Origin of the sequence: Paracoccus sp. NSM, from assembly GCF_052379855.1 — a bacterium.
Taxonomy (GTDB): Bacteria; Pseudomonadota; Alphaproteobacteria; order Rhodobacterales; family Rhodobacteraceae; genus Paracoccus.
This window is the reverse complement of sequence record NZ_JBQTCG010000004.1, coordinates 171,422-227,241: the sequence shown is the minus strand read 5'-3', so window position 1 is coordinate 227,241 and position 55,820 is coordinate 171,422. Positions and strand designations below refer to the sequence as shown.

Sequence of the window (55,820 nt, the reverse complement as noted above, 5' to 3'; positions counted from 1 at the left end):
TGCGCTTCGGGCGCAGCCTTGTCGGATCGCTGTCACAGATGATCGACCAGGCGCGCAGCAGCGACGGGGATCTGGGCCGGCGAGAGGCTGACCTGACCCGCGCCAGCCAGACCGGCAGCGAACAGATCGCCGCACTCGAGGCGCGCGCGGCGCTGATCGAAAAGCGTTACCTGACGCGTTTCGCCGCGATGGAGCAGGCGGTCACCCAGCTGAACGGCACCGGCCAATATCTGAAGAACCTTCAGGACATGTGGTCGCGCGACCGCTGACCCTGCCTTGCCGCAGGGCGCGGCGCGCGTCCGCGCCTCAGGCGGGGCGCTCGATGCCGTATTTGCGCATCTTCTCGATCAGGGTGGTGCGGCGCAGGCGCAGCGCCTCGGCGGCCTGTGCGACGCAGCCCTTGCAGCGCTCCAGCGCGGCTTCGATCAGCGTCACCTCGATATCGCGCAGATAGATGCGCAGGTCCAGATCGGCGGGCGTCTCGGCCAGGGCCGCGCGAAGGGCCTCGGGGCGCGGCAGGGCGGCGCCGGCGGGCAGGGTCTGGGTCGCGGCGGCGGCAGGGGCGCCCGCGGGCAAGGGCGGGGCAAAGCGCAGCAGGTTCTCGCGCACTTCGCGCGCGGTGATGCGCTGGCCCGCGAACATCAGACAGGCGCGCTGCACGATGCTGCGCAATTCGCGGACATTGCCCGGCCAGTCATGGCCCGCCAGCGCGCGCAGGGCGGTCTCGTCGAATTGCGGCATGGCAAGGCTCGGCAGCGCGACCGCGCAATCGTCCAGCAGACGCGACAGGATCAGCGGCAGGTCCGACAGACGCTCGGCCAGCGAGGGCAGCGCCAGCGGAAAGACCGCCAGCCGGAACATCAGGTCCTCGCGGAAGGCGCCCTGAGCCGCCAGCGCCGACAGGTCTCGATGGGTGGCGGCGACGACGCGGAAATCCAGCGACACAGGCGCGGCGCCACCCAGACGGCGCAGCGTCCGTGTTTCCAGCACCCGCAGCAGCTTGGCCTGCAAAGGCAGCGGCATGTCGCCGATCTCGTCCAGAAACAGCGTGCCGCCCTCGGCCTGCTCGATCAGACCGGCGCGGGCGCGGTCGGCACCGGTATAGGCGCCGCGCTCGGTCCCGAACAGCTCGCCCTCCAGCAGTTCCGCGGGCAGGGCAGCGCAGTTGATGGCGACGAACTGGCCCTTGCGGCCCGACAGGCGATGCAGGGCCTGCGCGACCAGTTCCTTGCCCGCACCACTGGGCCCGGTCACCAGAACCGGCGCGTCCGAGGGGGCCAGCATCTCGATCAGGCGTTTCATCTGCCGCATGGGCACCGCGTTGCCGGGGATCAGGCGATCGACAAGGCTGAAGCGGGCATCTTCCGGCACTGACGGTGCGAAGCGGGTGGTCATGGCTGGCCCTCGTTACTGGTCTTGACGACTTGTTGACCCCATCCTGTGGCGGCGTCGGTTTTCCGACAATTGTGCGGTCGGATAGCCACGACTATCTGACATCACCAACCTGTGAAGAAGCATATCGCCGGCCATCTTTCGGATAGTGCTAAACTGTCCGCCCGCGCGGCCGTAGGATTTGGAAACTCATGTCACGAGGACGACATGCCCCCAGGTCAGGAACTTGCGCTGGTCCCCATGCGCCTGCCCGCCCGCGTGGCGCAGCCCCGCAAGGCCCCCCCGCCAGAGGAGGGGCCGACCTATCCGCTGGCCTCGGGGCCGGTTCATCTGCATGACCGGGCCGAGGTGCAGCGCCTGCTGCCCGACATTCTGGGCCGCGCGCTGGCACTCAGCTGGATCGACAGCGATTTCCGCGCCGCGTTCCGCGAGGACCCGCAGGGCACGCTGGCGCGTCAGCGCATCACCCTGCCCCCCGGCATCCGCATCGAGGTCGTGCAGGAGGGCCGCAGCCGCCCGATGGTGGTCGTCTCGGATCTGGATTCAGCGGCGCGGGGTGGGCGCAAGCGGCTGCTTTATCTGCAACTGGTCATGGTGGCGGGGCGATGAGGCGGCTGGCCCTGCTTGCGGCGCTGCTGACGACGCCCGCATGGGCCGGGGCGCCCGAGGCCGCGCCCGATCCCTTTGCGCAGGCGCTGGCCGCGGCACGGGCGGGGATGTTCGGCCAGGCGGCGGCGGGTTTTCACGGTCTGGCCGAGGCGGGCGATGCCGAGGCCGCGCATAATCTGGCCGTGCTTTACGCGACCGGGCGCGGCCTGCCGCAGGACGATCCCGAGGCCGCCTATTGGGCCATAAGGGCGGAACTGGCGGGCAGCGACCGCTCGATCCCGCTGCGGCGGCTGCTGGTCGCGCGGCTGAACGACGGGGCGCGCGACGCGCTGGCCGCGCGGGCAATCGCATGGCTTTCCCCGCGCGCCGAGGCGGGCGACGGTGCCGCCATGCTGGAAATCGCGGCGATCCTTCTGACCATCCCGGCCGAGCCCGACCCGGTCGCGGCGCATGGCTGGCAGGCCATCGCGGCCACTCTGGACGCGCCCGGCGCGGTCAGGGCACGCCAGTCGAGCCTTGCGCTGATCCCGCCCGACGCGCGCGCCGAGGCCGCACAGACCGCACGCCAGCACATGCGCGCATGGTGCGCCGCACGCGGGGCCGAGGCCCCTGCGCCCTGCGCCCTCATCCCCGAGGATCGCCAGCCGCAGACCTGAGCCCTAGCCAAGCGCCTGTGCCTCGGCAGGTGGCACCGCCCCGCCAAAACGGAAACGCGCGCCCGGATGCAGTTCGGCCCAGAGGCGGCAGGCCTCGGCCTCGGTCCGGGCGGCGATGATGCCGAGCGGGCGATACCCCTCGGCCAGACGGGCGGCGCGCAGATGGCCCGCGGCCGCGCGCCACAGGTGCAGCCCCGCCGCGAACCAGACCGCCAGCATCAGCAGCGGACCTCCCGAAAGCGCCAGCGCCAGCGCCAGGATCAGCGTGGCAAGCCATGTCCAAAGCCGCATCTGCGCCAGCCACAGGGCCGGCGCGATCAGCGCCAGCATCGAAGATGAACGGCTGAACAGCTCATGCGTGCCATCGGCGCGGCGCATGATCTCCCAGTTGACCAGCCCAAGGGGGTCCGGCAGCGGCTGGTCGGCGGGCGTGATCTGCGACAGGGGCGCGCGTTCCCAAGGGCCCAGATCGGCGCGGCGGACCATGACCGTAACCAACGCCGTGCCGCGCTGGAATGTCAGCGCGACCGGGCGGCCCGCCGCAGCCACCCGGCGCGACAGGGCATCCGCCCCGCCCTGCCAGGGCGCGCCGTCCAACCCGATCAGAAGATCGCCGCGTTTCAGCCCATAGGCCGCACCCGCATCGCGGGCGCCGCAGCGCGCAAGCCTCAGCGTCGTGTCGGGGGCGGCACCGGCATTGGTCATGGCATTCTCGCTGGATCAGGGAAAACGAAAGGGGTTCGGCTCGGCCGGGCGCGGGGTGGCGCGGGCGGCGGGGCGCGCATTGGGGCGGGCGGCGGCGGGGCGGCGTGCCTCGGATTGGCGCGTCGCGGGCGCCGCCGCGCTGGCCGAGGCGGCGGGCGCCGGGGCCGGGGGCGGGGCGGGCGGGTTCTGGGCCAGCCGGTCCAGCAGCGCACGTTCCGCGGCGGCGATGGCGGCAAGGATGTCGATGCGCAGGCGCTCGATCGTGGCGTCGTCGGGCGTGGCGGCGGGGGCTGTCGAAACGGGCGCGGCCACGGGCGCCGGGCGGTCGAGGCGGTCGGTCAGCACCTCGGCGCGGGCGACGGTCTCGTCCATCCGGTCCAGAGCGCCGTTCAGTTCCGTCACACGCTCGACCAAGGCGGCGGTCGCCGCTGCCTGGATCTCGGCGGCGTTTGACAGCGAGGCCGAGGCCCGCCACAGCGCGCCGCCCGCGATCAGCGCCATGACCAGCGCGGCGGCGCCGGTGACGGCGGCCAGCCAACCCATGCGGCGGGCGGTGCGGGCCGTCGCCTGCGCCGCATCGGTCCGGGCGGCCAGAACGGCCTCGGCCTCATGGGCGGCATCGGTGGCGGCGGCGGCGGCTTTCAGCGCCTGATCCATCGCGCTGTCCAGCTCGGGCAAATCGGGCGGGGGGGCGGATTTGCGGCTCATTGCGAACGACCCAGACGGCGGCCCGAACGGCGACCCGAACGGCGGCGAGGGGAAAACAGACGCTCGGCCAGCCAGGCCAGCGGGTTGCGGATCACCGCCAGCGCGCAAAGCGCGGCGCAGATCGTCAGGCCGTGGCGCTGCCAGTCGCTCAGCGCCGGATCAAGCCGGGCCAACATCAGCGCGACCGCGAAAATCGCGAAGGCCAGGGTGGAAAGCCTCTGCCCGATCTGGCAGGCGCGGCAGGGCGGGTCGTCGTGCCGGGGCATGTGGTCATCCTTCATCCGGTTCGGGCGGCCATAGGCGCGCCCTTCGCTGCCGAAAGCCTTGCAAGGCCCGTGCCATCATTTTGCCTCGGGCCGGCCATTGGCGTCGAAACGCATCTCGGGCGGCAGGTCCAGCGGCGGCAGGTCGGCGGCCTCGCCCCGATCCAGCCGCCAGATATGGGCCAGCACGGCCGCAACGGCGGTATAGAGCCGCGGGTCGATGCCGCCCCCGATCTGGCCAGTGAAATACAGCGCCCGCGCCAAGGGCGGCGCCTGCAGAACCGGCACGCCCGCGTCGCGGGCGCGCTGACGCATCCGCGCGGCCAGCCCGTCGCGGCCCGCCGCGACCAGAACCGGCGCCTCGTCCTGACCCGGCGCATAACGCAGGGCGACCGCGAAATGCTGCGGGTTCGTGACCAGCACGCTGGCGCCGTCCACATTCGGCAACGAGGCGCGTTCGCGCGCGCCACGCTGGCTGGCCTCCATCTGCAGGCGGCGCAGCTTGCCCTTGAGTTCGGGCGAACCGTTATCCTCGCGGTTCTCGCGCTTGACCTCGGCAAAGGTCATGCGCAGCTGCTGCATGTGCTTGCGCGTCTGCCAGATCAGATCGACCGCGCCGATCAGGCCCAGAACCAGCGTCAGCGCGACCAGAAAGCGCAGCAGCAGCGCCGCGATCACCCCAAGCGCATCGCCCGTGGCCATCCCGCCCAGCACCAGCAATTGCGGCAGCGCGTCGATCACCACAGCCAGCCCGACCCCGCTGAGCAGCAGGACCTTGGCCACCGCCTTGCCCAGCTCGACCAGCGCATTGGCCGAGACCATCCGCTTGAGCCCCGCCAGCGGGTTCAGCTTGTTGGGCGCAGGCATGACGTTCTTTGCGGTCCAGCCGATGCCGCCGGTCGCGGCCTGGACGGCGATGGCGGCGACAATCACCGGTCCGGCGATGACCAGCGTGATCAAGATGACGCCCCAGCCCGCTTCGGCCAGGGCCGGCATCAGGGCCGCCTCGGCCGCGTCGCCATGAGGCAGATACAGCCCCGATGCCAGCCGTGCCACGGCGCGCGGCGCGGCCACCGCCAGAAGCGTCAGCGCCAGGATACCCGCCCCCATCGTGGCAAAGATCGACATCTCCTTTGAGGTGAGGATCTGCCCCTCCTTGCGCGCGTCGTCCAGCCTGCGCTGCGAGGGTTCGTGGCTGCGTTCGGCGCTGTCGTCGTTCTCGGCCATGTCAGGGCGCCCCGGCCGGAGGCGTCAGGATGGCGGCGATCAGCTCCAGACCGATGCCGACGATGCCCGCCATGCCCTGCCCCGCCTGCGGCGCGGTCAGCCACAAGAGCACCAGCGCCGCGATGATCGCGATGGGAAAGCCGATCGAGAACAGGTTCAGCTGCGGGGCCGATCGCGTGACCACGCCGACGCCGACATTCAACACCAGCAGCGCGGCGACGACCGGCAGCATCAGCGCCGAGGCGATCGAGAACATCACACCCCCGGTCCGCAGCCCCGCCACCGCCAGCGCCGCCAGATCGGGCATCTGCCCCGGCGGCAGCAGGCTGTAGCTGTCAAGGACCAGCCGGATCGCGGCCAGATGCCCGTCCAGCGCCAGAAACACCATCAGCATGGCCAGCCCGAAGATCTGCGCCACGACCGGGCTCTGCCCTCCCGCCGAAGGATCGACCTGCATCGCAAAGCCCAGACCCGCCGCGTTGGCGATGCGGTCGCCCGCCAGGGCGGCGGCGGAAAACAGCACGGTCAGGATCAGCCCGGCGGCAAGGCCCAGCATCATCTCGGCCACCATCATCGGCACCGCCGACAGCCGCGCCAGATCCTCGGCGCCGGGCAGGTCGGCCTGCCCGGCCACGGCCAGCGCCAGACAGACCGTCGCCACAATTCGCACGGGCAGCGGGCAATAGCGGCCCCCGAACGCGGGCGAGGCGATCAGGAAGGCGCCGATCCGCAGCATGACCAGAAAGAACCCCGCCACCGGGTCGGCCAGCCGGGCCAGATCCATGCCGGGAAGGGTGTAGACCGCGCCCCCCATCGCGCTACCGGATCGTGCGGATCGTGTCGAAAACAAAGGCGAAGTAATCCGCCAGTCCCGACAGCATGAAGCTGGAGGCCAGCGCCATCGTCGCAAAGACCAGCACCAGCTTGGGCACGAAGCTCAGCGTCGCCTCGCTGATCGAGGTCGCGGCCTGCACGACCCCGATGGCCAGACCCACCGCCAGCGCGACGCCCAGAACCGGCCCCGAGACCAGCAGGATCTGCCAATAGGCATGTTGCAGATGTTCGATCCCTTCACCGAATTCCATCAGATCGGCCCTCCCAGACCATAGCCCGCCGCCAGCGATCCGACCGTCAGCGCCCAGCCATCGACCAGCACGAAAAGCAGCAGCTTGAAGGGCAGCGCCACGAGGACGGGCGAGACCATCATCATGCCAAGCGCCATCAGGATCGAGGCGATCACGATGTCGATGACCAGAAACGGCAGGAACAGCAGGAACCCGATCTGGAACGCGGTCTTGAGTTCCGAGGTCATGAAGGCGGGCAGCAGCACGCGCAGCGGCACGGCGTCAGTATCGGCATAGGGCCCGTCGCCCGCCAGATCGGCAAACATGGCCAGATCGTTCTGGCGGGTGTTCTCGATCATGAAGGCCTTGATGATGCGGCTGCCGCGCTCCAGCGCCTCGGGCTGGCTCATCGTGCCGTCCAGCATGGGGCCAAGTGCGGTGTCGTGGATCTCGACGAAGACGGGCTGCATCACGAAGAAGGTCAGGAACAGCGCCAGCGCGATCAGCACCTGATTGGGCGGCGTCTGCTGCGTGCCAAGCGCCTGACGCAGGATCGACAGCACGATGATGATGCGCGTGAAGGCCGTCATTCCCAGCAGCAGCGAGGGCAGAACCGTCAGCGCCGTCATCAGCGCCAGGATCTGCAAGGACAGAGACCAGTTCTGGCCTCCATCCGTCTCGGTCAGGGTGATGGCGGGGATGCCCTGCGCATGGCCTAGCGCGGGCAGAAGGGCGATCAGGGCGGCCAGCGGCAGAAGGCGGCTCATGCGTCGCCCTCCGGCAGGGCGTTCAGCGGGTGCAGGACGGGCGCCGCGCCCTTGGCGCGCAACATCAGGAAATCGCGTCCGTCCACGCGCAGGATCACCGCCTGATCGCCGGGCGCCAAGGCCAGCCTTTCGACCAGTTCCAGCCGCCGTTTCGCGCCGATCCGGTCGCGCAGGGCGCCGCGATGGCGCATCACCACAGCCCAAAGCAGGAAAAGCCCGCCTAGAAACACGCCCAATGTCAAAAGCCGCTCGGGGCCGATCACGTCCATCTGTCACACTCGCCCGTTGTCGTTCCGACAGCCTGGCTGCAAGGGACGTGCCAGCATTCAGGGCGGGCGCAGGCGACTGGCGGGCGTCGCGTCAGACCACGCCGGCGCGCTCCTCTGGGGTGATGATCTGGCCGAAGCGGATGCCGAAACGGTCGCCGACCATCACCACTTCGCCCTTGGCGATGGGGGTGCCGTTGACCAGCACGTCCAGCGGGTCGCCCGCCATCCGGTTCAGCTCCACGACCGAGCCCTCGGACAAGCGCAGAAGGTCGCGGATGGTCAGTTCGGCCTGGCCGACCTCGACCGTCAGGCTGACGCCGATGTTTTCCAGCAGGCGCAGATGGTCCGGGCCGGGGCGCTGGCCGTTCTCGATGGGGGTCTCGATGGTCACGGGATGTCCTTTCGGTCTGTGTCAGGCGGGGTTGCGGCGGGTGATCGAGACGGCGGCATGGCCGCCCCGCTCGCCGGGCTGACCCTCGAACATGGGCTGGCCCTCGACCAGCAATTCCACGGAACCCGGCAAGGTGACGGGCAGAACCTCGCCCTCGGCCAGGGTCATCAGGCGCGACAACGCGATCTGCGGCTGGCACAGGCGCACGGACACGCCAAGCGGCACCGCCATCAGCGCCTGTTCCAGCCGGTCGCGCCAGCTCTGATCCTCGGTCAGCTGGTCGGACTGCATCCGAGAGCGCAAGAGGCTGGCGATCGGTTTTAGGATCTGCAGCGGATAGATGATGTCGAAGGACGCAGGCTCCAGCCCCGGCAGCTGGACCATGAAGGAACAGTTCACGATCATCTCGTCGCTGTCGGCAAAGGCCACGAACTGCATGTTCTCCTCGCGGCTGCCGACCGACAGGCCCAGGGGCAGCAGGTCGCGCCAGGCCAGCGCCAGCGCCGAATTCAGCCGGTCGGTGACCAGTTCGATCACGCGATGCTCGGTCGCGGTGAACTCGCTGCGCGTGGGCGGGGGGGCGGTGATGCCGCCGCCGTAATAGGCATTGGTCAGCTGCGAGATGAAGGCGGGCGGCACGACCATCAGCAGATTGCCCCGCAGCGCCTCGGAAGCGGTGATGGTCAGCGACAGGAAATTGTCCTGCCCGTCGCGGTAATCCTCGAAGGTGCGCAATTCGGGCGGAAAGCATGACAGGCGCGGCTGAAAGCGCAGCATCGGCAGAAAGACCGACCGGGCGATGCGGCAGAAGCGTTCATTGATCATCCGCAGGCCGTGGTAATCGCCAAAACCCGACAGGTCGTTCGTGCCGAAGGCATAGGGCCGGACGGGCAGGCCGTTCAGCGTATCGCCCGCATCAGCGGTGAAGTCGCTGTCGATCAGCCCGCCGACAAGGGCCGCGACTTCGGTGGATGACAGTTTGGTGGGCTTGGCCATCGCGGGGCCTATTGCAGGATGAAGCTGGTGAAATAGACGCCCTCGATGCCGCCGAACCCCTCGAGCTGTTCGAGACGTTCGTTCAGCGCGTCCTTCAGCGCACCGGCCAGGCGCTCGCGCCCCTCGCGGCCGGTCATCTCATCCTCGGACAGGCTGCCGATCACGGCCAGCATGTCGGATCGCAGGGCGGTCTTGTGCGTCTCGACATTGGCCATCACCTGGGCGTCGTATTGCGTGGACAGCGAGACGCCGACCTGCAGGAAGCGCCGCGATCCCGCGGGATTCGTCGTCACGGGTTCCTCAAAGGCGTAATAGGTGGTGACGAAGGCGGGCTGTTCGGGCAGGGCGCGGGTCGCCCGCGGCATCCCGTCGGGGCCGGTCGCACCTTCGGGCGCGCGCTCGATCAGGCGCAGCGCATCGTCCAGCGGATCGGTCCGGCCGAACTGGTACCAGCCCACGCCGAGGCCAAGGCCGATGCAGATCGCGGCGCCGAGGATCATCTTGACCAGTCGCATGATCCCGCCGCCCTTTTTGACGGGGGCGGTTTCGGGGACCTCGACGGGAACGGCTTTGGCGGGGGCGGGGGGCAATGTGGCGACCTCAGGCGATCAGGTTGACGATACCGCGATGAAGCGGCGGCGGAGGCGGGACGTCGGGGCCGCCGTCGCCGCCGGTCGCGGCGCCGGATGCGGTGGCCGAGCCGCGCGGGCCGGACCAGCCGCCGCCCGTCTGCGCGTCATGGCCTGCAAGGCTCATGCCGTTGCGGGCCAGTTCGACGGCCAGCGCGCGTTCCTGCTGCGACAGAAGGCGGGCGGCGGCATCGGTTTCGGTCTGGAACTGGACCGAGGCCCGGTCTCCTTCCAGCGTCAGGACGATGCGCAGGCGCCCCAATTCCTCGGGGGCCAGTTCGATGACCATCGTGCCACCCTCGGGCAGGCTTTCGGTCAGGGTCATGGCCATGGCCTCCGGCCATTCCGCCCGGTCGAGCCGCGCAGCCGGGTTCAGGGCCAGCGCCGCGGGGGCAGGCGATGACCCGCCCGACCCGGCGACGGACGCCCCTTCCGGCAGGGCTGCAAGCGGCGGCGCTTCGGCGGGGGCAGGCGTCAAGGCGGGCTCCGGGCCGGCCGGGGCGACCTGAGCGGCTGCGAGCGGCGCCGGCGTGGCGGCCGGCTGCGGCGCGGGCGCGGCGGCCCCCCCGGCGACGGTCTCGGCCACGGCACCGGACACGGCACCGGCGCGCGCAGTCGGGCGAAGCGACGCGGCTTGTGTTGGCGCTGTCTGTAGCGGCGCGGCAGGCGTAGCGGCGGTATTGGACGCGGGCGCGGCTGCCATGGCCGCAACCGGGGCGGGTTTGGCGGGCGCGGCCTCGGTCGGCTCCATCGCGGCCCGGGCGACACCCTCGGCGCGGATCGGCCCCGCCGGGCGGGCCGAGGGGCGCGCGGGCGCGTCCGGCAGGACCACGGCGGCGACCAGGGCCTGGGGCATCGGCGCCGCCTCATCGGCAGGCACGGCCTCGGGGGCTTCGGCGGCGGCGGAATCGACGGGCGCATCTTGCAGCGCGTCAGGCGACTCGTCGGACAACGCCACCGGGATGTCGATGTCCGGAGAGGCCACAGGCGGAACCTCTCCGGACGGCTCCGGCGCGGGGGGCGAACCGGAGACCTGTTGCAGCGGGCCATCGGGCGCACGCATGCGAAGGGCGATCTCGACCTGCGTCTCGACCGGCGGAAGGGCGGTCTCGGACGCGGGCAGGTCGGTGGGGGGCATGTCGGTGGAGGGCGCGGTGACCGGGGCTGCCATCCCGGTCACCGCTGGCATCGCAAGCCCGATGGCCTTGTCTGCCACTGGCGCAGGAAACACGCCAGGCATCGGTTGCGACACGTCTTCGGCCATGGGATCAAGCGCCGCCTCAAGCAGACGCTCGGCAAAGCCCGGCTGGCCAGTGTTCTCCCCTGCCCCGGAGGGAGGACGGGGCAGGGTCGGCATCCGCTGTTCCGCGCCACCGAGGAGAGGATCTGCTGACAGGATCATGGCGCAATCTGCCCTTGTTGTTCGAATGCCTTGCCCCCGTCCTGCAAGCGCGATGCCAGAACGGGGCGGGCGATGTCAGTTTTCCACACGCGGCGGCGGCAGGGCGTCGCGGGCGCGTTCCTCGCGCAGCGCGCGATCCTCGGCGTGGGCGGCCAGAGCGGCCTCGGCGATCTGGCGGCGGCGCTGGTCGTGGTGGCCGATGGCCACGCCCAGTTCGCGGGCGCGGGCCTCGGCCTCGGCGCGGCCCGCGCGCAGGCGCTCGGCCTCTTGGGCAAGGCCCTGCGCCAGAAGCCCCAGATCGCGCAGATGCGCGGCCGAGGTCACGACCTGCGGCGGCGCCAGATCGCGCAGCACGTCGGTCAGACGCCGGTCCAGCGCCTCGGCGCGGTTGACCTGATCCAGTTGTGCCGCGCGGTCGCGGGCAAGGCCCGACATCCGAACCGTCTCGCGGCGCGACATCAGGTGATAGATGCGCGCCCGGCTCATGCGCGGGCCTCGGCGGCCAGCGCGATCAGGGCGGCGCGGCTGTCGGCCAGAGTGGTTTCCTCGGCCTGATCCTGCCCCAGCAGCCCCGAGATCGAGGGCCAGAGCCTCAGCGCCTCGTCCAGGACCGGGTCCTGACCGGGCGCGTAGCCGCCCATCAGCACCAGATCGCGGTTGTCCATATAGGCGGCGATCAGGCGGCGCAGGCGGATCGCGGCGGCCATGTGATCGGGATCAACGACATCGCCCATCACGCGGCTGACCGATTGCGGAATGTCCACTGCCGGATAAAGCCCCATCTGCGCCTGACGCCGCGACAGAACCAGATGGCCGTCGAGGATGCCGCGCGCCGTATCGACCACCGGATCGGATGTCGTGTCGTCTCCGTCGGCCAGCACGGTGCAGATCGCGGTGATCGTCCCCTGCCCCGGCAGGCCAGGCCCGGCGCGTTCCAGAAGCGCCGGGATCATCGCCACGACCGAGGGCGGATAGCCCCGTGCCGTCGGCTGTTCACCAAGCGCCAGCCCGATCTCGCGTTGTGCATGGGCCACGCGGGTCAGGCTGTCCACGATCAGCAACACGCGGTTGCCCGTGGCGCGGAACCATTCGGCGATGGCCATGGCGCGCCGCACGCCGCGCAGGCGCAGCAGCGGCGAGCGGTCAGCAGGCACGGCCAGCAGCACGCTGCGCGCGCCCGCCTCGCCGGTCATCAGGCGGCGGGCGACATGGCCCACCTCGCGCGCGCGTTCGCCGATCAGGGCGATCACGACGACATCGGCCTGCGCCTTGCGGGCCATCATCTCGATCAGGACCGACTTGCCCACGCCCGAACCGGCCACGATGCCGATACGCTGCCCCTCGCCCAGTGTCAGGGCCGCGTTCACGGAACGGATGCCCACATCCAGAGGCCGGTCCACGGCCTGCCGCATCAGCGGGTTCAGGGGCTTGCCATGCAGCGGCCAGTGATCGGCGGGCAGCGGGTCCGGCCCGCCATCCAGTGCCTCGCCGAAGGCGTCGATGACGCGGCCCAGAAGCGCGGGGCCGACGCCGACCTGCTGGCCGCCGGGGATCAGCCGCGCCTCGGCGCCCGCCTCGATCACGGCCTGCGGCTCGGTCAGGAACAGCATGTTGCGGCCTTCGCGAAAACCCACCACCTCGGCCAGGGCCTCGCGGCCATCAGCCGTGGCAATGGCGGCCATCATCCCGGGGCTGGCGGGAAAGCCGGTGGTTTCCAGGATCAGCCCGTCATAGCGCAGCACCCGCCCCGCGATGCGCGGCTTGGCCGAGGGCAGGCGCGACAGGCGGTCGGCCAGCGCGTCGATCACCGGCGCGCTCATGCGGCACCGGGCAGGTCGGCCGACGCCAAGGGAGGCAGCGGCGGTTCCAGATCGGCCAGCAGGTCAGCGATCCGCAGCCCCGGCGCCGACAGGTCGGCATCGCCGCGCGCAAGCGTCTCGTCAGCGACCAGCCGCGCGCCCGCCAGCGCGGCCAGATCGGCAGGCAGACCGGCGGCGACCAGCGGCTGAAGGCGCGCCAGATCGGCGGGGTGCAGGCGCAGCTCGAACCCCGCCGCCGCCTGCGACAGGCGCGCGGCCAGCGCCGCGACGCGGCGGGCAAAGGGCGCGGGCTCATGGTCGATCACCTGGCCCGCGCGTTCGGATGCAAGGCGCAGGACCGCCACGCTCATGGCATGGGCCAGCGCATCGACCTGCGCCTGAGGCGGGGCGGCCATCAGCGCCAGCGCCTGACGCAAGGCGGCGGCTGCTTGCGCCAGATCGGCGCGCTCGGCCTCGGTCTCGGCCATCGCCTCGGCGCGGCCCTGTTCCAACCCGGCGGCCATCGCCTCGGCCCGCGCCTCGTCCATCTGACGCGCCGAATACATGGGCGGCGGCGGCAGGACGACATTCGGGCCCGGGGACGGCGGGGCCTCGGTCTCGTGGGTGGGCTCGGGGGCGGTTTCGGGGGGCGTTTCCGGTTCAGGCTGCGGCGCCATGGGCAGGCGCGCGGCAAAGCCCGAGGGGCGCGGCGCGATCAACGCGGCATTCGGGGCAAAGATCGCCGCAGGGGTTTCAGTCGCGTGGAAATCGGCGGGGGGATGGGGCTGCATGGTCACACCATTTCCTCGCCGCCGCGTCCGGCCAGAACGATGGTTCCGGCATCGGCCATCTGGCGGGCGGTGGCGACGATCTGTTTCTGAGCCTCTTGCACCTCGGTCAGGCGGACGGGGCCAAGAGCCTCCATCTCGTCGCGGATGCCCGCCGCCGCGCGCGAGGACATGCAGGACAAAAGACGTTCGCGCAAAGCCTCGTCGGCGCCCTTCAGGGCAAGGACCAGACGTTCCGGCTCGATCGCGCGCAGCAGCGTTTGCAGGCTGCGGTCATCCGAGCGGCCCAGATTGTCGAAGACGAACATGTTGTCCTGAATGGCGGTCATCAGGTCCTTGTCGTCCTTGCGGATGTCGCGCAGGATCCGCGCCTCGGCGCCCGAGCGCGCGAAGTTCATGATCCGCGCCGCCGCCCGGATGCCGCCGATCTGCGAGGCGGCCGAGGTCGAGGTGGCCTTGAACTTGCGCTGAAGCACCTGTTCCAGATCGCGCAGAGCCTCGGGGGTGACGGTGGTCAGCTGCGCGATGCGGCGGATCACGTCGGGCTGCACCTCTTCGGGCAGGGTGGCCAGGACCTGCGCGCCCTGTGCGTATTCCAGACAGGCGATGACCAGCGCCATGATCTGCGGATGCTCGTCCGCGATCAGTTCGGAAATCCCGCGCGCATCCATCCAGTCCAGCAATTCCAGCGGGCGATCGCCGCTGCCGGGATTGATCCGGCTGATGACCGATTGCGCGCGGTCCGGGCCAAGCGCCTCGGTCATCACGTTGCGGACATAGATATGGGTGCCGTGGCCCAGCCCCGTCTCGGCGGCCAGACGTTCCAGCATGGTTTCCAGCACGCTGTCCATCTGGTCCTCGGTCACGGAGTCGATGGAATACATCGCTGCGCCCAGATGCTGCACCTCGGCGGGGGTCAGGTGGCGCATCACCTCGGCGGCAAGCTTTTCGCCGAACATCAGCATCAGGATCGCGGCGTCGGTGGTGGCAGGTCCGGGGGTGAAGGTCGCGTTCATGGCGGTGCCTTTCGGTTGCGGGTCAGGGCGCGCGGTCAAGTTCGGGCTGCATCATCCGGTGCAGCACCATCGCCATCCGGACGGGATCGTCCTTGCCGAGGCGGCGCAGCACGGCCTGCTTTTCCTCGCGGCTGGCGCTGCCGCCCAGCACGCTGTCCAGAAGATCGCGCTGGCGGCGATCCAGCTTTTCCTCGATCCGGTCGAGGCTTTCGCCCTCGGCCACTTCGACGGTGGTGCTGTCGCCGGCCAGGATCATGGCCTGATCCTCGGTCGCGGGCTGAAGCTGGCGCATCAGCAGCGGGCGGATCACGCCGAAGGCCACGGCGGCAAGAATGGCGATCAGGCCAAGCTGGCGCAGCGCGTCGGGCAGCCAGGACAGATCGCGCGCCGGAGGCTCGGCCATCGCGGCGGGGGCGAGGAAGGGCATCGCCAGGATCGTGACCTGATCGCCGCGTTCGGCATCAAGCCCGATCGCGCTTTCGGCAAGCCGTTGCAGGTCGGCCAGCATCGCGGGCGGCAGGGCGGGGGCGGGCTGGCCGTCAGGCGTGGTCGCCGGATCGGGGGTGGGCGCGTGGATCACCACGGCGGCCGAGATGCGCTGGATCTGGCCCGTTTCCGGGCGGGTGTTCGTGACCTGGCGGCTGACCTCGTAATTCCGGGTCGTGCCGCTGGTGCGGCTGCGGATCGCGCCCGGAGCCTCGGCGCCCGCTGCCGGGTCGTCGGTCAGGTCGGCCTCGACCGGGGGGGTGTTGGCGACGGCGCCCGGAATGCCGCCCGCAGGCGCGTCGCGGTTTTCCGATTCCGACAGCTGTTCGCTGCGCAGCGCGTTGCCTTCGGGATCGACGCGTTCCTCGGTGATCTCGCGCTGCGTGAAATCCATCGCCGCCGTCACCTCGACCGACAGGTTGCCGGGGCCGACCAGCGGGGTCAGCACGGCCTCGATCCGGCGGCGCAGCAGGGTCTCCATCTCGACGCGGTGGCGCAGCTGGCGTTCCGACAGGCGGTCGGCGGCGCTTTCGTCGCCCCGCGACAGAAGGCGGCCCGCCTGATCGACGACCGTCACCTCGTCCCGCGCCATGCCGGGAACCGAGGACGAGACAAGATGCACGATCGCCTCGACCTGGCCCTGATCCAGCACCCGGCCCGCAGCCAGCGTCAGAAAGACCGAGGCGCGCGGCGGGTGGCTGTCGCGCAGAAAGGCCGAGCGTTCGGGCAGCGCCAGATGCACCCGCGCCCCCTGGACCGAGGCGATTTCGGTGATGGACCTCGCCAGATCCAGTTCCTGCGCTTGACGCAGACGTGCGGTTTCAAGCGCGCGGCTGGCGCCCATCGGCAGGTCGGTCAGCACCCGGTCGCCATCTGGCACCGATTGCGGCAGGCCCTGCGCGGCCAGGGTCAGGCGGGCGCGGTGGTAGTCGGCGGCGGGCACGGTGATCTCGCCCGAACTGCGGTCGATCTGTGCCCCGATCCCTGCGGCGGTCAGGCTTTCCATGACGCGGGCCTTGTCGGCCTCGGCCATGCCGGGATAAAGCGCCGAACGCGGCGCCTCGCGCAGCGCCAGAAAGGCGGCGACCGTCAGCACCGCCACCGCGACCAGCAGGATCGAGGGCAGCGCGCGGCGGATCGCGGGCTGATCGGCAAAGCGCCGCCAGCCGTCGGTCAGCGCACGAAAGCGCGACGGCGGTGCGCCTGCATCGCCTGCAAGCTGGGACGAGGTTCGCGGGGCGGGGGACAGCGCCATGGATCAGGCCCTTGCAGAAAGCCGCGTCACAGCGGCATGTTCATGATGTCGCGATAGGCGCCGAGCGCCTTGTTGCGGACGTTCAGCGTCAGCTGGAAGCCAAGCGAGGCGACCTGCTGATCGACCATCACCGCGGCCAGATCCTGCTCGGTCCCCATTTCCCAGGCGCGGGCGGATTCGCGGGCCTGCGACTGCGCGCCGTTGACCTGATCGACCGCGCTCTTGATGCGGTCGCCGAAGCCCGGCTGTTCGGTCGTGGGGCGCGCGGCTTGCGCCGGTTGCAGGGGCAGGGGCTGAAAGCCGGTGCCGACGGGTCCGATGGTCATGGCGCAACCCTCAGATCGCGCGCATCAGGGCGCCGGACTGGGCCGGGCGCGGCATCGGGATCATCGCCTGCGGGGCGAGGTCCGTCAGGATGTCGTCGGCCATGATCGCCTGCCCGTCGCACAGGACCAGCGCGCGCTGGATGACGTTTTCCAGCTCGCGCACATTGCCCGGCCAGTCGTGGTCCAGCAGCGCCTGCATCGCATCGGGCTGGATCAGCGGCAGGGCGGCCATGCGGGCATGGCGGCGCAGCAGGCCCACGGCCAGCGCCGGGATGTCCTCGGGGCGGTCTGCCAGCGCGCGGGTGGTCAGGGGAAAGACGTTCAGCCGGTAGTACAGATCCTCGCGGAAGCGGCCCGCCGCGACCTCGGCCAGCATGGCGCGGTTCGAGGTGGCGACGATGCGGATATCCACCTCGACCTCGGCGGACGAGCCAAGCGGCGTGACGCGGCGTTCCTGGATCACGCGCAGCAGCTTGGATTGCAGGCCAAGCGGCATCTCGGAAATCTCGTCCAGCATCAGCGTGCCGCCATCGGCGGCGCGGATCAGGCCCTTGTTGGCGGTGGCGGCCCCGGTGAAGGCGCCCTTTTCATGGCCGAAGAGGATCGCCTCCAGCATGTTTTCCGGGATCGCGGCGCAGTTGATGGCGACAAAGGGCTTGTCGGCGCGCGGGCTGGCGGCGTGGACCTGACGGGCCAGAACCTCCTTGCCGCTGCCGGTGGGGCCGTTGATGAAGACGGTGACATCGGTGCGCGCCACACGGGCGGCCAGATCCAGCAGATTGCCGGTCGCCGGATCGCGCGCCACCATCGGACGCAGGGGCGCCGCGATCAGATCGGCCAGCATCAGCAGCCCGCAATCATCCTCGTCCCGGATCACGGGCAGCGCGACGCGCAGCAGACGCCCGCCAAGATCGGGCGTCACCGAAAAGGTCGTGGCGCCTTCGGACACCAGGACCAGGCTGCGGATGCCCTGGGCGCGGGCGCCCTCGATCAGGCGGCGCTCGTCGCCGGGCGCGGGCGCGGCGGCGACCAGGACGGCGGCGCCTGCGGCCTCGGTCACGGGTCCGGCTGTGACGCCCAGCCTGCGGCGGGCGAACAGGTCGGCCAGAACCCCGGCGGCTGCAAAGCCCTCGTCGATGATGTGAATGCAGGTCATTGTCGCCCCCTTCTGACGTCGCTTGCCAGAGACAAGGCAGGAAACGTGCCAAAGCGCTAAAACCGGGCGAATTCAGGGCGTCTGTGGGTATCGGGGCAATCGAGGGCCGATTTCGCGTCGGAAACGGCGCGGAACGCGGCGCGGGTGCCGGGGGTCGTCGGAAACCGGACGCGCCGTCGGTCTGGGACCCCATCCGAACGGATGTATCGGACCCCTCGAAGGCCGAGGGCCGGAACGGCGCGCGAACCGGACGACAGCGCGAACCTATCCTTCGGAACAGGGCTGCACCTTTTCGACCGTATCACATTCCGGCTGGCACGGTCGTTGCTTGAAGGTGATCTGGATCATGACTGGGCAAAACCGATGCTTTCAAAAACGTATCACCTGAAATTTCCCACTCTGGATGCGGCGCAGATCGCCGCGCCCTTCGTTGTCGAGACCCTCGGCAACGCCATTCCCTCGTGCAACCTCAGCGCGCTGAACGTCGTCATCTCGAAAGAGGGCGATGTCTCGATCAATCTTTTCTTTCCCAATATCAACGACCTGAAGGCGTTCGAGAAGAAGCATGGCGGCTTCCTGGACACGATGAAGAAGACGTTTCTCTTTCGGTCCAACGGGTTCGATGGGGTCTGCATCTTCACCTATGACGGTTCGGAGGAAGCGGCCTGAGGCCCCGCGCCCGGACCGCCGAAAACCATGACAGCCGTGCAGCCCCAATGCCCCAACCAGGGAGAGAGGCCATGAGCCTGCCTGACACCGCCGATGGCGGCCTGATGAGGGTGCCTTCCGACCGGATCGGACGCCTGATGGATCTTGTCGCCGAGCTTTCGCTGTCGGTGGCCGAAACCGTGCGCTCTCCTGATCTGGCCGGGCTCGAACTGTCGCATTTCGAGACCGCCGTGCATCGCCTGACCATGATCGTGCGCGAGGTGCAGGACGCGGCGACCAGCATGCGGCTTCAGCAGATCGACGAGGTGTTCAAGCGCCTGCGCCGCATGATCCGCGAACTGGAACGCCAGACCGGCAAGAAGATCGACCTGGAAATCGAAGGCGCCGAGACGCAGATCGACAAGCTGGTCGCCGACCGGCTGTACGACCCGCTGCTGCACGTGCTGCGCAATGCCGCCGATCACGGGCTGGAACCGCCCGCCGAACGCGAGGCCTCGGGCAAGTCGCCCGCCGGGCGCATCCGGCTGTCGGCCGCCCAGATCGGCAGCGAGGTCCGCATCGTGGTCGAGGATGACGGTCGCGGCCTGGACCGCGCGCGCATTCTGAAAAAGGCGCGCGAACGCGGCCTTTTCGGCCCTGACGAGGAGCCCGAGCCCGCGATCCTGTGGAAGGTGATCTTCCAGCCCGGTTTCTCGACCGCCGAGAATGTCTCGAACCTGTCGGGGCGCGGGGTGGGGATGGACGTGCTGCATACGACCATGTCGGCGCTGCGCGGCCGGATCGGGGTGGAAAGCAATGCGGGCAGCGGAACGCGCGTGTCGCTGCACATCCCCGTGTCGCTGGCGTTTCTCGACTGCGTGATCCTGCGTCGCCACGGCCAGCTTTTCGCGGTGCCGATCGACGTCGTGTCGGAAATCGTGCGCCCCGGTGCCGACGACATGACCCGCATCTCGGCCGGGGACGGCGCCGAGCTTCTGCGGCTGCGCGGCGCCAATATCCCGATCTGCCGGCTGGAGCAGTTCTTCGAGGGCTTCCCCCCGCCCGAACCGGTGCCCCCTGCGGGCGGCCCTGTCGCCGTCGTCTTCAATACCGAACGCGGCCGCCTGGCCGTGCCGGTGGACGAGATCCTCGACCGCCAGCAGGTCGTGCTGAAGGCGCTGACCGGGCGCATGTCGCAGATCCGCGCCAGCTATGGCTGCGCGATCCTCGGCACGGGCGAGGTGGCGATGGTGCTGGATTGCGAACGGCTTGATGCGGGGGCGGCGCGCGCATGAACATCGAAACCCCCGTCGAACGTGCCAGCTACGAGGCCATCCGCAACTGGCTCGAAACCCGCTGCGCCATCCACTATCCCGACCACAAGAGCGACCTGCTGCATCAGAGGCTGGCGCGCGTCCAGCGTGCCTTTCAGCTGCCGGAACTTGCGCAGCTGGCCTCTGAAGTGACCCAGGGCCAGAACCACGAGGTCCAGATGGCGGTGATCCACGCCGCCTCGACCAACCACACCTATTTCTACCGCGAGACCGAGGTTCTCAATCATTTCCGCGACGTCGTCCTGCCCAGCCTGCGCAATCGCCGCGAGATCCGCCTGTGGAGCGCGGCCTGCTCGACCGGGGACGAGGTCTACACGCTGGCCATCCTGATCGCCGAGACCCTTGGCCTCGAGGCGCTGGAACGCACGCATATCCTTGGCACCGACATCAGCGCCACCGTCATCGAGGAAGCCGAGGCCGGCATCTTCGCCTCGCGCCATCTGGAACAGGTCCCCGCCGCCGTGCGCAACCGCTACATGCGCCCCGTCGGCATCGAACAATTCCAGGTCGATCCCCGCATCCGCGCCGCCTGCACGTTCCGGCGCATGAACCTGAAAAGCGCACCCTACCCGTTCCGCCAGCCCTTTCAGGCCGTCTTCTGCCGCAATGTGCTGTATTACTTTACTCCGAAGGACCAGACCGCAGTGCTTGACGCAATCGCCCAGGTGACAGAACCGGGGGGCTGGCTTTTCACCAGCGTGACCGAGAACGTGCGGGCCATGTCCGCGCAATGGACCCCCGTGACCAGCGGAATCAGCCGGAGGGAACGTCCATGACCGGTCCGGCCGAACGCCGCGTCCGCGTGCTGATCGTCGATGATTCCGCGGTGATCCGCAAAGTGCTGTCGATGGGCCTGTCCGACGACCCGCTGATCGAGGTCGTGGGCGCCGCCGCCAGCGCCGAACAGGCGATGGGCATGATCGACGCGCTGCATCCCGACGTGATGACGCTGGACATCGAGATGCCGCGCCTGGACGGGGTCAGCTTCCTGCGCCAGTTGATGCCGGTCAATCCGCTGCCGACGGTGATCATCTCCAGCGCCACGCGGCGCGCGGCCTCGGTCACGCTGGACGCGCTGGCGGCGGGGGCGGTCGATGTCATCGCCAAGCCCTCGCTTGGCGTGGGCGAGGGCCTGCCCGTCATCATGCACGAGATCTGCCACCGCGTCCGCGCGGCGGCGACGGCCCGTGTCACGACCGCGATGCGCGCCCGCGCCCTGCCCCAGCCGCGCCAGCTGGCGGCGTGCAACAGCGGCAGGCTCATCGCCATAGGCGCCTCGACCGGGGGTGTGCAGGCACTGGCACAGATCCTGCAAGACGTCCCGAAAGACGCACCGGGGATCGTGATCGTGCAGCATATGCCCGCTGGTTTCACACAGGCATTCGCCAAGCGGCTGGACCAGGCCTGCGCCATCGACATCCGCGAGGCGCGTGATGGCGACATGGTTCTGCCCGGCACCGCGCTGGTCGCGCCCGGCGGCGAGCTGCATCTCGAGGTGCAGGGTCGCGGCCCGAACTGGCGCGTGTCGCTGGTTCCGGGCGATCCGGTCCGCTTCGCACGCCCCTCGGTCGACGTGATGTTCCGCTCGGTCGCCCGCGCGGCGGGCCGCTCGGCGGTGGCCGCGCTGCTGACCGGGATGGGCCGTGACGGCGCCGACGGCCTTCTCGAGATCCGCAAGGCCGGCGGCACGACCATGGCCCAGGACGAGGCAAGCTCGATCGTCTGGGGCATGCCCGCCGCCGCCGCCGAACTGGGCGCGGCCGAACGCATCCTGCCCCTGTCCGACATGGCCGAGGCGATCCTCTCGGCCGCATCCCGCCCCGCCACCGGCGCCAACCGCGCCGCCTCATATCCGCTAGGAGCCGCCAGATGATCCCACAGACCGACACCGCAGCCAGCGTCGCGGACCCGCGCCAGATCGCCGAGATCGAGGCCGACACGATCGCGGACATGTATCTGACCTTCGCCCTGGGCGACGAGGAATACGGCGTCGGCATCGCCGGCGTCACCGAAATCGTGGGCATGCAGCGCATCATGCCGATCCCCGACATGCCGCCCTATCTGAAGGGCGTCATCAACCTGCGTGGCAAGGTCATCCCGCTGATGGATGTGCGCCTGCGCTTCCGGATGCCCGAGCGCGCCTATGACGACCGCACCGTCATCATCGTGATGGAGGTCGAGGACGCCCCCGTCGGCCTCATCGTGGACGGCGTGCGCGAAGTGCGCGAGATCCCACCGGGCCAGATCGACGCCCATATGCGCGGCCGCGACGGCGCCCGTTCGGTCATTGCCGGGATCGGCCGCGTGGGCGACCGGGTCTCGGTTCTGCTGGACCCGCCGGTTCTGGTCTCGGACGAGGACCTGACCCTGATGCGGCAATCCGAGGGGGCGTGATGCGGCTGCTGGTCCACAACCAGAAAGGCGGCGTCGGCAAGACGACCACGACGGCCAATCTTGGCGCCGCGCTGCTGCGCGAGGGCCTGGCCGATGCCGTCACGCTGGTTGACCTGGACCCGCAGATGCACCTGACCGCAATGCTGTCGCCCGACGGCGCCCCGGACGGGGGCACGGCCTCGGACTGGTTGTCGGGCACGGATGTCCCCGGCCTGCCCGTGCCGTCCGAGCCGGGCCTGCGGCTTGTTCCGGGCGATGTGCAGGACCGTGCGGGCAAGGCGCCCACCCTGCCCGATGCGCCCGCGCCGGGCGGCTGGACCATCGTGGACAGCGCGCCGGGATGGACGCCGCTGGCGCAGGATCTGTGCCGGTGGGCCGACCTGATCCTCTGCCCGTTCGAACCCGACTTCCTGGGCCTGTCGGGCGTCAGCCGCCTGCTGACCCGGCTGGACGGGATCAGCGTGGAACGCGCGCGCATCCGCTTCCTGCCCTGCCGCCACAACCCGCGACTGGCCCTGCACCGCGACGTCTGCGCCCGGCTGGCCGAGCGCTTCGGCCCGGCCCTGCTGCTGCCGCTGACCATCCGCACCACGATCCGCATCGCCGAGGCTCCGGGCTTCGGATGCACCGTGCTGGAACACGCCCCCGGCTCGACCGGGTGCAAGGATTACCGGCGACTGGCCCGCGCCATCGCCCACACCGGGCCGACGAACGGCCTGACTGAAGCCCAAGCGCCGCAAGACGGCCAGCCCCCGAACGGAAGGACCGCCGCATGACCGATGACAACACCCGCGCAGCCGCGCCCAAGGCCGCCCGCAAGCGCATGGCCCGCGACCCGCTGGATTGGGTCGAGCCTGCAGCCCCCGCCGAAGGCACACCCGAACCTGACGCACAGGCAATGACCGACCCCGCCGCGCCCCCGTCCGACGCCGCTGAAACCGCGCTTGCGGTGGCCGAGGACGCCAGCGACGGGCCCGCGATCGAAGCCGAGCCGCAGCCCGAGCCGCAGCCCGAAGCCAAGACCGTGAAAAAGACCGCAACCCGCCGTGCAGCGACCAAGGCCGTCAAGGCCGAGACCGCGACCGCGGCCACCCCGACAACCGAGAAAACCGCCCTGACGCAAGCGGGGCCAGGCATCCAGACCCCGAGGAACCCTGCAATGTCCAGCCAACCCGAAAAAACCGCCGCGTGGGATTCGATCTCGACGCTTGATGCCCTCGGCGTCCTGTCGAACCCGATCATGATCGCCGACGCCGATCTGGTCATCCAGTTCGTCAACGAGGCGGGCTACAAGATGTTCGAGACGATCGAGGCCGACATCCGCCGCGATCTGCCTCATTTCGAGGCACGCCGCGTGGTCGGCAAGACCATCGACGTGTTCCACGCCAACCCGGTCTATCAGCGCCGCATCCTGGAAAACATGTCGATGCCGCATGACGGCAAATTCAGCATCGGCGGCAAGGATCTGGCCTTCAAGGCGACCCCGATCTTCGGTGCAGGCGGCGGCCTGACCTGCATCTATGTCGAATGGCAGGACCGCACGGCCGCCGTCGCTCAGAAGCAGCAGGTCGATCTGCTGATCAGCGAAATCCGCGAGATGGCCGAACAGCACGAGAACGGGATTGTTAGCCATAACATAACGCTTGACGGCTTCATCCCCGAAACGCGCGTCATCGCCGAGGGTGTGAACGCAATGGTCAACGGGCATATCTTGACCAAGAAAAAGATCCTTGCCTGCGTCAGCGAATTCGCCAAAGGCAATTTCGATGCTCCCCTTGAAAAGTTCTCGGGCGAGCGGTTCTTCATCAACGATGCGATCGAAGAGGTCCGCACCGCGCTCCGCTCGGTCAGCGAAGAGGTGCAGCGCTTCTGTTCGGCGCTGGAGACCGGCGATCTGGCAATCGAAATGAACACCAGCCGCTTCGAGGGCGAGTATCGCACCATCGCCTCGACCATGGACCGCGCGCTGGTTGCGCTGAATGCGACCATCTCCAGCGCCAGCAAGCAGATCCAGCAGGTCGCGATCACGGTCGACCAGATGTCGCAATCCAGCCAGTCGCTGGCCACGAACTCGCAGATCCAGTCGTCGTCGGTCGATGAGGTCTCGGCTTCGGCGGAACAGACCAACATCCAGGTCAAGGCCAACGCCGCCTCGGCCGACAGTGCCGCGCAGCTGGTGGCGGGCGCCTCGATGGTCGCCAGCGAAGGCACCGGCAAGATCGCCGAGATGGTGCAGTCGATGGAGGGTATCCGCGCCTCGTCGCAGGACATCGCCAAGATCATCAAGGTCATCGACGAGATCGCCTTCCAGACCAACCTTCTGGCGCTGAACGCCGCCGTCGAGGCCGCCCGCGCCGGTCAGCATGGCCGCGGCTTTGCGGTCGTCGCGCAAGAGGTCCGCAACCTGGCAGGCCGCTCGGCCAAGGCCGCGCGCGAGACCTCGGACCTGATCGAGGACGCATCGACCCGCGTTCAGGCCGGTGTCCGCATCGCCGACGAGGCGCGCAACGCCTTTTCGCGCATTGCCGACGACATCACGCAGGTCCAGACGCTGGTGCGCGACATTGCCGTCTCCAGCGAGGAACAGGCCCGCGGGGTCGCCCAGATCAACGGCGCCATCGGCGAGATCGCCAAGTCGGCGCTGGCCACCAGCCAGCAGGCGGACGAACTGGCCGCCAGCGCAGCCGAGATGCAGTCGGCATCCGAAATGATGCGCAAGGATTTTGACCGCTTCACCCTGCGCGCCATCGAGGCCGCCCAAGACAGCATGGCGGGTCTCGAGGATCTGACCCCCGAAATGATCGCGCAGTTCCGCCAGATGCTGGCGATGAACGGCGGCGGGCTGCCCGCCAAGGCCCTGAACGGTTCGGGCCATGCCCGCCCCGCGCGCGGCAATGCCGACCGTGACGAACGCGGTTTCGGCGCATTCTAAGGACATGCCGGCGGCCAGGCCGCCGGCGCACAACACCGGAGAAAGTTGATGCACAAGGTCATGATCGTTGATGACGCCGCTATGATGCGGCTCTATATCTCCAGCTTCATCAAGGGATTGCCAGATTTCAAGGTGGTGGCCCAGGCCGCCAACGGGCAAGAGGCGCTGGACAAGCTGGCCGCCGGGGCCGAGGTGGATCTGATCCTTCTCGACATCGAGATGCCGGTGATGGATGGGCTGGAATTCCTGCGCCACGCCAAACTGAAGACCCGTGCGCGGATCTGCATGTTGTCCTCGGTCGCGGTGGCGGGTTCGCCCCATGCGGCAAAGGCGCGCGAACTGGGCGCCGACGGGGTCGTGGCCAAGCCCTCGGGCACGGTGTCGCACGACCTCGAGGAAAAGACCGGTGACGAATTGGCGCAGACGATGCGCGCGGTGATGGCAGCAGCAGCGGCCTGACGCCAGCGCCTTGCGCAAGCCGCGGGGCCGGGCCGAAGGACAAGCAGCGAACGGGCAGGGAACGGGACGATGACCGACGAAATGGACGAAATCTGGGCGCTTTACGCCGATGACGGCGCACAGGCGATCGATGCTGTGGAATCGGCCCTGCTGGCACTGCAGGATTCGGGCGGGCAGGATATCGACTCTCATGTCGCGGCCCTGTTCCGGGGGGTGCATACCTTCAAGGGCAATTCCCGCGTTCTGGGTCTTGGTGTGGTGGAAAGCCGCGCCCATCTGGCCGAGGACCTGATCGGGCTGGTCCGCGACGACGGCGTGCCTCTGGACGCCGAGATCCTGGACCTGCTGATCGAGACCTGCGACCGCCTGCGCGAGATGCTGGACATCACGGCCGCGACGCATGGCGATGTGGACCCCGCCTCGACCGAGGATCTGGTCGTCAGGCTGGCCGACAAGATCGCGCGCTGTCAGGCCGAGCTGGCTGGCGGGGCAGCCCCCGCGCCGGCAGCGGCGGAAGCTGCGGAAGCTGCGCCGGAGCCGGAGCCCCAGCCCGAACCGGAGCCCGAACCGGAACCGGAACCGACGCCAGAACCGGCGCCCGAGCCGGAGCCCCAGCCCCAGCCTGAACCCCAGCCCGCGCCCAGCCCTGCAAAAGCGGCGCCCTCGCGGCTGGCCGACGATGCGGGCTACCGGGCGATCTTCAACGAGATGGTCGAGACGACGCTGACGCGGCTTCGCGAATGCCTAGACCAGTCGGACCTGCCGCGCGCACATCGTCTGGCGGGCGATCTGGACCATGCGGCGAAGCAGCTTGGCCTGACCGAATGGTCCGAAATCCTGCGCGACTTTCCCGCCCAGCCGGATGCAGGCGCGGTGGCGGGGCTGATCTCGGCCATCGAGGCGATGCGGCACGGCGAGGCCGGAGGAGCCCAGGCTTCGGACGGCCCCGGCGACGCGCCGGACGAGCCTGGCTTCTTCGAGCGTCTGAAGGACCCGCTTTCGGTGATCGCGGCCCATGGGATCGATCTCGCCACCGGCGAGACACCGGACCCTGCCGCGCTGGCCGCTGCCGTGGCGGAAGTCACCGCAGCCTCGCAGGAACGCGGCTTTGCCCGCGTCACCGAGGTGGCAGCGCGGCTTCTGTCGTCCAAGAGCGTCAATGATTACCGCAGGCAGGAACTGCGCCTGTTCGAGGAGCTGGCGCTGGTCGAATCCGTTCATGGCGGCGCCAATCTGGACCGCGCGCTCAGCCCGGCGGCCCTGCTGGCCGGATGGGCGGCGGATCGCATCTTCGACACTCTGGACGGGATGGATTCCACGCTGGAACGCATCCGTCAGGGCGGCGGCACCGAAGAGGATCACCAATCGCTGGCCCGTCAGGTCCGATTGATCCACCATGCCTGCCGCAATTACCGGCTCGAGATGGCCTCGCAACTGGCCATGTCATTGCTGGACCTGTTCGAACGCACCCATGCCTCGGGTCAGGCACCCGACGCGATCCTGATGCGGATCGCGCGCGGCTTCATCGATACGCTGGAGCTTGTCTTCGACGCCCTGCGTGCCGGCGAGCCGCCCGAAACCGATCGGCTGGAACAGCTTTTCGCCGAAGCCTCCGAGGCGGGTTTCAACGGCGCGGGCGTGATGACCGCCAGCACGATCGAGCGCAAGCTGGGCCTGCCCGCGGAATTCCACCGCGTCCTGTCGCCGGAAAGCGTCCGCACCGCCGCCGAGTGCCTGGCCGAGGGGCAGGATTTCCACATCCTGCGCGCCGACGTGAACAGCGACAACGACATGGCCGAGGCCCTGTTCGGCCTGATCGGCTCGGGCGTGATCCAGGCGATCACCAACGTCACCCTGTTCCGCGGCACCGAGACGCTGTTCGATTTCCTGATCGCCACGCGGCTTGACCAGCTTGCTTTGTCCGAATCCCTGGCACGGCTTGACCCCGGCGGAAAGAAGCTGGTCCTTGTCCGCCACCTGACCGTGGCCGAAACCGAGGAGGGCGCCGCCGAGACCGAGGATCAGGCCGACCGATGGGCGCAGCTGAGCGCGGGCGTGGACCTGTCGGCCGAGACGCTTGAGCGCATCGGCGAGATCGCCGCCGGGCAGGCGATGATCCACGGCATCATCGCCGAACTGGCCGAGACCCCCCTGCCCGAGATGATCGCGCAGACCATGCGCCAGCATCACGACGACCCCCGTCAGGCACTGGCCGCCTTGCGCGCCACCGCCGAACAGATGATGTCGCGGCTGCGCGATCTGGCTCAGGCCGAGACGCAGGTCCTGTCGCAGATGACGGAATTGCAGCAGACCACGGCCGAACTGCGCTCGCGTCCCGTGGAGACGCTGCTGCGGCCCTTTGCGGCGATGGTGGCCACCGAATCCCGCCAGCGCGGACGCGAGGCGCGTCTGACCACGGCGGGCGACGGTCTGTCGCTGGATGTCGCGCTGCTGGATACGCTCAAGCGCGTGCTGCGTCCGCTGGTGCAGGCGCGGCTGGCCGATCTGGACGAGGGACCGAAGCGGATGCACCTGTCGGTGCGGCGCGGCGACGACCTGCTGCTGGTCACGCTGGAGGATGATGGCGGCGCCCGGTCCGAGCCCACCCGCCTGGCCCAGGCCGAGACCGAGCTGACCCGCGCGGGCGGGCAGTTGCGCAGCGTCACCCTGCCCGGCGGTGGCTTGCGCCATCACATCAGCCTGCCGATGAACCTGATCGTCCTCGAGGGGATGGTCGTGGGCGCGGGTGGCACGCGCTATGTGCTGCCGGTCGCGGCGATCCGCACGATCCTGCAACCCGATCCCGCCAATCTGGTCGAGATCTCGGCCACGGGCGGCAGCCGCTGGCTGCGGCTGGGCGAGGACGAGGTCGTGGCGATCCGCAGCCTCAATCCGGCGTCGGATGATCGCGCCGTCGCCGCCGAGGGCGCTTCGCGTGTCCACATCATCCTCAGCCACGAAGAGGGCAGCGTGGCCATCCCCGTGGACGAGCTGATCGGCCAGCAGCTTGTGCTGCTGCGCCCGCTTCGCGGGATGATGTCGAAGGTGCGCAAGGTTTCGGGCGTGGCGCTGCTTGCGGGTGGCGATGTAGGCATGGTCCTGTCGCCCCGCGCATTGCTGAACCTGCGCCCGGGCGGGATCGAGGCGCCGATGGGCCATGCCTGACGGCTCTGGCCCCGGCGCATGAATGAAAAGGCCCGCATCGCAGGATGCGGGCCTTATGCTTTATCGGTTGGGCGACCGGTTGGGCGACGCGATCCAGGATCCGTGATCCGCAAATGGAAAAGCAGCGGCCGGGCCAGCCGCTGCTTCCTGGAGGCTCACACCCCCTACTGCCGGTCAAGACCGACAGATGACTGGTCAGACGAGACCCCGGCCCGGATCAGAGCGGGTGGCCCGCATAAAGACGCTCGCCCACACGCACAAGCAGCCGGCCGCGCGCATCAGTCCCCTCATAGAGACCTTGGACATGGATGTAGTCGGAGATCTTGATGGTGCGGACCATGGTGTCACCCTTTGATTAAACCTTGTCTAACACTAGCCTGATTCCCCGGTCCCTGCGCGCCCGCAGAGGCATAGGCCAACCCATCCCTTTGGCGTCGCGTCGCCCGTTTTTGTATTCTTAGGGTTAGTCAGGCATCCTTATGCGATCCTTGCCCCGTTCCGACGGCTGTGTGATCCTTGGCACAGCGCGCGCTTTCAAACGCGCTCTCCTCGGGTGGTCTGGGCGATGCGATTTCAGTTTTATGTTCTTCTAGGCGGATTTCTTGCCGCGATGGGCGCCGTCGCCATGGCGATCTGGATCTACAGCGCCGATGCACGGGGCAAGATCGACCAGCTGGCCGCCGCCAATCGCGACGCCACGCAATGGTCCCTGGCCCAGGCCGAGGTGGAGTTGCTGGCCCTGAAGATCGCCCTGGCCGAGGCCCGCCTGGCCAGGCCCGAACAGCGCGACAGCGCGCTGGATACGGTGCGCCAGCGCTTTGACATCTTCTTTTCGCGCATCGCGACCTTTCGGCGCGGAACCGTCAGCGAGGATCTGCGCAACGACAGCGTGACGAACGACCACATCAAGGAGGTCGAATCGTTTCTGGCGCGCACCGCGCTGACCATCGACGCCGACAACGACCGGCTGGCAGCAGCGTTGCCGGCGGTCGAGGCCGCGACCGCGCGGATCAGGCCGCTGATGCGGACGATCTCGCTGGACGGGGTTCGGTTGCTCGCGCGCAGTTCGGACGCACAGCGCGAAAAGCTGTCCGGTGCGCTGACCGATCTGGCGCTTATCGTGCTGATCCTGTTCGCGGCGCTGGTGACAGCGGTGGTCGCCATGTCGGTGCTGTTCCACGCCTCACGGCTGCAGGCCGACCGCATCGCCAATGCCCGCAACCGGCTGCAGGCGGTCATCGGCACCTCGATCGACGCCATCGTGGTGGCGGGCTCGAACGGACGGATCATCGACTTCAACGGCTCGGCCAGCCGTATCTACGGCTACAGTTCGCAGGTGGCCATCGGCGCGAATCTCATTGATCTTCTGGTTCCCGAGGATCAGCGCGCGCGCTGCAGGTCGCTGCTGCGCCGGCTGCGAACCGCGCCCAATGACCCGATCCGTCTGGACCCGATCGAGGCCACTGCGCGCCATAGCAGCGGGCGCGTCTTTCCGGTCGAGGTCGCGATTTCCAGCGCCATGAGCCAGCGCGGACCGGTCATCGTGGCCTTCATCCGGGACATCTCGAACCGGGTGGCCGAACAGCAGGAACTGATCCGGGCCCGCGACCGCGCCGTCGCCGGAGAACGCGCCAAGGCCCGGATGCTGGCCGTGATGAGCCACGAGATGCGCACACCGCTGAACGGCGTTCTGGGCACGCTGGAGCTGCTGAAGCTGACGCGCCTGAACAAGATGCAGCAGCACTACCTCGAGGTGATGGAGCAGTCGGGCCGGATGCTTCTGGGCCATGTGAACGACGTGCTCGAAGTCTCTCGCGGCGAGGCGGGTCAGATAAGCCTTGCCAACGCGCCCTTCGATCCGGCCGAGATCGCGCAATCGGTCGTCGGCGCGCTCGGGGCGCAGGCCGGGATGCGCGGCAACCGGCTTGACGTCAAGATCATCGGATCGCCCGACGGGATGCTGATGGGCGATAGGGGGCGGCTGACGCAGATCCTGATGAACCTCGTCGGCAACGCGGTCAAGTTCACCGAAGCCGGCACCGTGACGCTGGAGGTCGTGCGCGGCCCTGCCCCGGGCGCGGTCGAGTTCCGCGTGATCGACACCGGGATCGGCATCCCCCCCGAGGATATCGAGCGGATTTTCGACGAATTCGTCACGCTGGACAGCGCCTATAGCCGCCCCGTCGAGGGGACCGGCCTGGGCCTGCCCATCGTGCGCCGTCTGGTCAAGCTGATGGGCGGCCGGATCGAGGTGGAAAGCACGCCCGGCTACGGCTCGGTCTTCCGGGTGATCCTGGACCTGCCCGAGGTGCGCGAGAACCAGATCGCGGCCGACCGCCAGTGCAGCCTGGCCCCCGTCGCGGCCGATCCGTCCGGCAACAGCGGCGAGGTTCTGGTGGTCGAGGACAATGCGATCAACCGGATGATCGCGCGCGACATGCTGACCCGTTCCGGCTATACCGTGGTCGAGGCCCAGGACGGCCGCGAAGGCGTCACCATGGCCTCGCGCAAGCGCTACCTGATGATTCTCATGGATATATCAATGCCACGAATGGACGGAATCGAGGCGACCCGAGAGATCCGGCGCGCAGGCCCCAACCGCGACACGCCGATCATCGCGCTGACCGCACATGCCCTTCCCGAGGATCTCGCGCGGTTCGACGACGCAGGCATGAACGCGACGCTGACGAAGCCGCTTTCGATCGAACGCCTGCGCGAGCAGCTGGACACCGTCCTTGCGCTCAGCGCGCCGCCCGCACCGGCACCGAAAACCGAACCGCGAACCGGGCAGCCCGTCCAGGTCCTGCCTGCCCCGGAACCCGGCGAGGCGCGTCTGGACGAGGCCCGCCGCAACCTTGCCGAGGCCATCGGGGACGAGGCCGCCGGCATCATGGCCGAACGCGCTTTGCTGGAATTGTCGAACGGCCTGAATGAGCTGGTCGCCCTGATCGAGCACCATGAGCGGCATCCCGAACTGGGCGCTCTGGCGCATCGCATGGCGGGGACTGCCGCGGTGATCGGTTTCACGGATGTTCATGCACGACTGGCCGAGATCGAGACGACGGCAAAGGGCTCTCGTCCCGGGCCGCGCGATGCGCTGGCCTTGTCGGACATGATCGAGGCCACGCGTCACGTTCTGGAAGGCACCCTGCCCGGGACCGAAACTCTGGACGGCGCGCGCCGGGTGGGCTGAGCGATCTGCCTCAGTTCACCAGGCGGCGGTCCCGCGCGATCATCGCCGCCTGCGTGCGGTTGCGCGCGCCAAGCTTGCGGCACAACGTCTTGACATGCAGCTTGATCGTGACCTCCTGCAGGTCCAGTTCGCGCGCGATGTCCTTGTTGGAGCGGCCTTCGGTCAAGCCACGCAGGACCTGCATCTCTCGCATGGTCAGATCGCCCGTCGGCTTGGCATCGGCCTGTTCCAGAAAGCCGTAGGGCACGAACACGTCGCCGCCGGCGATGAACTGGATCGCCGCTGCCAGCGACTTGGCGCCCATCGTCTTGGGCAGGAAGCCGCGCGCACCGGCCTCGATCGCGTCACGCGCGACCGAGGGCGATGCGGTCCCCGACAGGATCGCCACCGGCCGCCCCTGCATCGCCTTGCGGATGCGCGCCAGACCGTTCAGACCATCCATTCCGGGCATGTCGTAGTCCAGCAGCACCAGATCGAACGCATCGGGCGCCTGCGCGATGGCGCTTTCGGCCTGATCGACCGTCCCGACCTCGGCAATGTCTGACAGACCCTGCGCCTTGAGAAACATGACCAGTGTCTCTCGAATCAAGTCGTGATCGTCAGCCACCAGAATTCTCATCAACGCCCCCTTTTGGAACATACCGGTTACAACCGGCTGCCTCCGGTATATTCGTGATCGCGGTCAAAGGTCAGTTCAAAGACTGAGCACTATGCACAAATTCCTCTACCTACCGAGCGTAGGTCATTGTCCTATATACTAAAGTATACGTTACCATACCAAGTAACCGATGCAAGAAATTCATCTCCGTGCGACATTGCGGCACAATCCTTTTCCGCTTGCCCGGGTGATCCATGTTCCCTAACGCGACCTCTCTTGCGCTGACCGCGACGCTGTTTCTGTCAGCAAATGCTGCTTCTGCCGCGTCGGTCCTGACTGTGACGCATGGCGGGGAAACGCATGAATTCGACATCGCCGCCCTTCAGCAGATGGGCACGATCGACGTCACGACGTCCACGATCTGGACCGAGGGCGTGCAGCACTTCACCGGGATTCCGCTTGCGACCGTCCTGAACGAGGTCGGCATCACCGAGGGCAGCGTCGCCGCCACGGCGATCAACGATTACTCGGTGGAAATCCCGCTGGACGAGATCACCGAAGAATACCCCGTCATCGCCTTCCACGTGGACGGACAGCCGATATCCGTGCGCGACAAGGGCCCGTTCTGGATCATCTATCCCTTCGACCTGGCACCCGAATGGCGCAGCGAGGTGAATTTCTCGCGCAGCATCTGGCAGCTGACGAAACTGCAACCCGCCGACTGAGCAGGGCCGAAAGGCACCAGCCGCCCGGCTGCACGACCTTGCAGGCCGCGCCCGGAAAGGGCGCGGCTTTGTTCTGACCGCCTCCTGCGGAACGGGGCGCGGGGTTGCGACGTTCCTTCTGCTGCGCCGGGCTTGGACCGGGCATCAACGGGCATCGCAGAGGGGGGCAACTCGGGGCATGCACGGCACGGACGAACGTCTGGCCCGACCGGGACAGAATTGCTGGCGCATCGAGCGGTCCGGCCGCTTCAGCGTCATCCGCGACGGCGACGCTTATTTCACCGCCGTCAGGCAGGCGATGGCGCAGGCGCGCCGCAGCATCCTGCTGATCGGCTGGGATTTCGACGCGCGCATCGATCTGGGCGATCCGGCCACCGACGAAGGCCCGGCCAAGCTTGGCGATTTCGTGCTGTGGCTGGCGCGCAGCCGTCCCGACCTGCATATCCGTCTGCTGCGTTGGGACACAGGCGCCATGAAGTCCCTGTTTCGCGGCACGACCATGCTGACGATCCTGCGCTGGAAGCTTCATCCGCGCATCACATTGCGGCTGGACGGGCAGCACCCTGTCGCCAGTTCGCATCACCAGAAGATTGCCGTGATCGACGATTGCCTGGCGTTCTGCGGCGGGATCGACATGACCGAGGGTCGTTGGGACACACCCGAACACCGCGACGAAGAGCCCCGCCGCACCGACCCGGCAGGCCGCCCCGTCATGCCATGGCACGACGCGACCACCGCCTTTGACGGGCCGGCCGCCCGCGCGCTTGGCGATCTGGCGCGCGAACGCTGGCGGATCGCGACGGGCGAGCAACTGCCCCCCGTCACCGATATCCGCGATTGCTGGCCCGAAAGCCTCGAACCCTCGTTCGAGGGGGCCGCTCTGGCCATCGCCCGGACCCGCCCCGCCATGAAAACGGTGGAGCCAGTTCACGAGATCGAACAGCTGTCCCTTGACCTGATCGCGCGGGCGCGGCGCTTCATCTATGCAGAAAGCCAGTATTTCGCCTCTCGCAAGATCGCGCAGGCCATTGCGCAGCGGCTGACCCAACCCGACCCGCCCGAGATCGTCGTGATCAACCCGGTCAGCGCGCAGGGCTGGCTTGAGCCGCTTGCGATGGACACGGCGCGCGCCCGGCTGGTCCAGGCCCTGCGCGCGCTGGACCGGCACGGGCGCTTTCGGCTCTATCATCCCGTGACCGAGTCCGGGTCCGAGATCTATGTCCACGCCAAGCTGATGATCGTGGACGATCTGTGGCTGCGCGTGGGATCGTCGAACTTCAACAACCGCTCGATGCGGCTGGACAGCGAATGCGACGTGCTGATGGCGGCGGATCGCGAGGACCGGGCAGAGGACCGTCAGGGCATCACGGCGCTGCGCGAGACCCTGCTGGCCGAGCATCTGGGCCTGCCCCCCGACCAGATCGCGGCCCTGATCGACGGGCATGGCGGCCTGATCCCGATGATCGAGGCGACAAGGCGCCCCCCTGGCACAGGCCGCAGCCTTGTCCCCTACGAGCTGCCCGAATTGACCGGCTTCGAGGAATGGCTGGCCGAGAACGAGATCCTCGACCCGAACGGCGCCGACCGGATCTTCGAACCGCTGAGCCGCCGCAGCCTCTTTCGCGGCTGGCGCTGGCGTCGCCCGCGCTGACGCTATCGTCGGGCTTGCATGGCGGCGACGAGGCCTTATCTTCGCACTCTGCCGGACCATCCCGGCCTTTGGCGAACCCCGTGCATGCCCTGATCCCGCCCCTGACCCTGCTGCGTCGCGCCTGTCTTGTGCTGGCGGTGCTGCTGGCCATGTCGGCCCCGGGGCCAAGGCTACCCGACGCACTGGCCGGACCGGGCCACGACCTGCTGTCGGAGGGGGCCCTGCTGATTGCCTCGGCCCTGCCCGAACGGCAGACCCTGCAAGGCGGCCCCGAGGGCGACCCGGCCCTGTCCACCCGCTGGCCCGATCAGCCCCAAGCCACAGCCGGCCGCACCCTTGGCGCTCCCTTCGCGGCGCCCCTGCCCCGGCAAGGGCTGCTTAGGCAAGCCCACGGCGCTCGTGCGCCCCCGGTGATCGCCGACAGGACCTGACCGCCCGCAGGGGCGCGACCTTTCGCTGCAATCACCAAGGACAAGACGATGACCGACCAGACCGGCCCCGAAACGCGGGCCCGGACGGCGCCCGCAGGGCGTGTGTCCCAGACCCTGATGCACTGGCTGCTGCTGACCGCGATCATGACCGCCCTGATCGGCGGCGCGGCCTGGCTGTTCTAGCCCGGACCTAATGCGAGAGGCTGCGCGCCAGCGCGGCCTCGATCGCCGGGCGATCCATCCGCTCGCCCAGGAAATCGAGGATCTCAGCGACGTAATTCGCACCTTCGTTGTAACGCTCGTAGCGGATCGTGAAGCATTCGGCAGGGTGCGCCGCCGCGTAATCGGCATACAGCGCCTCGGCCCGGCGCAATCGCGCGATCACCTCGTCGCGGGGCTGCTGCGCCCACCAACCCGACCGCGCCACCGCGTCCAGATCGCGGGTCTGGAACAGGAACCGGACCCCCGCGAAACTGTCGCGCAGCATATCCAGATAGGTGGCGAAGAAATCCGGATCCTCGTGAAACCGGATCTCCTTGAACCCCGAGACGCGGCAATCGGCGCCGGGCCGCAGCACCTCGCGCGCGAAGACCTCCATCAGCCCACGACGCAGCGCGTCCGGATCCACATTCTCGGCGCCCGCCCAAGGGTCATGCGGCTGCCCGATCAGCGGCGCCAGATAGGCATCGCGTTGCTCGGGCGGAAGGGCCGCGTCCCGCCTTCGATCCGCGAACATCTCGTGGCGCCGCACCAGATCGACAGCCCGTGCGAGGAACCACGCCAGATTGCCGTTCTCGCCCCTGATCTGATAGCCGGGCAGCGTGTTCAGCAAGCTCTGCGTCAGCGTCGAACCCGAGCGGCCATAGGTGACGATGAAGACATGGCGCGAGGGTCCTGAGGCTGTACGAACGCCCATGGAGCTATCTTCTGTTCGAAAGTCTAACACCTTCGAGTATCATATTTTTTGCAGCCATGAGTTGGGCACCTGGTATCCCTGTCCGGTTCAACGCCAAGAAAATATCACTAACACTCGACGAAACCGACTCGTTTGCGCGGTTAGGCTTTTCGAGGCTTTGCATCAAATCATCATCGATACCACAAAATTTCAGGAAAGAGTGTCCGAGACCGAAAGACGTATCAAAGTCGGCCTCCATCGGCGAGTATTCAAAATGATCCAGGAACTGACCATGTGAGATTGTCTCACACAGATCCTTCAGGTTTTCATCAAAATCGAGCTTTACGATAAACTGTTCGAAGTCTAGGTCAAGATGGTGGTTTTTCACCGCCTCTCGATAGACACTTAGCAACCACTTCATACGAGGTCGGGTATAAGCGAAGAATTTCACATCTTTTCCGACAAAAAACGACTGCATTAGTCGCATAATCTCCGCCGCTTTGTCGTATAGTTTCCAATACCCGTGCCGCCCGGGTATAAATCCAAACATTTCCTCGTCGGTAATGATTATCTTCTTGCCGCCGGCTTCCGATGCAATTTCCGCCAATGCTGCTGTGACCTCATCATGCAGCGCTTCCGGGGTGGGAGAGGGTGCTGCCAGAACCTTCTGACATGCCGCTCTCAAACGCTTGCTGTTATCGCTACGCTGATTGACAATATAGAAATCCGCAAGCTTCTCGGAGTTTCTTTGCAACAACCCTTGAATATACGTCGTGCCGGTCTTGTGAAATCCCACATGTATCGTGACACCGGCATGTTCCTGCACCGCTTTCACTTCACCGCTTTGCATCTCGTTTGGTTCCCTTGGCGCCTTGAAGGACATTGCCTCACCACTCCACTCTTCCCATAGAACTTTTCCGAACTCCTTAACAAGAAACTCTTTTCGTGCCTGATAGAGCTTTGGCGCCTTTGCCTGCATGGCGTTCAGCTTCCAGCGTGCCGCCTCGCCGCTCCGAACCGGGTGGAGAACCCTGCCGCGCCTGGACTCCAACCGGGCTTCTTCAGGCATCACGGGATAATCAGAATGAAACGTTTCAATCGAAAAGCACTTTTCCGGCGCAAAATTTTTCATATCCGCGCAAAGAAATCCGTCCCGATGAAGAACTGTCGCACAAAACGCTTCATCATTTGGAATCCGGCCTTCAACTGACTGTAGTAGCATATCACGGTTAGCAATAAATTGCTGCGACCGTTTGAGAGCGAGGTGCTGGACTGCCTGAGCTGACATGCGCGTAATGGGAAAAAGACAGCCTTTGACTTCGGAAACCTCAAGCCATCTGGCTGCGGCGTTGGTCCAGTACCAATCCGGCCCCCTTGAGCCTAGGGTTGGCGCCAGAAAGTCATGAGAAGCCGTCACGAATCCCGAGAAAAAATCCGATGGGTTATCGAAATTTATAACGACGTCATTCTCAACAAGCCAGAAAAAGTCGAAACGTTTTCCAATCCGGTGCAAAGCGGCGTAATAAAAAATATCTCCGCACACCCATGCAATTCCATCGAAATACGGAATCTCGATTTCAGAGAGCAATGCGTGATCGATTTTTATGACGTTCGCTGCCATGCTGTCTGGCACGATCGTCGAACCTGAAAAGTTGGCAAGTACGATGAATACACGGTCGTCAAAGTACTGCCTCAGGTAGTTGTAAAGCTGAATTTCCACATCCCCGATTCTGTTTGTGCGAATCAACGCTGCGGTGGAATCAGTTCGCATTTTTGTCCGCTCCTTCAGACTCTGAGCTTAGTCCACGCATCATTGAACCCGGCCATGTCCAGCGGAGGTTCGATGCGGGCGATGTGTTCGGCGAGGATCTCGGGACGGTCGTGGACCGACAGGATCGCGGTGGCCAGCGCGGCAGGGTCGCCGACCGGGAACTGGATGCCCCAGCCCTCGGTCTTTTCCGCCATCCCCCCGATATCCGAGGCGATCATCGGCGTACCGGCCGCCCGCGCCTCCTGAATCACGACGGGCGAGTTCTCCCACCAGATCGAGGGGATGATGATCCAGCCAAAGCGCTGCATGATCGAGACGCAGTCCTGCGGCCGGTAACGGCCCCGGAACTGCATCCATTCTGGCGGCTTCAGCCCCGGCCACAGGGCGGAAAAGGCCTCGGCGGTGACACCATAGACCTCCAGCGTGATGGGATTGGCCGGCGGGGCAGCCTCGATCAACTCGGCGGCGCGGACAAGGACGTTCAGCCCCTTGGTCGGCGTCGCCTGCCCGAAGAAGGCAAAGCGGCGGCTGCGATGCAGCAGGCTTTCGGGGGTCGTCTCGGGCAAGGGGTCGTGATGGTCCAGCCCGTTCTCGATCACCGAGATCCGGCCCGCCGGGATGCCCCAGCCCTCGAACCTTTCGGCCAGGAAGCGGCTGGGCGACAGCAGCACGTCGAACAGGTCCAGCATTTCGGCCATGCGGGCGCGGCGCAGCGCGAAATCGACCGGCGGGCGGTTCAGGCAGGCCGCGCAGCCCACATCGGATGCCGCGTGGCACAGCTCGCCAGAGGTCTTTAGCATCTGGCCGTGATTGGCGCAGATCGCGGTCATCTCGTGCAGGGTGCAGATCATCTGCGCCTCGGGCCGCAGGCCGCGCAGGCGACGGATCGTGCCGGCGCCGATGTTCCAGAAATGATGGAAATGATAGACATCGCCCTGAAGCGAGGACAGGAAATCGAGGGTCCAGTCCTCGTCCTCGATGCGCGGATGCTCCATCGAGAAACTGTCCATCCCCATGCCCCGCATGCAGAAATCGCGGTCCGAGAAGCCCAGGACGCGCTGGCCGGGGCCGAAGAAGCGCGCCGCGTCCTCGGGGCCGATGGTCGAGCCGACGAACCAGGCATCCTCGCCCTGCGCCAGCAGGTGCTGGAACTGGCGATAGGCCGCGACCTCGCCGCCGCCATAGCGCAGCGCCGGGTGGGAATGGGATACGATCACGATGCGGGTCATGCGGCCTCGGTCAGCAAAAGGGCCGAACGGCCGTCGAATTCGTGCCAGCCCACGCCCTCGATCAGGCTCTGGCAGAAGGGGCCGCGGTTGCCCGCCAGAAAGCCTTGGGCGGGCGCGGCGATGATGCGCGCCTCGTCCTGCGCCAGGGCCCGCAGGGCCAGCGCGCGCCAGCCTGCCTCGGGCGTCAGATAGGCCGAGGGTAACGCAAAGGGCGCCAGCAGCGCCGCCGCGCTGCCGCAGCAGGCAAAGGGCGGGCGGTCGGCGGCGAAACGGCGTTGCAACGCGGCCTCATCCCCGCCGCCGGGCAGGGCGGCCATCGGGTCCAGCGTCGCGAGCAGCAGCGACTTCTCCAGCGGCGCCAGCAGGATTTCGGGGTCGAGATGGAAGAGAACCGAGGACCGCGCGAAGATCGCCAGCCCATCGTGCCCCCCCGGTTCGGGCGGGGTCAGGGCGCAGCCGGCCAGCGTTAGGGGCGCCGCCGCCTCGCGCGCCGCGCCTGCCAGCGCCTGGTCCAGCGCGGGCGTCAGGGCGGGGCGCAGCAGGTGGACGGTCAGCGGGCGCTCGAGGACGGCGGTGACGCGGCGCAGCACGTCGCGCAAGTCGATATCGTTCAGGTCGTGATCCAGAACCAGCAGGACAGGCGCCTTGGGATCGGTGGCAATGGACAGCACCGGCGCGGCGGGGATCTCGGCCGGCAGGGCGTTGCGGTGCAGGCGGCGGGCCAGCGCCTGATCCTCGAGGCCCTGCCCGGTTTCAAGGATCAGACGGGCGACCTCGGCAGGTTGGACCATGTCCAGGGGCGCCAGATGGCCGGAATGATCCAGATGGCCCGGCGGCATCAGCAAGAGACGCGGCTGCGCCTTGGGCGCCTGCGGCAGCCGGAACGAGGCCGCCCAGCCATCGCGCCCGCTGAACGCATAGCGCGGCGCATAGGCCGCCAGATCGGCGCGCGGCAGGCTGGCCTGCATCAGATCGACCGGCGCGATGCGGCCATCGCAGATGACCAGCGCGGTCATCGTCTCGGCCTGCCGGTTCGCGCCGAGGAACCAGCCGGTGGCTATGCCCTGCCCGTCCGGCCCGATCAGCGCCCGGTCGATGCCAAGCGCATGATCCTGGCTTTCGCGTTCCAGCCGGGGGGCCGCCAGAATGCGGTTCACGACCTTGCGCGTGATCGGTTGTCCGGGGGCGGGAACCTCGCCCCGCGCGATCATGCGGATATAGGAAAAGAACGCCTCGTCCACGCCGATCTCGACCATCTTGGCGATGTCCGAGGCCAGCCGGTCATCGGTGATCGGCACGTATTCCTTGCCCATCCCCAGAAACAGATCCTCGGAGGGATCGTTCGCGCCGGGTTCCTGCGACAGATCGAACAGCGCCAGAAAGCCCATCGGCGACAGGGATCGCAGGTCGCGGCGCGGAAACCGCCGCAGCAGCACCGGCGGGACCGAGGCATGTCCGGCGTGCAGGACGATCTCGGGCTGGGGCCGGGGCGACCAGCCCGCAGCCAGGACTCTGTCGGCCGAGACGGAAAAACAGAAATCGAGATGCAGCTTCAGGTCCACGGGGATCGTCCGTTCAACAAGGGGCGCGGCGGTCTCAGACAACCGTCAGGGCAAGGTTCTCGAACGCGAAACGCAGCGGCGGCTGGCGCAGATGAATGATGACGCGGCGCCCGTTCACGCCCTTGGCGCTTGGCGGCAGCGTCAGGCTGCACAGGGCTTCCCGATGCGCGCCCAGCACCCATTCCTGATGCAGGCTGTCGGCGATGCTGCCATCGGCCTTGAACTCGCGCAGGAAGACGTCGGCGATCACGGGCGCGGGAAACGAGGCGCGGGCGTCCAGATAGCAGGTCCGCTCGTCCTCGGTTTCGGGCAGCTGGCCCTCGATCGTCATCCAGGTCATGCCGGAATTGCGGAATTCCAACCCCTGCCCGTCTTCGGATTGCGCGAATTCGGCGCGCGCATCCTCAGGGATGCAGATGCCGACCTTGGATGCGAGGGCGTTGTAACCCTCGTCCAGCAGCACCTTGGGCCTGCCGTCGAGACAGCGCCCCGCCTCGGCGACAAGGTTGGTGCGCTGCTGTTGCAAGGACATTAGCACGGCGGCGGCAGCCTCAAAGCTGCGAACGGCACAATCGTAAATGGTCGGCATCTGGTCAATCCGTTCAGGTCAGGTGGAGGGAACGAGGCTGCCGTTCGGCAACCGGAGGGGAAAGGGGCAGACGTTCCTGCAACCAGCCGCGCAGGGTCGTGGTCGCATCGCGCCAAGTGCGGCTGTGGCCGGCCGTCCGGGCGCTGATCTCGGCCAGCAGGTCGCGGTCGCGGTCCAGCGCCAGGATCCGGTCGATCATGTGGCGTTCGCATTCGTCCTGGGGAACGATGAAGCCCGTGCGGCCCTCGTCGATCGCCTCGTGCAGGGCGCCAGCCTCGGCGGCCAGCACCACGACGCCGCAGCGCTGCGCCTCAAGGACGGACAGCGGCAGCCCCTCGAAATAGGACGGCAGGACCAGGATGTCGGTCTGGGTCAGAAGCCGCGTCAGCGCCTCGGGGCCCAGCACCGGACCCAGAAAGCGGACCTGAGGCGGCCAGCTCAGCTGCTGGCCCTGATCCTCGACCACGGCGCGCCCGGCGATGGTCAGATCGACCTGCGGCAGCCTTTCAGCCAGCACGTTGTAGATCGTGCAGAGCCGCCGGATGCCCTTTTGCCGATCGAACCGCCCCAGAAACAGCACCCGCAAGGGCGCGCGGCGGCCATGCGGATTGCCGCGGAAACCGGTGATGCAGCGCTGTTCGGCCGCGCTCATCGGATAGCCCGGCGCGTTCGGCACGGCGATCAGCTTCTCGGCCGGGATGCCATTGCCGTGCATCCACAGCCGCAGCGTTTCCGAGCAGGTCAGGAACAGATCGTAGGCCTGCTCATAAGCCAGCGCCAGATGGGGGGGGCCATAGCCGCGCCCATAGGTGCTCTGCTCAACCAGATGCTCGTGGTCGATCATCAGCACGCCCCGCCGCCGCAGCCCGTCGGCGACTTTGTGCAGAGCCCCCGAATGCGCGTTGATCACCGCATCCATCGAGGCCAGCAACCCCAGCAGGTCGGGCGCCTGCATGCCGCCGCCCCAGGCGGGTTCTGCGGTGCCCAGATATTCCTCGCCGCTCCAGTCCAGGGCATCGGCGTCGGGCAGCCAGTTCACGGTCGAGAACGGCTCGAGCGCCCAGGGCTCGGCATGGATGGGGCGGTCGCTGATGACGAACAGATGCAGCCGGTAGCCATCGGCCTGCAATTCGCGCGCGATGTTGGCAGCGACCTTCTCAACCCCGCCGAAACTGAAGATCGGCAGCACGATGCCGATGTCGCGGACATCATCGTGCTTCAGCAGCGGCATGGCGATGCCGCCCTCGACCGCGCCGCGCGGGATCTGGACGACGCGCTCGCGCCGGATGGCGCCGCCGGGGGCGCGCCAGTTCCAGTCCTGCGCCAGCGCCCCGCGCCACGGGCTGCGCGCCAGCGACAGAAGGGCCGCGCGCATGATCTCGGCCGCGCTGGTGCTGCCGCCGCTTTCTAGCAGCCAATGCGGACAGCGGATCGACCAGCTTTCCGTTTCGCAAGGCAGGGGCAGGCTGTCGAGACGGCGCAGCCAATCCTCGTCGGGGTCGCGCACCATCCGCTCCAGCGCCGAGATGGACAGGCAGATCGCATCGGCGGGCCGTTCGGGATTGCCGCCATCGGTGACAAGCGACAGGCTGCCATCGTCGCTGTGATCCAGAAAGAACAGCTCCATGTCGCGGCCCGAACGCTCGACGCGGCGCTCGCAGGTCCAGAGCATCGCATGGATCAACCGCATCCGCGTCAGATGGTCGGCCACGCCCTCGCGCAGAAAGACCAGATAGGCGGGCGCGTGATTGGCGTGGGGATCGGCCAGATGCGCCATGATCATCCGTTCCAGCGCGCGCCAGTCGCCCCCCTTGGGCGCCAGCGGATCGACGCAGAGCGTCACCTTGCGGCCTTCACCCTCGATCAGGGCGAAGCGGGGGAAATGCTCGGCCTCCAGCGCGACCAGTTCGGGCAGGCGGTAAAGCCAGTCATGCTTGCGGTGCAGGTAGCGGCGCAATTCGCCATCCTGCGCATGGGACCGGCTGAGCATGCTGACCGGGCGCTTGCGGTAATGCAGCAAGGGCTGGCGCGCCGAACGGCCCCGAAAGCCCAGGCGGGCGGCCTGAAGCCAGAAGTCCCAATCCTCGTAGCCCTGCCTCATCCCTTCGTCGAAGCGCACGCCCGCATCCAGCACCCGGCGCCGGATCAGGCTGCCCGCGTCGCAGGGATTGGCCTCGGCGGCCAGCAGCAGGTCGAATTTCGGTTCGGTGATGTAGTGGCCGTTCTGGCCGAAGAAATCGAAATCGGGATAGAACCAGTCGGCCTCTTTCCAGCCCGACAGCAGATGGCCCATCCGCGCGCCCGCGCCTTCGGCCAGCATGTTGTCGGCGTCCAGCAGGAAGATCGCATCAAGATCGGGGTCCAGATCCAACGCCGCCGCGATCCCGCGGTTGCGCGCCCGGCTGAGGCCGCCATTCTCTGTATGCAGGACCATCATCGACGCGCCCAGCAGCGCCTGCCATGCGGCCATGGCGCGGCGGGTTTCCTCGTGTGTGCAGCCATCCTCGACCACGATCAGGCGGCGGATCACGCCGGCCTCCAGCTCGCGCTCGACCGAGGCGATGGCGTCGTCGATCAGGACCGGATGCCCCTTGACCGGGATGATGACCGTCACATGCCAGGGGCGGGCGGGGGTCATTCCTCGGCCTCGTCCAGCGGCGCGCCGGTCACGACCCGCAGGCCCCTGAACAGCGCCCAGCTGAGGTCGTTCGGCCCGTCATGGGCCAGCGAGGCGGCAAGGAAGATGTCGGCCCGGTCGCGGATCGGCTCGGACGGGACGCAATGCGCCTGCGCCCAGCCAAGCGCGGGCAGGCCGTGAACCCAGGGGCCGATGCGGCCCTGCCAGAAGCCGTCGCGCCCGACCAGCCCGGCCGGGGCCACGCCCACGGCAAGGTTCAGGTTCGGCGCCTGCGGATGGCCCACCGTCACGACGGCGGTGATGTGGCTCAGCTTCGGCAGCGCGACATCGCGCAGCACCGCGCAGACCGGGCCGCTGCGCGAGGGATGGACCATGATCGCATCCTCGTTTTCCCAGTAATCGGCGGTGACATAGTCGGTGGCCGAGGCGGGCTTGGCGAACAGCTCCGGCTCGGGCAGTTCGCCCGCCGACAGGAAGCGCGCATGGCGCCCGTCGCCAAGGGGCGAGTGCAGGACCAGCGGCTCGTCCGGCAGCGAGGCGCCCGCGACCGCCTTCCAGACGCGCAGCGCCAGCACCATGTCGCTGTCGAAGCCGTCGCCCTTGGCGGCAAAGCGCGGATCGGGCACGCGCGGCCCCATCCCCACCGCCAGCCGCGCCGCCCCCGTATAGCGCAGCATCAGCGAGCAATTGCGCGGATCGCCCGGCAGGGGCGCGTCCAGCAGATAGCGCACCCAGCCCGAGCGTGTTTCCTGCCCGCCATAGGCCTCGGTCATCTCCAGCGTTTCGCCCTTGGCGTCGATCACGGCGACCGTCAGGCCCAGATCGCGGTTACGCGGCAGGTCGGGCAGCCACAGATCGACCGCCGTGATGCTGACCGCGTCGATGGGCAGGCGCTGGACCAGCACGGTGTCGCGCGTCATGTGACCGATCACGCCGGTCGGATCCCAGGACAGGCTGCGCGCGATCTGCGGCTCGCCCAGGGCGTAAAGGAAGCTTTCGATGGCGCGAAAGCGGGTCTTGTCCGACTGCCCCTCGCGGCGCAGCATGGCCGAGGCCGCGCGCATCTCGCCCAACTCGCGTTCGGCTGCCTGCATCCGCTGGCTGAGCAGCCCGAACAGGTTCTGGCTGGCGCGCTCGGGTGAGGCGGGATCGACCTCGATCACTGGCAGATCGGCCAGGCCCTTTTCGCGCAACCGCACCCGCCAGCCGGGCGCGTTCAGGGGCGAGACAAGGGCCGCCAGACAGGACCGGCCCGGCGCCGGCGCGGGTTCGTCCGCATCGGCAGAGCCCAGCACGACCATGCCCGAGGGCAGAAGATTGCGGCAATCGGCAGAAATATCGGGATCGACGAACAGCGCGTAATTCTGACCTTCGGCACCCATCGCGGACGGACCTCTCACTTCAACATGCTCGCCCCGGAACCGAGGGGGGAACGATCAACCGACGACTCTTCACCACATCATCCGGACCGCGCCCGGCCCAAGCCTTATGTCTGCTCTAATCCTCCGTCAACCAAAAGAATACTATTCTGTTCAGTTTAATATCGCGGGCTTCATCGGTGAACCCTACCGTTCATGCATGACAAAAAAATCACGAAGCAAAGCGATTCCGCGGGGAATCCTCTGGCTTCGTGGGACTGATGAACTTGGTTGTTGGAATAGATGCCCGACAAACGCCTGAGTTGCGCGAATGCCGGGCAGAATCGTAACGGATCGCGCGTCAGCGCGCGTCGCGATAGCGGGTCAGGGCGGCGCGCACACCGCCTTGGCGCAGGTGGTTCAGCTGATCGGCGAAGGCCGAGCGCAGGGTGGGATCAGCGCCCAGTTCGCCGAAAACGGCGGCGTTGGCCAGAAAGGCCGCCGGATCGTCCCGCGCGGTCAGCGCGTGGCGGCGAAGGATCTCGTGGGCGTCGTCGTTCGGTGCGATGGGCTCGCCCGTCTCGGTCGCGCCCTCGCAATAGCGGCACCACAGCGCCACCTCCAACGCCAGCCCCTCGACCGGCAGGCCCGCCGCCAGACGGTCACGCAGGGTCGGCAGGATGAATTTCGGCTGCCGGTTCGACCCATCCAGACACAGGCGCGGGATCGTGTCCCCGATCCGCGGATTCGAGAAGCGCGAGACGATGAGGTCCAGATAGGCGCCGTAATCCACGCCCGGAATGGGGGCAAGGGTCGGGATGATCTCGCGCGTTTCCAGCGCGATCAGCCAGTCGCGGATGTCGGGATCGGCCATGGCGTCATGGACGAAGTGATGGCCCAGAAGCGCCGAGGCATAGGCGATCGCCGCATGGCCGCCATTCAGGATGCGCAGCTTCATCAGCTCGTGGCGCGCGACATCGGCAACGAATTCGACGCCCACCTTCTCCAGCGCGGGGCGGCCCTGGGGGAAATTGTCCTCCAGCACCCATTGCCGGAAGGGTTCGCAGACGACGGGGGCGGCGTCATCGATGCCGAAGCGGTCGCGCACCAGCGTGCGTTCGCGGTCGCTGGTCGCAGGGGTGATGCAATCGACCATCGAGTTCGGAAAGGCCATATGCGCCTCGATCCAGTCGGCCAGCGCGGGGTCGGAAAGCCGGGCAAGGCCCGCCAGCGTGCGCGCCGCGACATGGCCGTTTTCCGGCAGGTTGTCACAGGACAGCACCGTGAAGGGGGCGATCCCGCCTGCCCTGCGCGCACGGATCGCCGCCAGCATCATGCCAAAGACCGTGCGCGGCGCGTCGGGATGGGCGGCGTCATGCCGGATGTCGGGATGCGCGGCGTCAAAGCCGTCGCTCAGCGCATCCACGAAATAGCCGCCCTCGGTGATCGTCAGCGAAACGATGCGGATGCGCGGGTCCGACATGGCGGCGATCACGGCCTGCGGTTCGACGGCGGCGAAATCGATCATCGGTCCCAGAATGCGCGCCGAAAGGCCCGCCGGGTCCAGCTCGACCAGCGTGCTCAGCCAGTCTTGCCGCGCCAGCCGATCCCGCATCGCCTGATCGCCCGCGCGCACGCCCGCGCCGATCAGCGCCCAGTCATGCCCCTCGCCCAAGGCGAACAGACGGTCCAGATACCAGGCCAGATGCGCGCGGTGGAAATTGCCCACGCCCACATGCAGGATGCCAGGCGTCAGGCGGGCGCGATCATAGGAGGGGCGCGCGACGCCGTCGGGCAATTGGGCCAGAGCGGCCTCGGTCAGGGGGATGGCCATGGTCGGACCTTTCGTCATGCGGCGCCGGGCCGCCGATGCGGCCGGGCCAAGGTTTGCGAAAAAAGCGGGCGGTCAGGGCAGCCGCAGGCCCCGGTCGTCAAAGCGGTGCAGTTTCGACAGGTCGGGCGTCAGCCAGACGGTGTCGCCATGATGCAGGTCAATCTCGCCGCCCGCGCGCACGGTGATCGTCTCGGCCAGACCGGTGTCCTCGACATAGAAGAACGTGTCGCTGCCCAGATGCTCGCTGACGCCGATCCGGCCTTTCCACGCGCCTTCGGTGGCCGAGACGCCGATATGTTCGGGCCGGATGCCGATGGTCGCGGCGCCATGTTCGGCGGCGACGGGTCCGGTCAGCAGGTTCATCCGGGGGCTGCCGATGAAGCCCGCGACGAACAGGTTTTTCGGCGCGCGGTAAAGCTCCATCGGGCTGCCGACCTGTTCGATGCGGCCCGCATGCAGGACCACGATCTTGTCGGCCATGGTCATCGCCTCGACCTGATCATGGGTCACATAAACCATCGTGGTCTTCAGCCGGTTGTGCAGCTCGCTGATTTCCAGCCGCATCCCCACGCGCAGGGCCGCGTCGAGGTTCGACAAGGGCTCGTCGAACAGGAACGCCGAGGGCTCGCGCACGATGGCCCGGCCGATGGCGACGCGCTGGCGCTGGCCGCCCGACAGCTGGCCGGGGCGGCGGTCCAGATAATCGGTCAGGTTCAGCGCCTTGGCCGCGGCCTCGATCCGGCGGTTCTGTTCGTCCTGCGGGATGCCCGCCATCCGCATCGGAAAGGCAATGTTCTTCCTGACCGACATATGCGGATAAAGCGCGTAGCTCTGGAATACCATCGCCAGCCCGCGCCGCGCAGGCGGCAGGGCGGTCGCGTCCTTGCCGTCGATCAGGATGCGCCCGCCGGACGTATCCTCAAGCCCCGCGATCAGGCGCAAGAGGGTCGATTTCCCGCAGCCCGAAGGCCCGACGAAGACCACGAATTCACCGTCATTGATGTCCAGATCAAGCGGCGGGATCACCTCGACCTCGCCGAATTTCTTGGTCACGTTCTCAAGGGTGATGCGTCCCATGATGGCCCCTTATTTCACCGCGCCGAAAGTCAGGCCGCGGACAAGTTGTTTCTGGCTGAACCAGCCCAGGATCAGGATCGGCGCGATCGCCATGGTCGAGGCCGCCGAGAGCTTGGCGTAGAACAGCCCCTCGGGCGAGGAATAGCTGGCGATGAAGGCCGTCAGCGGCGCGGATCGCGCGGCGGTCAGATTCAGCGTCCAGAAGGCCTCGTTCCAGGCCAGGATCACGTTCAGAAGCAGCGTCGAGGCGATGCCGGGGATCGCCATGGGCGTCAGCACATAGAGGATCTCGTAGCGCAGGGTCGCGCCGTCCATTCGCGCGGCCTCCAGGATCTCGGCCGGGATCTCGCGGAAATAGGTATAGAGCATCCAGACGATGATCGGCAGGTTGATCAGCGTCAGCACGAAGACCAGCAGGATGCGCGTGTCCAGCAGCCCGGTATCGCGCGCCAGCAGATAGATCGGCACCAGCACGCCGACGGCGGGCAGCATCTTGGTGGACAGCATCCACATCAGGATGTCGCGCGTCCGCCGCCCCGGCACGAAGGCCATCGACCATGCGGCGGGGATCGCGATCAGCAGGCCGATCAGCGTCGAGCCAAGCGAGATCACGACCGAGTTCCAGAAGTGCCGGAAATAGTTCGACCGCTCCTGCACGGTGACGTAATTGGCCAGGGTCCAGTCGAAGTTCAGGAATTTCGGCGGGATGGCGATGGCGTCGGCTTCGGTCTTGAAGCTGGTCAGTACGGTCCAGAGGATCGGAAAGAAGATGAGCAGGCCGATGGTCCAGGCGATCAGCGTGGTGACGGCCTTGCGGCGATTGGTGACGGCACGGGGCATGTGTTCCTCCTTACGCGTCGAGGTTCTTGCCGATCATCCGCATCAGGAAGATCGCCACGATATTGGCCAGGATGATCGCCACGACCCCGCCCGCCGAACCAAGGCCCACGTCGAATTGCAGCAGCGACTGCATGTAGACCAGAAACGTCAGGTTGGTGCTGGCCGTGCCGGGTCCGCCATTCGTCGTCACCAGGATCTCGGCGAAGATCGACAGCAGGAAGATCGTCTGAATCAGGATCACAACCGTGATGGCGCGCGCCAGATGCGGCAGGGTGATGAACCAGAACCGCGCCAAGGGCCCTGCCCCGTCCATCTCGGCGGCCTCCATCTGTTCGCTGTTCAGCGATTGCAGCGCGGTCAGCAGGATCAGCGCGGCAAAGGGCAGCCATTGCCAGGCCACGATGCCGATGATCGAGGCCAGCGGCGCATGGGTCAGGAAATCATAGGGTTGCAACCCGACGCTGCGCGCCAGCCAGGCAAAGACCCCGTTCACGGGGTTCATGAACATGTTCTTCCAGACCAGCGCCGAGACGGTGGGCATCACGAAGAAGGGCGCCAGCACCAGCAGCCGCACGATGCCCTGCCCCCAGAAGGGCTGGTCCAGAAGCAGCGCGATCAGGATGCCGCCGATCACCGTGATGGTCAGCACGCCCGCGACCAGCACCAGCGTGTTGCGCAGCGCGGCCATGAAGGCGGGATCGGTGAAGAAGTAATGGTAATTCTCGAAACCCGCCCAGCTTTCCATGCCGGGCATCAACAGGTTGTAGCGCAGGAACGAGAAATACAGCGTCATCGACAGCGGCACGATCATCCAGCCGAGCAGCAGGATCACGGCGGGCGAGATCATCAGCCTTGCGGCCGTGCGTGAAGCCTTGGTTGACATGCAGGCACCTCTGGCAGGTCGTTTGCGTCAGGGATGGGGGCGCGCTTTCAGAACGAGGGCGCGCGCCCCCTCAGGCGTTCTGGCGCGCCTTACTTGGGATAGCCCGCGCGGGTCATCTCGCGCGTGGTCAGGGCCTGCGCGTTCGACAGCGCCTGTTCGGCCGTGGCCTGCCCCGCCAGGGCGGCGGCGAATTGCTGGCCGACCGCCGTGCCGATGCCCTGGAATTCCGGGATCGCCACGAATTGCACGCCGGTATAGGGGACCGGATCAACCGTCGGGTTGGTCGGATCGGCGGCGTTGATGCTGTCCAGGGTCATCTGGGCGAACGGAACCGAGGCATATTCGGGATTGTCGTAAAGCGACTGCCGGGTGCCCGGCGGCACGTTCGCCCAGCCCTCGCGTTCGGCCACCAGCGCGGTGTATTCCTTGGAGGTCGCCCAGGCCACGAACTGCTTGGCGGCATCGACCTTCTGGCTGCCCGCCGGAATGCCAAGCGACCAGGCCCACAGCCAGTTGCCACGCTTGCCCAGCCCGTTATCGGGCGCCAGCGCGAAGCCCACGCTGTCGGCCACGGTCGAATCGGCGGGGTTCGTCACGAAGCTGGCCGCGACCGTGGCGTCGATCCACATGCCGCACTTGCCCTGCTGGAACAGCGCGAGGTTCTCGTTGAAGCCGTTATTCGCCGCACCCGGAGGGCCGTATTCGTTCAGCAGCATCAGGTAATCGTCCAGCGTCGCGCGCCATTCCGGGCTGTCGAACTGAGGGGTCCATTCCTCGTCGAACCAGCGCGCGCCGTAGCTGTTGGCCATCGCGGTCAGAAAGGCCATGTTCTCGCCCCAGCCCGCCTTGCCGCGCAGGCAGATGCCATAGACCTCGGCGTCGCGGTCGGTCATGGCGGCGGCGGCTTCCTTGATGAAGTCCCAGCTGGGCGCCTCGGGCATCTCCAGCCCTGCGGCCTCCATCAGGTCGCGGCGATACATCACCATCGAGCTTTCGCCATAGAAGGGCGCGGCGTAAAGCTCGCCATCCACCGTCAGGCCGCCCCGGATCGCGGGCAGCAGATCATCGGCATCCCATTCCTCGGGCAGGTCGTTCAACGAGACCAGCCAGCCCTGTTCGCCCCAGATCGGAACCTCGTAGGTCCCGATGGTCATCACGTCATATTGCCCGCCGCGGGTGGCGATGTCGGTGGTGACGCGCTGACGCAGGACGTTTTCCTCCAGCGTGACCCACTCGACGCTGATGCCGGGGTGCTTTTCGGTGAAGTCCGAGGTGAGCGCCTGCATGCGGATCATGTCGCCATTGTTCACCGTGGCGATCGTCAGCGTCACGTTCTCTTGCGCGGCGACGCTGCCTGCGGCGCACAGCGCCGTGGCGCCCAGAAGGGCGCGGAATGTCGTCTTCATGCTATCCTCCCTTGCGGATGGGCATTTGCCCTTCCGATGGGCAAATATTCAGCGCGAAGACACAGCTTGTCAACGCCCATGATGGAGGCGCGTGAAATTCACTGCTTTTTCAGCGATTATCGACGGTCAGGCCAGCAGCCGCTCGGCCGTCGCCTCTGACGTGATCAGCCCGTTCACGAGCCGCCCGATCAGCGCCGCGCGAATCGCCGGCAGCTTGGTCTGGCCCGACGCGACCGCCCAGACCGGCCGTTCCGGCGCGGCAGGCAGCGGGGCCGAGGCGACGCGGCGGTTGAAGGCGCAATCCAGCACCCGCCCTGCCCCGTCATAGACCCACGAGGTGATCTCGCCCACTGCGCCGGCGCGAGCCAACTCGTCCAGTTCCGCGGCAGACAGGAAGCCGTCCACATGCAGCGGTGCGGTCGGGTCCATCTGACCCACGCCCACCAGCGAAAGGTCGGCATTCTCGCACAGGCTGATCGTGTTCCGCGCGCCCTTCTGCGCCTGCATCGCGGCCAGGGCCTGCGGATCGGGCGCCAGGACCGGCAAGGGATAGGGGTAATGCGGGGCGCCGATCCGGTCGGCCAGCCGGATCGTCGCGTTATAGGCGGTGGCCGAACCGTCCTCCATCATGTTTCCCAGGCGCGAGACGACGACATGCTGCGGGCAGGACATGCGGGGCAGCTGCTCGACCATGGCGCGCAGGTTGCGTCCGGTGCCCAGGCTGATGACGCGCCTTTCGGGCGATTTCAGCACGCGCTCCAGCAGGGCGGCGGCAGCGATGGCAAGCCCGGTCAGCAGGTCCGGCGCTTCCGGGTCCGAGGGCACGACCTCGCAGCCGGCCAGCCCGTAGCGCTCGGACAGGCGCGCGGCCAGGTCCATGCAGCGCCCGATCGGGTGATCCAGCCGCACCTTGATCAGCCGCTCGGACACGGCCATGGCGACCAGCCGCTGCGCGCTCTGGCGGCTGACGCCCAGCTTGCGCGCGATCTCGTCCTGGGTGTTGCCCGCAACATAGTACAGCCACCCTGCCCGCGCTGCGTCGTCCAGCCGCGTGGCCTCGGGGGTAAAGCGGGTCGGTGGCTGGGTCATGCGCCCTCCATCGCGCGCAGGATGGCGTCAAAGCGCGACCAGTCGGCAAAACCTTGCACGCCGGTCGGCGCGGCGATCTGCGCAAGATGCGCGCCACCGCCGTAATGCAGGACCGCCATCCCCGCTGCCCGAGCGGCCTCGATCCCGGGCGGGCTGTCCTCGATCACCAGAACCCGGTCCGGCGCCGCGCCCATCCGGGCGGCGGCATGCAGGAACAGATCGGGCGCGGGCTTGCCCCGTGCGACCTCGGAGGCGGTGAAGACATGCGTCCCGAACCGGGCCGTCAGGCCCAGCACCGACAGCGTCCGGGCAACGCGCGGCGGGCTGGAAGAGGTTGCCACGCAACAGGGCCGCGCCAGATCCGCCAACATGTCCGAGAAACCCGGCGTCTCGCGCAGATCGGTCTCGAAGCGAGCCAGTAGGCGCGCGCGATACGAGGCCTCGAAATCCGCGGGAAGCGCCCTGCCCGTCCGCGCGCGGATGCCGGCTGCGACGGTGGGAAAACTGCGCCCCAGAAAATCGCGGCGCACATCCTCGGCCGTGACGGTGATGCCCAGTTCGGCCAGTTGGTCGATCAGCACCTCGGCCGACAGAATTTCGCTGTCGGCGATCACGCCGTCGCAATCGAAGATGATCAGATCAAACCGCATGTCGAAGCCTTAAGTCCGCCCCCCTGCCCTGTCCAGCGCCCTAGGGCGCTTCGATCCGCAGGCTGCGGAGGGCGGGGTCGAGCCTGCGCCCCGCCATTTCAAGCCGCCCCATCAGATGCGTTCGCAGATAAGTCGCGTGAAAGCGCGAGGGCGCGGCGAGGGTCAGCACGCCCTCGGCCAGATCAACCTCGATCAGGGGCGCAAACCAGGCGCCGTAGATCACCGCATCCTCGGCATGCAGGACCGACCGCATCCGCCCCCACAGCCCCGGCTCGGATGAAGGAACGGTCTTGCGAAACGGAACGACATTGGCGTCCGGCTGGGGAACTGCGTTCCCCTCGCCACCGCGCTCGGCCATCCGTGCGACGTAATCCTCGCCGATATTGGGCCAGGCCGGGCGCGTATCCAGCAGGATCCGCTCCAGATCGAGGCCCAGTACCGACACCCTGCCCCGCGCCCCCTGCCGTTTGACGCGCAGCCAACCCATCGCGCGCAGCTGCGCCATGTCGCGCTTCACCGTTCGCTCGTCCACGCACCAGAGACGCGCTATCTCTCGCTGACCCATGCATAATTCGTCGCGTTGCCAGTTATAGCGGGTGGTGATCAGGGCCATGAGACGCAGGACCAGTCGTTGCGCGACCGGGCCACCGGCCAAGGCATGCGCCATCAGCGCCGACAGGATGTCGTATTTCTTCGCCGCGGCGTCACGCCCGACGGGTTTGATGACCTGCATCTCTGCTCCTGCCCGGTGGCCGGGTTGATCCCTTGGCCGGTTGCTGCTGCGGCGATGTTGAGGGCGCTTTTCAAACGTCTTTCATCGCTCTTCGGTCATTAGCGTCCTGAAACACGATTCTGTCAAGCAGATTGCCGGAAGCCGCAGGTCATCGTTCCGAAAGGATAAAAGAATCCGGTATTAATGGTATAGGGTGACGCACTGAATGTCCCCTATTTCGACGCTGATGTCACCCAATCGATGGGTGGCCCCCCGGGTTTGTCCCCCATATGCAGCGATTACGACGGCGCTGCGCGGCGTGTGGCAGGTCCTGGTCCAGAGGCGATTCGGGCAGCAATCGCTGGAAAACGCGCCAACTTGGATTCATTCAACAACGCTTTTGCCAAAAGCGCAAATAAGGCGTAAAAGGAAGGCCGGCAGTAATTTGCGTCCTTCAATACAGGCAGATCATGTTTACCCATCAAGACCTCTCACGGTTGCAGGCTCAATCGCTGAAGATGCAGGGCTGGATCCGGCGGCAGACCTTCAGCCCCGCGAATGAGAAGACCCTGCGCCGGTTTTCGAGTTGGGAGGTGGCAGAGCTCATCTTTCGGATGAACCAGTCCACATTTCGCGGCAAGCTCGCGGCCGATCCGAACCTTCCCCTCGGGGAAGTCGAGGAGGATGGCCGCCAAAGGTGGTTCAGCCTTGAAGAGGTGAACGAACTGCGCCGTCGCATCCGCGTCAACAAGAAGTCCCTGATGCCCCCCCGCCCCGAAGGCAAGCGTGCCTTTCGCGCAGCGATAGCCAATTTCAAGGGCGGCGCGGGCAAGAGCACTGTCGCGCTGCACTTCGCCCATGCGGCGGCGCTGGACGGGTATCGGGTCTTGGTTGTTGATTTCGACCCCCAGGCGACGCTGTCACATTCCATGGGTCTGACCGATGTCGGCGAGGACCATACCGTCTGGGGCATCATGGCCCGCGATCTGGAGCGTGAGACCGACCGGATGAACGCGGCGAGCGCCGGTGCCGAGTCCGGGACCGCCCTGCCCCAACGCAAGCTTCCGGCGTCGATCCGCGACATGGGTCTTGGCTCGTTGCGGGTGGCCGACTTCATCAAGCCGACCGCCTGGCCGACGATCGACATCGTTCCCAGCTGCGCGAACGCCGCCTTTGTCGAGTTCGCCAGCGCCCAGTACCGCCATCTCAATCCGGAATGGACCTTCTTTGGCGCGGTGTCGCGGTTCCTCGATTCCCTTGCGGACGACGCCTACGACCTGATCCTGTTCGATTGCCCCCCGGCCATCGGGTATCAGTCGATGAACGCGGTCTTTGCGGCGGACATGCTCTATATCCCCTCCGGCCCCGGTTATTGGGAATACGATTCGACAACCAGCTTCATCGGACAGCTTGCAGAGGCGCTGGAGGATCTGTCCCATGGCTTCGAGAACTTCCCCACGGGGAAGATCGCGCTGCCGAAGGTCTTTGCCGATATCCGCTTCCTCATGACGCGCTATGAGCCTTCGAACGAGCTGCACCAGGCGATGTTCGGCGCCTTTCGGCAGGTGTTTGGCGACAGGGTGGCGCAGCATCCGATCGAGTTGACGCGCGCCGTCGAACAATCCGGGCGTTTTCTCAGCTCGATTTATGAGATTGATTATCGCGAGATGACGCGGGGAACATGGCGTCGCGCGCGCGCGACGTTCGATCAGGCATATGAAGAGTTCAGGGGCCACGTTCTGAGCGCCTGGGCCGAGCAGGAGGGTCAGGCATGAGCCGCAAACGTCGCATGTTTGATATCGATCTGCCGCAGGACGATGTTCCAGACTTCCCCGCAGGGAAGAACGAGGCGC

At 67.5% G+C, this 55,820-nt stretch carries 56 protein-coding genes (2 of these 56 running past the window's edge); 19 read left to right on the top strand and 37 right to left on the bottom strand.

Annotated elements, in window-relative coordinates:
- Positions 1–269: the final stretch of a flagellar filament capping protein FliD gene (gene fliD, locus ACTZWU_RS09305; RefSeq protein ID WP_444737075.1), read on the top strand. 1,366 nt of this gene lie to the left of the window's left edge; the window shows 269 of its 1,635 coding nt (coding positions 1,367–1,635); the start codon falls outside the window, past its left edge; it ends in the stop codon at positions 267–269.
- Between the two features lie 37 nt (positions 270–306).
- Here the strand turns inward: fliD and ACTZWU_RS09300 are convergent, their stop codons facing one another.
- Positions 307–1,395, bottom strand: coding sequence for a sigma-54 interaction domain-containing protein (locus ACTZWU_RS09300; RefSeq protein ID WP_444737074.1), 1,089 nt, complete (start codon positions 1,393–1,395; stop codon positions 307–309).
- Positions 1,396–1,599: 204 nt separating this feature from the next.
- Here ACTZWU_RS09300 and ACTZWU_RS09295 point away from each other — a divergent pair, with 204 nt between their 5' ends.
- A complete protein-coding gene (locus ACTZWU_RS09295; RefSeq protein WP_444737073.1) occupies positions 1,600–2,001 on the top strand; it encodes a hypothetical protein in 402 nt (133 codons plus the stop codon).
- Positions 1,998–2,657 (top strand): sel1 repeat family protein, encoded by a 660-nt coding sequence (locus ACTZWU_RS09290; protein WP_444737072.1) that lies wholly within the window; start codon positions 1,998–2,000, stop codon positions 2,655–2,657. Before ACTZWU_RS09295 ends, ACTZWU_RS09290 begins: the two co-directional genes overlap by 4 nt.
- 3 nt (positions 2,658–2,660) lie before the next feature.
- Here ACTZWU_RS09290 and ACTZWU_RS09285 read toward each other — a convergent pair whose 3' ends face one another.
- The 19 genes from ACTZWU_RS09285 to ACTZWU_RS09195 form a co-directional block, all read right to left on the bottom strand.
- Positions 2,661–3,362: a hypothetical protein gene (locus ACTZWU_RS09285; RefSeq protein WP_444737071.1), complete on the bottom strand. Its 702-nt coding sequence runs from the start codon at positions 3,360–3,362 to the stop codon at positions 2,661–2,663.
- A gap of 15 nt (positions 3,363–3,377) precedes the next feature.
- Positions 3,378–4,070 carry a hypothetical protein gene (locus ACTZWU_RS09280; protein WP_444737070.1) on the bottom strand — a complete coding sequence of 231 codons (693 nt, stop codon included), beginning with the start codon at positions 4,068–4,070 and terminating at the stop codon, positions 3,378–3,380.
- Complete coding sequence (locus tag ACTZWU_RS09275; RefSeq protein ID WP_444737069.1) at positions 4,067–4,336, bottom strand: hypothetical protein; 270 nt, start codon at positions 4,334–4,336, stop codon at positions 4,067–4,069. The genes ACTZWU_RS09280 and ACTZWU_RS09275 overlap by 4 nt, the downstream gene beginning before the upstream one ends.
- Positions 4,337–4,411: 75 nt before the next feature.
- Positions 4,412–5,560 carry an EscU/YscU/HrcU family type III secretion system export apparatus switch protein gene (locus tag ACTZWU_RS09270; protein ID WP_444737068.1) on the bottom strand — a complete coding sequence of 383 codons (1,149 nt, stop codon included), beginning with the start codon at positions 5,558–5,560 and terminating at the stop codon, positions 4,412–4,414.
- A 1-nt stretch (position 5,561) separates the two neighbouring features.
- Positions 5,562–6,374 carry a flagellar biosynthetic protein FliR gene (gene fliR, locus ACTZWU_RS09265; protein ID WP_444737067.1) on the bottom strand — a complete coding sequence of 271 codons (813 nt, stop codon included), beginning with the start codon at positions 6,372–6,374 and terminating at the stop codon, positions 5,562–5,564.
- A gap of 4 nt (positions 6,375–6,378) precedes the next feature.
- On the bottom strand, positions 6,379–6,645 hold the full coding sequence (gene fliQ, locus ACTZWU_RS09260) for a flagellar biosynthesis protein FliQ (RefSeq protein ID WP_444737066.1): 267 nt from the start codon (positions 6,643–6,645) through the stop codon (positions 6,379–6,381).
- Positions 6,645–7,391, bottom strand: coding sequence for a flagellar type III secretion system pore protein FliP (gene fliP / locus ACTZWU_RS09255; RefSeq protein ID WP_444737065.1), 747 nt, complete (start codon positions 7,389–7,391; stop codon positions 6,645–6,647). Before fliP ends, fliQ begins: the two co-directional genes overlap by 1 nt.
- Positions 7,388–7,660: a flagellar assembly protein FliO gene (locus ACTZWU_RS09250; protein WP_444737064.1), complete on the bottom strand. Its 273-nt coding sequence runs from the start codon at positions 7,658–7,660 to the stop codon at positions 7,388–7,390. The genes fliP and ACTZWU_RS09250 overlap by 4 nt, the downstream gene beginning before the upstream one ends.
- Before the next feature lie 91 nt (positions 7,661–7,751).
- Entirely contained in the window at positions 7,752–8,045 is a 294-nt protein-coding gene (gene fliN / locus ACTZWU_RS09245; RefSeq protein ID WP_444737167.1) for a flagellar motor switch protein FliN, read from the bottom strand.
- A 27-nt stretch (positions 8,046–8,072) separates the two neighbouring features.
- The gene (fliM, locus tag ACTZWU_RS09240; RefSeq protein ID WP_444737063.1) at positions 8,073–9,047 is read right to left on the bottom strand and encodes a flagellar motor switch protein FliM; all 975 of its coding nucleotides are present in this window, start codon (positions 9,045–9,047) and stop codon (positions 8,073–8,075) included.
- Positions 9,048–9,055: 8 nt separating this feature from the next.
- Entirely contained in the window at positions 9,056–9,562 is a 507-nt protein-coding gene (locus ACTZWU_RS09235) for a flagellar basal body-associated FliL family protein (protein ID WP_444737062.1), read from the bottom strand.
- An 85-nt stretch (positions 9,563–9,647) separates the two neighbouring features.
- Positions 9,648–10,847 (bottom strand): flagellar hook-length control protein FliK, encoded by a 1,200-nt coding sequence (locus ACTZWU_RS09230; RefSeq protein WP_444737061.1) that lies wholly within the window; start codon positions 10,845–10,847, stop codon positions 9,648–9,650.
- Between the two features lie 306 nt (positions 10,848–11,153).
- Positions 11,154–11,564: a hypothetical protein gene (locus tag ACTZWU_RS09225; RefSeq protein ID WP_444737060.1), complete on the bottom strand. Its 411-nt coding sequence runs from the start codon at positions 11,562–11,564 to the stop codon at positions 11,154–11,156.
- Positions 11,561–12,898: a FliI/YscN family ATPase gene (locus ACTZWU_RS09220; protein ID WP_444737059.1), complete on the bottom strand. Its 1,338-nt coding sequence runs from the start codon at positions 12,896–12,898 to the stop codon at positions 11,561–11,563. Before ACTZWU_RS09220 ends, ACTZWU_RS09225 begins: the two co-directional genes overlap by 4 nt.
- On the bottom strand, positions 12,895–13,668 hold the full coding sequence (locus ACTZWU_RS09215) for a FliH/SctL family protein (protein ID WP_444737058.1): 774 nt from the start codon (positions 13,666–13,668) through the stop codon (positions 12,895–12,897). The genes ACTZWU_RS09220 and ACTZWU_RS09215 overlap by 4 nt, the downstream gene beginning before the upstream one ends.
- Positions 13,669–13,670: 2 nt before the next feature.
- Complete coding sequence (gene fliG, locus ACTZWU_RS09210; RefSeq protein ID WP_444737057.1) at positions 13,671–14,681, bottom strand: flagellar motor switch protein FliG; 1,011 nt, start codon at positions 14,679–14,681, stop codon at positions 13,671–13,673.
- Positions 14,682–14,703: 22 nt separating this feature from the next.
- Complete coding sequence (gene fliF, locus ACTZWU_RS09205) at positions 14,704–16,422, bottom strand: flagellar basal-body MS-ring/collar protein FliF (RefSeq protein ID WP_444737056.1); 1,719 nt, start codon at positions 16,420–16,422, stop codon at positions 14,704–14,706.
- Positions 16,423–16,448: 26 nt separating this feature from the next.
- Positions 16,449–16,748: a flagellar hook-basal body complex protein FliE gene (fliE, locus tag ACTZWU_RS09200; protein ID WP_444737055.1), complete on the bottom strand. Its 300-nt coding sequence runs from the start codon at positions 16,746–16,748 to the stop codon at positions 16,449–16,451.
- Positions 16,749–16,758: 10 nt separating this feature from the next.
- Positions 16,759–17,904, bottom strand: coding sequence for a sigma-54 interaction domain-containing protein (locus ACTZWU_RS09195; RefSeq protein WP_444737054.1), 1,146 nt, complete (start codon positions 17,902–17,904; stop codon positions 16,759–16,761).
- Positions 17,905–18,105: 201 nt separating this feature from the next.
- Here ACTZWU_RS09195 and ACTZWU_RS09190 point away from each other — a divergent pair, with 201 nt between their 5' ends.
- From ACTZWU_RS09190 to ACTZWU_RS09150, 9 genes are all read left to right on the top strand, one after another.
- A complete protein-coding gene (locus ACTZWU_RS09190; RefSeq protein WP_444737053.1) occupies positions 18,106–18,573 on the top strand; it encodes a hypothetical protein in 468 nt (155 codons plus the stop codon).
- 71 nt (positions 18,574–18,644) lie between these two features.
- Positions 18,645–19,847, top strand: a complete 1,203-nt coding sequence (locus tag ACTZWU_RS09185; protein WP_444737052.1) for a chemotaxis protein CheA — start codon at positions 18,645–18,647, stop codon at positions 19,845–19,847.
- Positions 19,844–20,662 carry a CheR family methyltransferase gene (locus tag ACTZWU_RS09180; protein ID WP_444737051.1) on the top strand — a complete coding sequence of 273 codons (819 nt, stop codon included), beginning with the start codon at positions 19,844–19,846 and terminating at the stop codon, positions 20,660–20,662. The genes ACTZWU_RS09185 and ACTZWU_RS09180 overlap by 4 nt, the downstream gene beginning before the upstream one ends.
- On the top strand, positions 20,659–21,759 hold the full coding sequence (locus tag ACTZWU_RS09175) for a protein-glutamate methylesterase/protein-glutamine glutaminase (RefSeq protein ID WP_444737050.1): 1,101 nt from the start codon (positions 20,659–20,661) through the stop codon (positions 21,757–21,759). The genes ACTZWU_RS09180 and ACTZWU_RS09175 overlap by 4 nt, the downstream gene beginning before the upstream one ends.
- Positions 21,756–22,280 carry a chemotaxis protein CheW gene (locus ACTZWU_RS09170; RefSeq protein WP_444737049.1) on the top strand — a complete coding sequence of 175 codons (525 nt, stop codon included), beginning with the start codon at positions 21,756–21,758 and terminating at the stop codon, positions 22,278–22,280. Before ACTZWU_RS09175 ends, ACTZWU_RS09170 begins: the two co-directional genes overlap by 4 nt.
- Positions 22,280–23,056 carry a ParA family protein gene (locus ACTZWU_RS09165; RefSeq protein WP_444737048.1) on the top strand — a complete coding sequence of 259 codons (777 nt, stop codon included), beginning with the start codon at positions 22,280–22,282 and terminating at the stop codon, positions 23,054–23,056. Before ACTZWU_RS09170 ends, ACTZWU_RS09165 begins: the two co-directional genes overlap by 1 nt.
- The gene (locus tag ACTZWU_RS09160; protein WP_444737047.1) at positions 23,053–25,212 is read left to right on the top strand and encodes a methyl-accepting chemotaxis protein; all 2,160 of its coding nucleotides are present in this window, start codon (positions 23,053–23,055) and stop codon (positions 25,210–25,212) included. Before ACTZWU_RS09165 ends, ACTZWU_RS09160 begins: the two co-directional genes overlap by 4 nt.
- A 48-nt stretch (positions 25,213–25,260) precedes the next feature.
- Positions 25,261–25,671: a response regulator gene (locus tag ACTZWU_RS09155; RefSeq protein WP_444737046.1), complete on the top strand. Its 411-nt coding sequence runs from the start codon at positions 25,261–25,263 to the stop codon at positions 25,669–25,671.
- A 69-nt stretch (positions 25,672–25,740) separates the two neighbouring features.
- Positions 25,741–28,836, top strand: a complete 3,096-nt coding sequence (locus ACTZWU_RS09150; RefSeq protein ID WP_444737045.1) for an Hpt domain-containing protein — start codon at positions 25,741–25,743, stop codon at positions 28,834–28,836.
- 217 nt (positions 28,837–29,053) lie between these two features.
- On the opposite strand, the gene ACTZWU_RS09145 is transcribed toward ACTZWU_RS09150, so the two are convergent.
- A complete protein-coding gene (locus tag ACTZWU_RS09145; RefSeq protein ID WP_444737044.1) occupies positions 29,054–29,176 on the bottom strand; it encodes a hypothetical protein in 123 nt (40 codons plus the stop codon).
- A gap of 285 nt (positions 29,177–29,461) precedes the next feature.
- Between ACTZWU_RS09145 and ACTZWU_RS09140 the strand changes: the two genes are divergently transcribed.
- A complete protein-coding gene (locus ACTZWU_RS09140; protein ID WP_444737043.1) occupies positions 29,462–32,029 on the top strand; it encodes an ATP-binding protein in 2,568 nt (855 codons plus the stop codon).
- Positions 32,030–32,039: 10 nt separating this feature from the next.
- On the opposite strand, the gene ACTZWU_RS09135 is transcribed toward ACTZWU_RS09140, so the two are convergent.
- Entirely contained in the window at positions 32,040–32,648 is a 609-nt protein-coding gene (locus tag ACTZWU_RS09135) for a response regulator (protein WP_444737042.1), read from the bottom strand.
- Positions 32,649–32,881: 233 nt separating this feature from the next.
- On the opposite strand from ACTZWU_RS09135, the gene ACTZWU_RS09130 reads away from it, so the two are divergent.
- From ACTZWU_RS09130 to ACTZWU_RS09115, 4 genes are all read left to right on the top strand, one after another.
- Complete coding sequence (locus ACTZWU_RS09130) at positions 32,882–33,352, top strand: molybdopterin-dependent oxidoreductase (RefSeq protein ID WP_444737041.1); 471 nt, start codon at positions 32,882–32,884, stop codon at positions 33,350–33,352.
- A 178-nt stretch (positions 33,353–33,530) separates the two neighbouring features.
- Positions 33,531–35,003, top strand: coding sequence for a phospholipase D-like domain-containing protein (locus tag ACTZWU_RS09125; protein ID WP_444737040.1), 1,473 nt, complete (start codon positions 33,531–33,533; stop codon positions 35,001–35,003).
- Between the two features lie 80 nt (positions 35,004–35,083).
- Positions 35,084–35,434, top strand: a complete 351-nt coding sequence (locus ACTZWU_RS09120) for a hypothetical protein (RefSeq protein WP_444737039.1) — start codon at positions 35,084–35,086, stop codon at positions 35,432–35,434.
- Between the two features lie 48 nt (positions 35,435–35,482).
- Positions 35,483–35,617: a hypothetical protein gene (locus ACTZWU_RS09115; protein WP_444737038.1), complete on the top strand. Its 135-nt coding sequence runs from the start codon at positions 35,483–35,485 to the stop codon at positions 35,615–35,617.
- A gap of 7 nt (positions 35,618–35,624) precedes the next feature.
- On the opposite strand, the gene ACTZWU_RS09110 is transcribed toward ACTZWU_RS09115, so the two are convergent.
- From ACTZWU_RS09110 to ACTZWU_RS09040, 15 genes are all read right to left on the bottom strand, one after another.
- Positions 35,625–36,350, bottom strand: a complete 726-nt coding sequence (locus ACTZWU_RS09110) for a sulfotransferase (protein ID WP_444737037.1) — start codon at positions 36,348–36,350, stop codon at positions 35,625–35,627.
- 4 nt (positions 36,351–36,354) lie between these two features.
- Complete coding sequence (locus ACTZWU_RS09105; protein WP_444737036.1) at positions 36,355–38,100, bottom strand: hypothetical protein; 1,746 nt, start codon at positions 38,098–38,100, stop codon at positions 36,355–36,357.
- Positions 38,101–38,114: 14 nt separating this feature from the next.
- Positions 38,115–39,329, bottom strand: a complete 1,215-nt coding sequence (locus tag ACTZWU_RS09100; protein ID WP_444737035.1) for a glycosyltransferase — start codon at positions 39,327–39,329, stop codon at positions 38,115–38,117.
- The gene (locus ACTZWU_RS09095; protein ID WP_444737034.1) at positions 39,326–40,891 is read right to left on the bottom strand and encodes a hypothetical protein; all 1,566 of its coding nucleotides are present in this window, start codon (positions 40,889–40,891) and stop codon (positions 39,326–39,328) included. The genes ACTZWU_RS09100 and ACTZWU_RS09095 overlap by 4 nt, the downstream gene beginning before the upstream one ends.
- A gap of 34 nt (positions 40,892–40,925) precedes the next feature.
- Entirely contained in the window at positions 40,926–41,480 is a 555-nt protein-coding gene (locus ACTZWU_RS09090) for a hypothetical protein (protein ID WP_444737033.1), read from the bottom strand.
- Positions 41,481–41,493: 13 nt separating this feature from the next.
- Positions 41,494–44,118, bottom strand: coding sequence for a glycosyltransferase (locus ACTZWU_RS09085; RefSeq protein ID WP_444737032.1), 2,625 nt, complete (start codon positions 44,116–44,118; stop codon positions 41,494–41,496).
- Positions 44,115–45,500 (bottom strand): DUF6212 domain-containing protein, encoded by a 1,386-nt coding sequence (locus tag ACTZWU_RS09080; RefSeq protein ID WP_444737031.1) that lies wholly within the window; start codon positions 45,498–45,500, stop codon positions 44,115–44,117. The genes ACTZWU_RS09085 and ACTZWU_RS09080 overlap by 4 nt, the downstream gene beginning before the upstream one ends.
- 337 nt (positions 45,501–45,837) lie before the next feature.
- A complete protein-coding gene (locus ACTZWU_RS09075; protein WP_444737030.1) occupies positions 45,838–47,310 on the bottom strand; it encodes a mannitol dehydrogenase family protein in 1,473 nt (490 codons plus the stop codon).
- 72 nt (positions 47,311–47,382) lie between these two features.
- A complete protein-coding gene (locus tag ACTZWU_RS09070; protein ID WP_444737029.1) occupies positions 47,383–48,387 on the bottom strand; it encodes an ABC transporter ATP-binding protein in 1,005 nt (334 codons plus the stop codon).
- Between the two features lie 9 nt (positions 48,388–48,396).
- Positions 48,397–49,227 (bottom strand): carbohydrate ABC transporter permease, encoded by an 831-nt coding sequence (locus tag ACTZWU_RS09065; RefSeq protein WP_444737028.1) that lies wholly within the window; start codon positions 49,225–49,227, stop codon positions 48,397–48,399.
- Positions 49,228–49,237: 10 nt separating this feature from the next.
- On the bottom strand, positions 49,238–50,110 hold the full coding sequence (locus ACTZWU_RS09060) for a carbohydrate ABC transporter permease (protein WP_444737027.1): 873 nt from the start codon (positions 50,108–50,110) through the stop codon (positions 49,238–49,240).
- A gap of 89 nt (positions 50,111–50,199) precedes the next feature.
- Positions 50,200–51,516 (bottom strand): ABC transporter substrate-binding protein, encoded by a 1,317-nt coding sequence (locus ACTZWU_RS09055; protein WP_444737026.1) that lies wholly within the window; start codon positions 51,514–51,516, stop codon positions 50,200–50,202.
- Between the two features lie 126 nt (positions 51,517–51,642).
- Positions 51,643–52,605, bottom strand: coding sequence for a sugar-binding transcriptional regulator (locus ACTZWU_RS09050; RefSeq protein WP_444737025.1), 963 nt, complete (start codon positions 52,603–52,605; stop codon positions 51,643–51,645).
- A complete protein-coding gene (locus tag ACTZWU_RS09045) occupies positions 52,602–53,255 on the bottom strand; it encodes an HAD family hydrolase (protein ID WP_444737024.1) in 654 nt (217 codons plus the stop codon). The genes ACTZWU_RS09050 and ACTZWU_RS09045 overlap by 4 nt, the downstream gene beginning before the upstream one ends.
- Positions 53,256–53,295: 40 nt before the next feature.
- Positions 53,296–53,988 carry a hypothetical protein gene (locus ACTZWU_RS09040; RefSeq protein ID WP_444737023.1) on the bottom strand — a complete coding sequence of 231 codons (693 nt, stop codon included), beginning with the start codon at positions 53,986–53,988 and terminating at the stop codon, positions 53,296–53,298.
- 449 nt (positions 53,989–54,437) lie between these two features.
- On the opposite strand from ACTZWU_RS09040, the gene ACTZWU_RS09035 reads away from it, so the two are divergent.
- Complete coding sequence (locus tag ACTZWU_RS09035; RefSeq protein WP_444737022.1) at positions 54,438–55,742, top strand: AAA family ATPase; 1,305 nt, start codon at positions 54,438–54,440, stop codon at positions 55,740–55,742.
- On the top strand, positions 55,739–55,820 hold the 5' portion of the coding sequence (locus ACTZWU_RS09030; RefSeq protein ID WP_444737021.1) for a ParB/RepB/Spo0J family partition protein. Its footprint extends 1,028 nt past the window's final position; the window shows 82 of its 1,110 coding nt (coding positions 1–82); it begins with the start codon at positions 55,739–55,741; its stop codon lies off the right edge, out of view. Before ACTZWU_RS09035 ends, ACTZWU_RS09030 begins: the two co-directional genes overlap by 4 nt.

Coding starts and splice junctions, on each gene's coding strand:
- ACTZWU_RS09235 (WP_444737062.1), bottom strand. CDS start 9,562: ATGCGACTGGTCAAGATGATCCTCGGCGCCGCGATCTGCATCGGCCTT.
- ACTZWU_RS09060 (WP_444737027.1), bottom strand. CDS start 50,110: ATGTCAACCAAGGCTTCACGCACGGCCGCAAGGCTGATGATCTCGCCC.
- fliF (WP_444737056.1), bottom strand. CDS start 16,422: ATGGCGCTGTCCCCCGCCCCGCGAACCTCGTCCCAGCTTGCAGGCGAT.
- ACTZWU_RS09130 (WP_444737041.1), top strand. CDS start 32,882: ATGTTCCCTAACGCGACCTCTCTTGCGCTGACCGCGACGCTGTTTCTG.
- fliP (WP_444737065.1), bottom strand. CDS start 7,391: ATGAGCCGCCTTCTGCCGCTGGCCGCCCTGATCGCCCTTCTGCCCGCG.
- ACTZWU_RS09225 (WP_444737060.1), bottom strand. CDS start 11,564: ATGAGCCGGGCGCGCATCTATCACCTGATGTCGCGCCGCGAGACGGTT.
- ACTZWU_RS09190 (WP_444737053.1), top strand. CDS start 18,106: ATGTATCGGACCCCTCGAAGGCCGAGGGCCGGAACGGCGCGCGAACCG.
- fliM (WP_444737063.1), bottom strand. CDS start 9,047: ATGGCCAAGCCCACCAAACTGTCATCCACCGAAGTCGCGGCCCTTGTC.
- ACTZWU_RS09075 (WP_444737030.1), bottom strand. CDS start 47,310: ATGGCCATCCCCCTGACCGAGGCCGCTCTGGCCCAATTGCCCGACGGC.
- ACTZWU_RS09065 (WP_444737028.1), bottom strand. CDS start 49,227: ATGCCCCGTGCCGTCACCAATCGCCGCAAGGCCGTCACCACGCTGATC.
- ACTZWU_RS09050 (WP_444737025.1), bottom strand. CDS start 52,605: ATGACCCAGCCACCGACCCGCTTTACCCCCGAGGCCACGCGGCTGGAC.
- fliQ (WP_444737066.1), bottom strand. CDS start 6,645: ATGGAATTCGGTGAAGGGATCGAACATCTGCAACATGCCTATTGGCAG.
- ACTZWU_RS09290 (WP_444737072.1), top strand. CDS start 1,998: ATGAGGCGGCTGGCCCTGCTTGCGGCGCTGCTGACGACGCCCGCATGG.
- ACTZWU_RS09140 (WP_444737043.1), top strand. CDS start 29,462: ATGGCGATCTGGATCTACAGCGCCGATGCACGGGGCAAGATCGACCAG.
- ACTZWU_RS09070 (WP_444737029.1), bottom strand. CDS start 48,387: ATGGGACGCATCACCCTTGAGAACGTGACCAAGAAATTCGGCGAGGTC.
- ACTZWU_RS09300 (WP_444737074.1), bottom strand. CDS start 1,395: ATGACCACCCGCTTCGCACCGTCAGTGCCGGAAGATGCCCGCTTCAGC.
- ACTZWU_RS09155 (WP_444737046.1), top strand. CDS start 25,261: ATGCACAAGGTCATGATCGTTGATGACGCCGCTATGATGCGGCTCTAT.
- ACTZWU_RS09150 (WP_444737045.1), top strand. CDS start 25,741: ATGACCGACGAAATGGACGAAATCTGGGCGCTTTACGCCGATGACGGC.
- ACTZWU_RS09280 (WP_444737070.1), bottom strand. CDS start 4,070: ATGAGCCGCAAATCCGCCCCCCCGCCCGATTTGCCCGAGCTGGACAGC.
- fliE (WP_444737055.1), bottom strand. CDS start 16,748: ATGACCATCGGACCCGTCGGCACCGGCTTTCAGCCCCTGCCCCTGCAA.
- ACTZWU_RS09085 (WP_444737032.1), bottom strand. CDS start 44,118: ATGACCCCCGCCCGCCCCTGGCATGTGACGGTCATCATCCCGGTCAAG.
- ACTZWU_RS09295 (WP_444737073.1), top strand. CDS start 1,600: ATGCCCCCAGGTCAGGAACTTGCGCTGGTCCCCATGCGCCTGCCCGCC.
- ACTZWU_RS09040 (WP_444737023.1), bottom strand. CDS start 53,988: ATGCAGGTCATCAAACCCGTCGGGCGTGACGCCGCGGCGAAGAAATAC.
- ACTZWU_RS09045 (WP_444737024.1), bottom strand. CDS start 53,255: ATGCGGTTTGATCTGATCATCTTCGATTGCGACGGCGTGATCGCCGAC.
- ACTZWU_RS09135 (WP_444737042.1), bottom strand. CDS start 32,648: ATGAGAATTCTGGTGGCTGACGATCACGACTTGATTCGAGAGACACTG.
- ACTZWU_RS09175 (WP_444737050.1), top strand. CDS start 20,659: ATGACCGGTCCGGCCGAACGCCGCGTCCGCGTGCTGATCGTCGATGAT.
- fliG (WP_444737057.1), bottom strand. CDS start 14,681: ATGAACGCGACCTTCACCCCCGGACCTGCCACCACCGACGCCGCGATC.
- ACTZWU_RS09275 (WP_444737069.1), bottom strand. CDS start 4,336: ATGCCCCGGCACGACGACCCGCCCTGCCGCGCCTGCCAGATCGGGCAG.
- ACTZWU_RS09145 (WP_444737044.1), bottom strand. CDS start 29,176: ATGGTCCGCACCATCAAGATCTCCGACTACATCCATGTCCAAGGTCTC.
- ACTZWU_RS09185 (WP_444737052.1), top strand. CDS start 18,645: ATGAGCCTGCCTGACACCGCCGATGGCGGCCTGATGAGGGTGCCTTCC.
- ACTZWU_RS09080 (WP_444737031.1), bottom strand. CDS start 45,500: ATGGGTGCCGAAGGTCAGAATTACGCGCTGTTCGTCGATCCCGATATT.
- ACTZWU_RS09170 (WP_444737049.1), top strand. CDS start 21,756: ATGATCCCACAGACCGACACCGCAGCCAGCGTCGCGGACCCGCGCCAG.
- ACTZWU_RS09115 (WP_444737038.1), top strand. CDS start 35,483: ATGACCGACCAGACCGGCCCCGAAACGCGGGCCCGGACGGCGCCCGCA.
- ACTZWU_RS09270 (WP_444737068.1), bottom strand. CDS start 5,560: ATGGCCGAGAACGACGACAGCGCCGAACGCAGCCACGAACCCTCGCAG.
- ACTZWU_RS09100 (WP_444737035.1), bottom strand. CDS start 39,329: ATGACCCGCATCGTGATCGTATCCCATTCCCACCCGGCGCTGCGCTAT.
- ACTZWU_RS09055 (WP_444737026.1), bottom strand. CDS start 51,516: ATGAAGACGACATTCCGCGCCCTTCTGGGCGCCACGGCGCTGTGCGCC.
- ACTZWU_RS09285 (WP_444737071.1), bottom strand. CDS start 3,362: ATGACCAATGCCGGTGCCGCCCCCGACACGACGCTGAGGCTTGCGCGC.
- ACTZWU_RS09250 (WP_444737064.1), bottom strand. CDS start 7,660: ATGGACGTGATCGGCCCCGAGCGGCTTTTGACATTGGGCGTGTTTCTA.
- ACTZWU_RS09160 (WP_444737047.1), top strand. CDS start 23,053: ATGACCGATGACAACACCCGCGCAGCCGCGCCCAAGGCCGCCCGCAAG.
- ACTZWU_RS09230 (WP_444737061.1), bottom strand. CDS start 10,847: ATGGCAGCCCCGGTCACCGCGCCCTCCACCGACATGCCCCCCACCGAC.
- ACTZWU_RS09105 (WP_444737036.1), bottom strand. CDS start 38,100: ATGCGAACTGATTCCACCGCAGCGTTGATTCGCACAAACAGAATCGGG.
- ACTZWU_RS09035 (WP_444737022.1), top strand. CDS start 54,438: ATGTTTACCCATCAAGACCTCTCACGGTTGCAGGCTCAATCGCTGAAG.
- ACTZWU_RS09110 (WP_444737037.1), bottom strand. CDS start 36,350: ATGGGCGTTCGTACAGCCTCAGGACCCTCGCGCCATGTCTTCATCGTC.
- ACTZWU_RS09195 (WP_444737054.1), bottom strand. CDS start 17,904: ATGACCTGCATTCACATCATCGACGAGGGCTTTGCAGCCGCCGGGGTT.
- ACTZWU_RS09180 (WP_444737051.1), top strand. CDS start 19,844: ATGAACATCGAAACCCCCGTCGAACGTGCCAGCTACGAGGCCATCCGC.
- ACTZWU_RS09090 (WP_444737033.1), bottom strand. CDS start 41,480: ATGCCGACCATTTACGATTGTGCCGTTCGCAGCTTTGAGGCTGCCGCC.
- ACTZWU_RS09215 (WP_444737058.1), bottom strand. CDS start 13,668: ATGCAGCCCCATCCCCCCGCCGATTTCCACGCGACTGAAACCCCTGCG.
- ACTZWU_RS09220 (WP_444737059.1), bottom strand. CDS start 12,898: ATGAGCGCGCCGGTGATCGACGCGCTGGCCGACCGCCTGTCGCGCCTG.
- ACTZWU_RS09125 (WP_444737040.1), top strand. CDS start 33,531: ATGCACGGCACGGACGAACGTCTGGCCCGACCGGGACAGAATTGCTGG.
- fliR (WP_444737067.1), bottom strand. CDS start 6,374: ATGGGGGGCGCGGTCTACACCCTTCCCGGCATGGATCTGGCCCGGCTG.
- ACTZWU_RS09165 (WP_444737048.1), top strand. CDS start 22,280: ATGCGGCTGCTGGTCCACAACCAGAAAGGCGGCGTCGGCAAGACGACC.